At 45.5% G+C, this 56,031-nt stretch carries 67 protein-coding genes, 3 tRNA genes and 1 pseudogene (1 of these 71 running past the window's edge); 12 read left to right on the top strand and 59 right to left on the bottom strand.

The genetic code is table 11. The features are described 5' to 3' along the window. The 6 genes from AMS66_RS29930 to AMS66_RS29905 form a co-directional block, all read right to left on the bottom strand. Nucleotides 1–351 carry the 5' portion of a DUF3221 domain-containing protein gene (locus tag AMS66_RS29930; protein ID WP_053784253.1) on the bottom strand. Its footprint begins 204 nt before the window's first position, so only the first 351 of its 555 coding nucleotides appear in the window; its start codon is at nt 349–351; its stop codon lies beyond the left edge, outside the window. A 93-nt stretch (nt 352–444) separates the two neighbouring features. Beyond that, nucleotides 445–759: a hypothetical protein gene (locus AMS66_RS29925; RefSeq protein ID WP_053784252.1), complete on the bottom strand. Its 315-nt coding sequence runs from the start codon at nt 757–759 to the stop codon at nt 445–447. A 330-nt stretch (nt 760–1,089) separates the two neighbouring features. Further along, a complete protein-coding gene (locus tag AMS66_RS29920; RefSeq protein WP_053784251.1) occupies nt 1,090–2,805 on the bottom strand; it encodes an ABC transporter ATP-binding protein in 1,716 nt (571 codons plus the stop codon). A gap of 44 nt (nt 2,806–2,849) precedes the next feature. Next, the gene (locus tag AMS66_RS29915; RefSeq protein WP_053784250.1) at nt 2,850–3,881 is read right to left on the bottom strand and encodes a FecCD family ABC transporter permease; all 1,032 of its coding nucleotides are present in this window, start codon (nt 3,879–3,881) and stop codon (nt 2,850–2,852) included. 2 nt (nt 3,882–3,883) lie between these two features. Next, complete coding sequence (locus tag AMS66_RS29910) at nt 3,884–4,939, bottom strand: FecCD family ABC transporter permease (protein WP_053784249.1); 1,056 nt, start codon at nt 4,937–4,939, stop codon at nt 3,884–3,886. 241 nt (nt 4,940–5,180) lie between these two features. Further along, complete coding sequence (locus AMS66_RS29905; protein WP_053784248.1) at nt 5,181–5,918, bottom strand: glycerophosphodiester phosphodiesterase; 738 nt, start codon at nt 5,916–5,918, stop codon at nt 5,181–5,183. 358 nt (nt 5,919–6,276) lie between these two features. On the opposite strand from AMS66_RS29905, the gene AMS66_RS29895 reads away from it, so the two are divergent. Beyond that, a complete protein-coding gene (locus AMS66_RS29895; RefSeq protein ID WP_053784246.1) occupies nt 6,277–6,471 on the top strand; it encodes a hypothetical protein in 195 nt (64 codons plus the stop codon). Between the two features lie 170 nt (nt 6,472–6,641). On the opposite strand, the gene AMS66_RS34235 is transcribed toward AMS66_RS29895, so the two are convergent. From AMS66_RS34235 to AMS66_RS29875, 5 genes are all read right to left on the bottom strand, one after another. Continuing rightward, nucleotides 6,642–6,767 carry a YjcZ family sporulation protein gene (locus AMS66_RS34235; protein WP_236703683.1) on the bottom strand — a complete coding sequence of 42 codons (126 nt, stop codon included), beginning with the start codon at nt 6,765–6,767 and terminating at the stop codon, nt 6,642–6,644. 99 nt (nt 6,768–6,866) lie between these two features. Next, nucleotides 6,867–7,451, bottom strand: a complete 585-nt coding sequence (locus tag AMS66_RS29890; RefSeq protein WP_053784245.1) for an LOG family protein — start codon at nt 7,449–7,451, stop codon at nt 6,867–6,869. Between the two features lie 233 nt (nt 7,452–7,684). Beyond that, the gene (locus AMS66_RS29885) at nt 7,685–8,104 is read right to left on the bottom strand and encodes a hypothetical protein (protein WP_053784244.1); all 420 of its coding nucleotides are present in this window, start codon (nt 8,102–8,104) and stop codon (nt 7,685–7,687) included. A 20-nt stretch (nt 8,105–8,124) separates the two neighbouring features. After that, nucleotides 8,125–8,793 (bottom strand): uracil-DNA glycosylase, encoded by a 669-nt coding sequence (gene ung / locus AMS66_RS29880; protein ID WP_053784508.1) that lies wholly within the window; start codon nt 8,791–8,793, stop codon nt 8,125–8,127. 297 nt (nt 8,794–9,090) lie between these two features. Further along, nucleotides 9,091–10,311 carry a MalY/PatB family protein gene (locus tag AMS66_RS29875; protein ID WP_053784243.1) on the bottom strand — a complete coding sequence of 407 codons (1,221 nt, stop codon included), beginning with the start codon at nt 10,309–10,311 and terminating at the stop codon, nt 9,091–9,093. Nucleotides 10,312–10,559: 248 nt separating this feature from the next. Between AMS66_RS29875 and AMS66_RS29870 the strand changes: the two genes are divergently transcribed. Continuing rightward, nucleotides 10,560–11,267 (top strand): helix-turn-helix domain-containing protein, encoded by a 708-nt coding sequence (locus tag AMS66_RS29870; protein ID WP_053784242.1) that lies wholly within the window; start codon nt 10,560–10,562, stop codon nt 11,265–11,267. Nucleotides 11,268–11,431: 164 nt separating this feature from the next. Here AMS66_RS29870 and AMS66_RS29865 read toward each other — a convergent pair whose 3' ends face one another. After that, nucleotides 11,432–14,353 carry an insulinase family protein gene (locus tag AMS66_RS29865; protein ID WP_053784241.1) on the bottom strand — a complete coding sequence of 974 codons (2,922 nt, stop codon included), beginning with the start codon at nt 14,351–14,353 and terminating at the stop codon, nt 11,432–11,434. Between the two features lie 287 nt (nt 14,354–14,640). Then, nucleotides 14,641–14,826, bottom strand: a complete 186-nt coding sequence (locus AMS66_RS33305) for a hypothetical protein (RefSeq protein WP_053784240.1) — start codon at nt 14,824–14,826, stop codon at nt 14,641–14,643. Between the two features lie 58 nt (nt 14,827–14,884). On the opposite strand from AMS66_RS33305, the gene AMS66_RS29855 reads away from it, so the two are divergent. Beyond that, nucleotides 14,885–15,529, top strand: a complete 645-nt coding sequence (locus AMS66_RS29855; RefSeq protein ID WP_053784239.1) for a sensor histidine kinase — start codon at nt 14,885–14,887, stop codon at nt 15,527–15,529. 97 nt (nt 15,530–15,626) lie between these two features. Here AMS66_RS29855 and AMS66_RS29850 read toward each other — a convergent pair whose 3' ends face one another. Then, a complete protein-coding gene (locus AMS66_RS29850) occupies nt 15,627–17,990 on the bottom strand; it encodes an alpha-L-rhamnosidase-related protein (RefSeq protein ID WP_053784238.1) in 2,364 nt (787 codons plus the stop codon). Nucleotides 17,991–18,012: 22 nt separating this feature from the next. After that, nucleotides 18,013–19,482, bottom strand: a complete 1,470-nt coding sequence (locus tag AMS66_RS29845; protein WP_236703682.1) for an alpha-L-rhamnosidase-related protein — start codon at nt 19,480–19,482, stop codon at nt 18,013–18,015. A gap of 200 nt (nt 19,483–19,682) precedes the next feature. On the opposite strand from AMS66_RS29845, the gene AMS66_RS29840 reads away from it, so the two are divergent. Next, the gene (locus tag AMS66_RS29840) at nt 19,683–20,531 is read left to right on the top strand and encodes an AraC family transcriptional regulator (RefSeq protein ID WP_053784236.1); all 849 of its coding nucleotides are present in this window, start codon (nt 19,683–19,685) and stop codon (nt 20,529–20,531) included. Nucleotides 20,532–20,796: 265 nt separating this feature from the next. Here AMS66_RS29840 and AMS66_RS32570 read toward each other — a convergent pair. Next, nucleotides 20,797–20,890, bottom strand: a pseudogene (locus AMS66_RS32570) (hypothetical protein); the annotation flags it as partial. A 175-nt stretch (nt 20,891–21,065) separates the two neighbouring features. On the opposite strand from AMS66_RS32570, the gene AMS66_RS29835 reads away from it, so the two are divergent. Both AMS66_RS29835 and AMS66_RS34825 read left to right on the top strand, forming a co-directional pair. Then, the gene (locus AMS66_RS29835; RefSeq protein ID WP_053784235.1) at nt 21,066–21,719 is read left to right on the top strand and encodes a tyrosine-type recombinase/integrase; all 654 of its coding nucleotides are present in this window, start codon (nt 21,066–21,068) and stop codon (nt 21,717–21,719) included. Beyond that, nucleotides 21,694–21,858, top strand: coding sequence for a tyrosine-type recombinase/integrase (locus AMS66_RS34825; protein WP_082350957.1), 165 nt, complete (start codon nt 21,694–21,696; stop codon nt 21,856–21,858). Before AMS66_RS29835 ends, AMS66_RS34825 begins: the two co-directional genes overlap by 26 nt. Nucleotides 21,859–22,724: 866 nt before the next feature. Here AMS66_RS34825 and AMS66_RS29830 read toward each other — a convergent pair. The 20 genes from AMS66_RS29830 to AMS66_RS29735 all read right to left on the bottom strand — a co-directional run bounded on the left by AMS66_RS29830 (nt 22,725) and on the right by AMS66_RS29735 (nt 33,345). Then, nucleotides 22,725–23,186: a phBC6A51 family helix-turn-helix protein gene (locus AMS66_RS29830; protein WP_053784234.1), complete on the bottom strand. Its 462-nt coding sequence runs from the start codon at nt 23,184–23,186 to the stop codon at nt 22,725–22,727. After that, nucleotides 23,179–23,724, bottom strand: a complete 546-nt coding sequence (locus tag AMS66_RS29825) for a hypothetical protein (RefSeq protein ID WP_201782243.1) — start codon at nt 23,722–23,724, stop codon at nt 23,179–23,181. Before AMS66_RS29825 ends, AMS66_RS29830 begins: the two co-directional genes overlap by 8 nt. Continuing rightward, entirely contained in the window at nt 23,717–23,917 is a 201-nt protein-coding gene (locus AMS66_RS29820; protein ID WP_053784232.1) for a hypothetical protein, read from the bottom strand. The genes AMS66_RS29825 and AMS66_RS29820 overlap by 8 nt, the downstream gene beginning before the upstream one ends. A 58-nt stretch (nt 23,918–23,975) precedes the next feature. Continuing rightward, nucleotides 23,976–25,175: a hypothetical protein gene (locus AMS66_RS29815; RefSeq protein ID WP_201782242.1), complete on the bottom strand. Its 1,200-nt coding sequence runs from the start codon at nt 25,173–25,175 to the stop codon at nt 23,976–23,978. A 157-nt stretch (nt 25,176–25,332) separates the two neighbouring features. Beyond that, nucleotides 25,333–25,620, bottom strand: a complete 288-nt coding sequence (locus AMS66_RS29810) for a hypothetical protein (RefSeq protein ID WP_053784230.1) — start codon at nt 25,618–25,620, stop codon at nt 25,333–25,335. Beyond that, a complete protein-coding gene (locus tag AMS66_RS29805; RefSeq protein ID WP_053784229.1) occupies nt 25,617–26,264 on the bottom strand; it encodes a hypothetical protein in 648 nt (215 codons plus the stop codon). Before AMS66_RS29805 ends, AMS66_RS29810 begins: the two co-directional genes overlap by 4 nt. A gap of 15 nt (nt 26,265–26,279) precedes the next feature. Further along, nucleotides 26,280–26,456 carry a hypothetical protein gene (locus tag AMS66_RS32880; RefSeq protein ID WP_160319750.1) on the bottom strand — a complete coding sequence of 59 codons (177 nt, stop codon included), beginning with the start codon at nt 26,454–26,456 and terminating at the stop codon, nt 26,280–26,282. A 311-nt stretch (nt 26,457–26,767) separates the two neighbouring features. Continuing rightward, on the bottom strand, nt 26,768–27,481 hold the full coding sequence (locus AMS66_RS29795; RefSeq protein WP_053784227.1) for a hypothetical protein: 714 nt from the start codon (nt 27,479–27,481) through the stop codon (nt 26,768–26,770). A gap of 13 nt (nt 27,482–27,494) precedes the next feature. Then, nucleotides 27,495–27,944, bottom strand: a complete 450-nt coding sequence (locus tag AMS66_RS29790) for a hypothetical protein (RefSeq protein ID WP_053784226.1) — start codon at nt 27,942–27,944, stop codon at nt 27,495–27,497. 4 nt (nt 27,945–27,948) lie between these two features. Then, nucleotides 27,949–28,161, bottom strand: a complete 213-nt coding sequence (locus tag AMS66_RS29785; protein WP_053784225.1) for a cold-shock protein — start codon at nt 28,159–28,161, stop codon at nt 27,949–27,951. Beyond that, a complete protein-coding gene (locus AMS66_RS32565; RefSeq protein WP_053784224.1) occupies nt 28,139–28,450 on the bottom strand; it encodes a hypothetical protein in 312 nt (103 codons plus the stop codon). The genes AMS66_RS29785 and AMS66_RS32565 overlap by 23 nt, the downstream gene beginning before the upstream one ends. A gap of 136 nt (nt 28,451–28,586) precedes the next feature. Further along, nucleotides 28,587–28,799: a hypothetical protein gene (locus AMS66_RS29775; protein WP_053784223.1), complete on the bottom strand. Its 213-nt coding sequence runs from the start codon at nt 28,797–28,799 to the stop codon at nt 28,587–28,589. Between the two features lie 65 nt (nt 28,800–28,864). Continuing rightward, the gene (locus AMS66_RS29770; protein WP_053784222.1) at nt 28,865–29,089 is read right to left on the bottom strand and encodes a helix-turn-helix transcriptional regulator; all 225 of its coding nucleotides are present in this window, start codon (nt 29,087–29,089) and stop codon (nt 28,865–28,867) included. Between the two features lie 72 nt (nt 29,090–29,161). After that, complete coding sequence (locus tag AMS66_RS29765; RefSeq protein ID WP_053784221.1) at nt 29,162–30,121, bottom strand: hypothetical protein; 960 nt, start codon at nt 30,119–30,121, stop codon at nt 29,162–29,164. A gap of 243 nt (nt 30,122–30,364) precedes the next feature. After that, nucleotides 30,365–30,799: a hypothetical protein gene (locus AMS66_RS29760; protein WP_053784220.1), complete on the bottom strand. Its 435-nt coding sequence runs from the start codon at nt 30,797–30,799 to the stop codon at nt 30,365–30,367. After that, a complete protein-coding gene (locus AMS66_RS29755; RefSeq protein ID WP_053784219.1) occupies nt 30,796–31,179 on the bottom strand; it encodes a hypothetical protein in 384 nt (127 codons plus the stop codon). The genes AMS66_RS29760 and AMS66_RS29755 overlap by 4 nt, the downstream gene beginning before the upstream one ends. Continuing rightward, a complete protein-coding gene (locus AMS66_RS29750; RefSeq protein ID WP_053784218.1) occupies nt 31,176–31,379 on the bottom strand; it encodes a hypothetical protein in 204 nt (67 codons plus the stop codon). The genes AMS66_RS29755 and AMS66_RS29750 overlap by 4 nt, the downstream gene beginning before the upstream one ends. A gap of 778 nt (nt 31,380–32,157) precedes the next feature. Continuing rightward, nucleotides 32,158–32,418, bottom strand: coding sequence for a hypothetical protein (locus tag AMS66_RS29745; protein ID WP_053784217.1), 261 nt, complete (start codon nt 32,416–32,418; stop codon nt 32,158–32,160). Between the two features lie 162 nt (nt 32,419–32,580). Beyond that, nucleotides 32,581–32,931, bottom strand: a complete 351-nt coding sequence (locus tag AMS66_RS29740; protein ID WP_053784216.1) for a hypothetical protein — start codon at nt 32,929–32,931, stop codon at nt 32,581–32,583. Between the two features lie 111 nt (nt 32,932–33,042). Further along, complete coding sequence (locus AMS66_RS29735; protein WP_053784215.1) at nt 33,043–33,345, bottom strand: hypothetical protein; 303 nt, start codon at nt 33,343–33,345, stop codon at nt 33,043–33,045. A gap of 203 nt (nt 33,346–33,548) precedes the next feature. On the opposite strand from AMS66_RS29735, the gene AMS66_RS29730 reads away from it, so the two are divergent. Next, nucleotides 33,549–33,782, top strand: a complete 234-nt coding sequence (locus tag AMS66_RS29730) for a helix-turn-helix domain-containing protein (RefSeq protein WP_236703681.1) — start codon at nt 33,549–33,551, stop codon at nt 33,780–33,782. 169 nt (nt 33,783–33,951) lie between these two features. Here AMS66_RS29730 and AMS66_RS29725 read toward each other — a convergent pair whose 3' ends face one another. Together AMS66_RS29725 and AMS66_RS29720 are read right to left on the bottom strand one after the other, a co-directional pair. Then, entirely contained in the window at nt 33,952–34,533 is a 582-nt protein-coding gene (locus AMS66_RS29725; RefSeq protein WP_201782241.1) for a hypothetical protein, read from the bottom strand. A gap of 192 nt (nt 34,534–34,725) precedes the next feature. Then, complete coding sequence (locus tag AMS66_RS29720) at nt 34,726–35,358, bottom strand: hypothetical protein (RefSeq protein WP_053784213.1); 633 nt, start codon at nt 35,356–35,358, stop codon at nt 34,726–34,728. A gap of 647 nt (nt 35,359–36,005) precedes the next feature. Here AMS66_RS29720 and AMS66_RS34820 point away from each other — a divergent pair. After that, nucleotides 36,006–36,092: a putative holin-like toxin gene (locus AMS66_RS34820; RefSeq protein WP_371121677.1), complete on the top strand. Its 87-nt coding sequence runs from the start codon at nt 36,006–36,008 to the stop codon at nt 36,090–36,092. 115 nt (nt 36,093–36,207) lie between these two features. On the opposite strand, the gene AMS66_RS33300 is transcribed toward AMS66_RS34820, so the two are convergent. Continuing rightward, nucleotides 36,208–36,351 (bottom strand): hypothetical protein, encoded by a 144-nt coding sequence (locus AMS66_RS33300; RefSeq protein WP_201782240.1) that lies wholly within the window; start codon nt 36,349–36,351, stop codon nt 36,208–36,210. 159 nt (nt 36,352–36,510) lie between these two features. Between AMS66_RS33300 and AMS66_RS29715 the strand changes: the two genes are divergently transcribed. Beyond that, nucleotides 36,511–37,080: a hypothetical protein gene (locus tag AMS66_RS29715; protein WP_053784212.1), complete on the top strand. Its 570-nt coding sequence runs from the start codon at nt 36,511–36,513 to the stop codon at nt 37,078–37,080. Between the two features lie 70 nt (nt 37,081–37,150). On the opposite strand, the gene AMS66_RS29710 is transcribed toward AMS66_RS29715, so the two are convergent. The 4 genes from AMS66_RS29710 to AMS66_RS29695 form a co-directional block, all read right to left on the bottom strand. Next, a complete protein-coding gene (locus tag AMS66_RS29710; protein ID WP_160319748.1) occupies nt 37,151–38,098 on the bottom strand; it encodes a tyrosine-type recombinase/integrase in 948 nt (315 codons plus the stop codon). 71 nt (nt 38,099–38,169) lie between these two features. Next, complete coding sequence (locus AMS66_RS29705) at nt 38,170–39,123, bottom strand: tyrosine-type recombinase/integrase (RefSeq protein ID WP_053784210.1); 954 nt, start codon at nt 39,121–39,123, stop codon at nt 38,170–38,172. A 154-nt stretch (nt 39,124–39,277) separates the two neighbouring features. Next, nucleotides 39,278–39,363: transfer RNA gene (locus tag AMS66_RS29700), tRNA-Leu, on the bottom strand. 245 nt (nt 39,364–39,608) lie between these two features. Further along, complete coding sequence (locus tag AMS66_RS29695; protein WP_053784209.1) at nt 39,609–40,058, bottom strand: general stress protein; 450 nt, start codon at nt 40,056–40,058, stop codon at nt 39,609–39,611. Between the two features lie 206 nt (nt 40,059–40,264). Between AMS66_RS29695 and AMS66_RS29690 the strand changes: the two genes are divergently transcribed. Continuing rightward, nucleotides 40,265–40,501, top strand: coding sequence for a hypothetical protein (locus tag AMS66_RS29690; protein ID WP_053784208.1), 237 nt, complete (start codon nt 40,265–40,267; stop codon nt 40,499–40,501). Nucleotides 40,502–40,679: 178 nt separating this feature from the next. Here the strand turns inward: AMS66_RS29690 and AMS66_RS29685 are convergent, their stop codons facing one another. After that, entirely contained in the window at nt 40,680–41,162 is a 483-nt protein-coding gene (locus tag AMS66_RS29685) for a NucA/NucB deoxyribonuclease domain-containing protein (protein WP_053784207.1), read from the bottom strand. A gap of 108 nt (nt 41,163–41,270) precedes the next feature. After that, a complete protein-coding gene (locus tag AMS66_RS29680) occupies nt 41,271–42,419 on the bottom strand; it encodes a sensor histidine kinase (RefSeq protein WP_053784206.1) in 1,149 nt (382 codons plus the stop codon). 299 nt (nt 42,420–42,718) lie between these two features. Between AMS66_RS29680 and AMS66_RS34815 the strand changes: the two genes are divergently transcribed. Continuing rightward, complete coding sequence (locus tag AMS66_RS34815) at nt 42,719–42,907, top strand: DUF6199 family natural product biosynthesis protein (protein ID WP_053784205.1); 189 nt, start codon at nt 42,719–42,721, stop codon at nt 42,905–42,907. Nucleotides 42,908–43,051: 144 nt separating this feature from the next. Next, on the top strand, nt 43,052–44,248 hold the full coding sequence (locus tag AMS66_RS29670) for an MFS transporter (RefSeq protein ID WP_053784204.1): 1,197 nt from the start codon (nt 43,052–43,054) through the stop codon (nt 44,246–44,248). 101 nt (nt 44,249–44,349) lie between these two features. On the opposite strand, the gene AMS66_RS29665 is transcribed toward AMS66_RS29670, so the two are convergent. The 14 genes from AMS66_RS29665 to AMS66_RS29615 all read right to left on the bottom strand — a co-directional run. Then, nucleotides 44,350–44,679 (bottom strand): DUF1904 family protein, encoded by a 330-nt coding sequence (locus tag AMS66_RS29665; protein WP_053784203.1) that lies wholly within the window; start codon nt 44,677–44,679, stop codon nt 44,350–44,352. 169 nt (nt 44,680–44,848) lie between these two features. Further along, nucleotides 44,849–44,974, bottom strand: a complete 126-nt coding sequence (locus tag AMS66_RS32095; protein ID WP_082350955.1) for a sporulation protein YjcZ — start codon at nt 44,972–44,974, stop codon at nt 44,849–44,851. Between the two features lie 115 nt (nt 44,975–45,089). After that, complete coding sequence (locus AMS66_RS29660; RefSeq protein ID WP_181014179.1) at nt 45,090–45,764, bottom strand: hypothetical protein; 675 nt, start codon at nt 45,762–45,764, stop codon at nt 45,090–45,092. A gap of 177 nt (nt 45,765–45,941) precedes the next feature. Continuing rightward, complete coding sequence (locus AMS66_RS32875) at nt 45,942–46,112, bottom strand: hypothetical protein (RefSeq protein ID WP_160319747.1); 171 nt, start codon at nt 46,110–46,112, stop codon at nt 45,942–45,944. 84 nt (nt 46,113–46,196) lie between these two features. Further along, nucleotides 46,197–47,753 (bottom strand): hypothetical protein, encoded by a 1,557-nt coding sequence (locus AMS66_RS29655; protein WP_053784506.1) that lies wholly within the window; start codon nt 47,751–47,753, stop codon nt 46,197–46,199. Nucleotides 47,754–48,058: 305 nt separating this feature from the next. Continuing rightward, nucleotides 48,059–48,256 carry a hypothetical protein gene (locus AMS66_RS29650; protein WP_144424646.1) on the bottom strand — a complete coding sequence of 66 codons (198 nt, stop codon included), beginning with the start codon at nt 48,254–48,256 and terminating at the stop codon, nt 48,059–48,061. A gap of 184 nt (nt 48,257–48,440) precedes the next feature. Next, the gene (locus tag AMS66_RS29645; RefSeq protein ID WP_407944588.1) at nt 48,441–49,667 is read right to left on the bottom strand and encodes an exo-alpha-sialidase; all 1,227 of its coding nucleotides are present in this window, start codon (nt 49,665–49,667) and stop codon (nt 48,441–48,443) included. Nucleotides 49,668–49,696: 29 nt separating this feature from the next. Further along, complete coding sequence (locus tag AMS66_RS29640; protein ID WP_144424644.1) at nt 49,697–50,065, bottom strand: hypothetical protein; 369 nt, start codon at nt 50,063–50,065, stop codon at nt 49,697–49,699. A 277-nt stretch (nt 50,066–50,342) separates the two neighbouring features. After that, nucleotides 50,343–50,416, bottom strand: a tRNA-Ile gene (locus AMS66_RS29635). 56 nt (nt 50,417–50,472) lie between these two features. Continuing rightward, nucleotides 50,473–50,546: transfer RNA gene (locus tag AMS66_RS29630), tRNA-Met, on the bottom strand. 71 nt (nt 50,547–50,617) lie between these two features. Further along, the gene (locus AMS66_RS33020; RefSeq protein ID WP_167666091.1) at nt 50,618–50,782 is read right to left on the bottom strand and encodes a hypothetical protein; all 165 of its coding nucleotides are present in this window, start codon (nt 50,780–50,782) and stop codon (nt 50,618–50,620) included. A gap of 131 nt (nt 50,783–50,913) precedes the next feature. After that, nucleotides 50,914–52,365, bottom strand: a complete 1,452-nt coding sequence (locus AMS66_RS29625) for an ABC transporter substrate-binding protein (protein WP_053784199.1) — start codon at nt 52,363–52,365, stop codon at nt 50,914–50,916. A gap of 21 nt (nt 52,366–52,386) precedes the next feature. Further along, nucleotides 52,387–53,250, bottom strand: coding sequence for an ABC transporter ATP-binding protein (locus tag AMS66_RS29620; RefSeq protein WP_024631213.1), 864 nt, complete (start codon nt 53,248–53,250; stop codon nt 52,387–52,389). Nucleotides 53,251–53,252: 2 nt separating this feature from the next. Then, nucleotides 53,253–56,031, bottom strand: a 2,779-nt coding sequence (locus AMS66_RS29615; protein WP_236703680.1) for an ABC transporter permease, incomplete at its 5' end; no start/stop codon positions are given.

Genomic DNA, 56,031 nt, shown 5'->3' with positions numbered 1-56,031 from the left:
ATCAATCTTTTCCGCTCTGGCTTGTCCAGGGTATGGCTCGTTTTCCGGGCCTCCATCCGTCCAGACTTCAACATAGGAGCCGATCTGCGGATCAGGCGCATTGGAGAACCATTTTGCTGGATAATACCGATCTGCTCCCCCATTGGCACTAAAATCTTCATATACAGGATCAACAACAAGAATGGAATCTTCTTTGCGGTCAACCACATAACCTGTGAAGCCTTCTTCTCTATGTGCAACCGCTTGAACATACGTCTCACATTCGTCTTGCCCAGTACACCCTGTAAGACATGTTATCAAGACCGAGAACGATATGAGCACTATACGAAGATTGAACATGTGTAATTCCACTCTATTCACTTCCTCTTTCTAACTCTAACATTTAATATATGGTAATTTTTTGTAAGTAGATGTCATTTAACACAACCGCACTGGCTACATATATCACTCTGATCTATCCCTCTTGTACCAGTACCTTCCCCATATAATCAATGCCACACATAACAAAAGTGCACAAAATCCCCAGGTAAAAAACAAAGCCAGTCCCAACCCGATGTTGGCCCCAATATAGCCCTCGCGTAACTCAGTATATAACGCAAAACCCAAAGGCACGCTGCCTACAACAAAAAATCCGATCAACCATCCACCCCAACGTTTGAAAATAGATTCCCCTCCAACTTTGGAATTCTTCTGCATGCCTTGAGCCAGGATTATCAGTAATAAAATCAATATCAGCCAGGTAATGAAAATGTACAACATTATTGTTGTCTCCTCCCTTTATGCAGGAATCATAATGGTCAACACAGCACGCAAATTTGGTACCCTTTAATGAATATTACCCAATTGGTGCGCTGCTATCTTCCTGTGTCAGGAAATTAGAACCATCCAGTGTGACCTCTAAAGGAAGATCGGGTAATTTAATCAACTTAAACCTAACTAAACCAAATCAGAACAAAGTGACACTAAAATTTAACATATAGCTGGATTAAAATGCAAAATAACCCCTCCGGTTCTTACTCATATAGAGTAATAAACGAAGGCGTTATTTTTTCATTATTGATTAGCTAGTATAAACACACCATGTTAGGTTCAGGCACCAAACTGTGCATAATGCAGGCGGCTGTATACTCCACCCGCTGCAAGCAATTCCTCGTGACGCCCCTGCTCCGTAATTCCCTGCTCGGCAACGACAATAATGCGATCCGCATTTTTGATGGTAGCCAATCTGTGGGCAATGACCAGGGTGGTCCGTCCTTCAGACAATTCAGCCAGCGATTGCTGGATTGCAGCTTCGGTCTCGGTGTCGAGTGCAGATGTCGCTTCGTCCAGAATGAGAATCGGTGGATTCTTCAGGAACATACGCGCAATCGACAAACGTTGTTTCTGTCCGCCGGACAGCTTCACACCGCGTTCACCAATCAACGTGTCCAATCCTTCCGGCATGGAATTAATGAGTGTTTCCATCTGCGCACGGCGAGCCGCCATCCAGATGTCCTCTTCTGTTGCATCCAGCTTGCCATATGCAATATTCTCACGAATGGTTCCATCGAACAGGAACACATCCTGCTGAACAATTCCGATCTGGCTGCGCAATGAATCCAGCGTCATGTCCTGAATCTCCTGACCATCGATCGTGATGCGACCTTCCAGCACATCATAGAAACGAGGCAGCAGACTGCACAACGTTGTTTTCCCTGCACCCGATGGTCCAACCAGAGCCACCGTTTCACCAGCCTGGATATTCAGGTCGATTCCTTTGAGAACAGGCTCCTGATCCGAATAACTAAACGTCACTTGCTCATAACGGATATCTCCACGCAAGTGGGATACCTTAACGGCACCCGGACGATCTTCAACATCCGGTTCCATATCGAGCAATTCCGTATAACGTTTGAAACCCGCAATTCCTTTGGGATACGTCTCAATCACGGAGTTGATCTTCTGGATTGGTGTCAGGAACACATTGGATAACATAATAAATGCGATAAATTGACCATAGCTCATACTGCCTTGAATGACAAACCATGTTCCACATACGAGTACAAAAAGGGAGACCAACTTCATCAGCATATAACTGACGGAAGAGTTCCAGGCCATGATTTTGTACGCGATCAGCTTCGTTTGACGGAAACGACTGTTGTTTACAGCGAATTGAGCTTTTTCATGTTCTTCATTGGCAAAAGCCTGAACAACGCGAATACCACTTACATTGTTTTCTACACGTGCATTGAAGTCCGCAATATCCCCGAACATTCGGCTAAATGCCTTAGACATCTTGCTGCCAAAATACAGCGATAGATAAATAATGAGCGGCACGATGATAAATGTTAACACGGCCAGATTTCCGTTAATGCTCATCATGATGCTGAATGCACCGATCAAGGTCATCACCGCAATAAAGGCATCCTCCGGACCATGGTGGGCAATCTCCCCAATATCCATCAAATCATTGGTCATTCGGGAGACCAGGTGCCCGGTTTTCGTATTGTCAAAAAAACGGAACGATAGCTTCTGTACATGATTGAAGAGCGCCTTACGCATATCGGTCTCGATGTTAATCCCAAGCTTGTGTCCCCAATATGTAACAATAAAGTTGAGGAACGAGCTTAACAGATAGATCGCGAGCAGTGCAAGACATGCCCATAATATCCAGTCCCAGCGTCCCCCTGGCAAAAGGTCATCCACGACTCTATTAACTGCCAGCGGGAAGGCCAGTTCCAGCAGAGCTACGAAAATCGCGCAGCTAAAGTCCAGAATGAACAGCTTTTTGTACGGCCTGTAATAGGCAAAGAAACGGCGAAGCATGGACTAAAGCCCTCCTTTTAACAATCATAAAACATGATTGCTTTCTATTTCGTTTTGCTCAAGAGATACAGGAAGTACGGGGCACCAATGATAGCGACCAGAATACCTGCCGGAATTTCTGAAGGCTGTAAAATGACACGTCCGAGCGTATCTGCAACAAGCACAAGCAATGAACCGACCAGTGCGGATGCAGGCAAAAGGAACTGATGTTTCGGCCCCACAAGACGACGTGCCAGATGTGGGCCGATCAGACCCACAAAACCAATTCCGCCACTGACGGATACGCATGATCCGGCCAGTCCCACGGCAGCAGCTAACAGAATCAGCCTTTCACGCTCAACCGGAGCGCCGAGACCGCTCGCTGTTTGATCACCAAGGTTCAGTACGTTGAGCACACGAGCCTTATACAGAACAAGCGGCACAAGAATAATGAGAAACGGCAGCAGCGCCGTTACGAATTTCCAATTCGAACCCCAGATGCTTCCTGCCATCCAGGTCGCCACAAATTGATACTTCTCCGGGCTAAGCCGAAGGGTAAGCACGATCATAGCCGAGCTGATTCCTGCCGCTACACCAATCCCTGTAAGCAGCATGGGAGTAGGCATGAGACCTTCTCCCTTTTTGTAAGAGAGCACATAAATCAGAAAGGCAGAAAATGTTGCCCCGATCAGGGCCAGTATAGGCAGTAAAAATACGGGAGCCGCCGTCGTTGTCGGGAAAAAGGAAACAAACAACATGACAACCAATCCGGCTCCAGCGTTGATGCCGAGAATACCTGGATCAGCCAGAGGATTTCGGGATACCCCTTGCAAAATACAGCCGGACAGCGCAAGTCCCGCACCGACCATTACCGAAATGACGATACGTGGCAAACGGAACTCAAACAGGATTAGTTCCTGCTTAGCCGTCCCACCCCCAAACAGGGTACGCATGACCTCAAGTGGAGAAAGCCGAGTGAATCCTGTATTCATACTGATAATAAAAGCCGTAATAATCAATGCACCAAGCACAATCATGACAATGGTGCTTTTTGTTCTCTTTTTGCGTTCTGCTCCAAGCAGAGTTGAGGATTCCATCGTTACAGAGCCCTCCTTTCTTTACGCGCCAGATAGAGGAAGAAAGGTACCCCAATCAGGGCAACCAGTGCGCCAATTGGCGTCTCGTATGGCGGGTTAATCATACGTGCAGCCAGATCCGCGAATACGAGCAGAAGACTGCCCATCACTGCGGAACATGGAATAATCCAGCGATAATCGACCCCAACCAATTTACGAGTCAGATGGGGAATGATGAGTCCTACAAAACCAACCGCACCAACCACGGATACGGCTGTACCTGCAAGGATCAGTACAACAATCAGACCAACCAGCTTGATCAGGCCAGTACGTTGACCCAATCCAACGGCGATGTCTTCTCCCAAGCTAAGGAGCGTAATGGAACGAGAGATAATAATCCCTGCAATAAGCGCAGCCAAAACCCATGGGAACATGACTTCTAACTGGGACCACTTCGTCCCGGCTACACCGCCAGCTGTCCAGAATGCGAGGTCTTGTCCAATTTTGAAATATAGTGCAATCCCTTCACTCAGCGCTGACAACATGGCAGACACTGCCGCTCCCGCAAGAACGAGCCGGAGAGGTGTAAGTCCGGACTTGGACGCTGCACCAAAACCATAGACCAACAATACCCCAAGTCCTGCCCCGACGAAGGAGTACAGAATGATATACATATATGGCATGCCCGGGAAAAAGGCAAAGCAGACAGCAAGCGCAAATCCTGCGCCAGCATTCAGTCCGAGCAACCCGGAATCTGCCAGCGGGTTACGGGTCATCCCCTGCATGATGGCACCAGCTACAGCGAAGCAGGCACCGACCATCGCTCCGCCCAGAATACGCGGTAACCGAATCTCCCATATGATTTGGTGCGGAGTCAGATCAGGATTGAAGTGGAAAATCGCCTGCCATACAACGCCCAGCTTGATATCTGCGGCACCAAACGAAATGGACAACGCCATACCCAGCGCGAGCAGCAGAATCCCCCCGGTCAGGATCAATGTGGCAGCCCAGGGACGAGTGTGTATTTTGGCTGTCGGTGATTCCGTAGGTTGACTTGCCGATGAAACTTTCGAACTCATATGTCTCCACCCTTGTTATGAGTGGCGTAGACAGATCCTATGTACATAACAATCACCTCTCTATTAATACAAAACTGATAATGATATTGATTCTCATTCCCATAGATCATTGTATGTCAACTAACTGTCTCTGGCAATGGACAAATGGGACAAGTTTATTGCATAAATGAATTTTCGTACGTAAAAAGGGCTGCACAGAGTATAAAACTCCCATGCAGCACCTTGGTTTTAAATATATGAATTAATGACTATGTACAGCAGTCAATGCTGCCAGTACATCAGGAACATCCGTAATGATTCCCTTCACACCCATGTCGATCAGTTCTTGCATTTTGGCAAGATCATTTATCGTGAACGGATGTGTTGCAATTCCCTGAGCCAGCGCAGCAGCAACTTCTTCACGTGTTACAGCCTGCTTGTAGGGATGCAGAGCGGAGGCTTCCAATCTGGCAGCATAATCATATGGGCGGTACAGCTTTTCCATATATAGAAGTGCTGTTCGAATCTCGGGGGCAAGACGTTTGCATCTCACTAATGAGGCATGATTGAAGCTGGATAGAATCACCTGTTGCTCCATATCCCAATCCCGAATCGCTTGTATGATCTTTTCTTCCATTCCCTTATAACTAATAATACCATTCTTCAATTCCAGGTTAAGTAGGATGTCTTTCCCCCGAACCAGATCGAATAGTTCATCCAGAGATGGAATGCGTTCTCCAGCAAAATCGGCATGGAACCAAGCGCCTGCGTCAAGATTACGCAATTCTTCAAACGATTTATCCTTGACCCAACCTTCTGCTCCGGCAGTGCGGCTTAAGGTCTCATCATGTATTAGCACCAGTCTTCCATCACTGGATAGCTGGACGTCCGTTTCAATGCCTGTCGCTCCAAGCTCCAAGCTGCGTTCAAAAGCAACCATCGTATTCTCGGGACATACGGCAGATGCTCCCCTATGGGCGATATTTTCAATTCTTTTCATTCCAGCGCCTCCTGAGTTCAACATTAACTCTATGATTCTCACTATAAACGCAGTTTGTCATATCTGTATTAACAGAGCGTTTAATTGTATGCTACGTCCGTGTATAGGACAACATCTTGGAGGGCTGGGGATTCACTCATTTTGTGAACTCAATCTGTGAAGCAGACATAATATAGTATCAGTCATAGACAACTGCACTCCGCTGTAAGGAGGTCGCCCATTGAAACCCCTAACGAAGAAGAGATCGGTATCTCCCAAATCTTCCTCCAAAAAAGCTCCCTTACCTAGAATTTCTGCAAAAAGCAGATCCGGCAAACCCGGCTGTAAAACACGAACTCCCCCTGGACCACGCCAACACATGAAAAAGGCCTCCGTTCGAGGGCTGGCTGTTCCTGACAAAACGAGCAATCAATCATCTGTTCTTGATGAACAAAGTCAACTGGATAAGTTGGCTCTTATCTCTGCCATCCTTCTCCTTATTTCCGCCGTCATTGGAGTATACATTGCCTTGAAAACACTCAGTTTGCCTGGTGGTCCGGAGGTAATCATCTAACGCTACGTCCCACTCTCTGTCTCTTGTCCATCGAGGCAGAGTTCTTTTTTTAGACAGAAAAAAACCGTTCCCCTGAAACGCCGGCAGCACCGGCGTCTCTTTGGAAAGGCCATTTCTTCATCGGGCGTCGCCCCAGTGACTAAGTCACCGTCCCGGAATGGCTGATCGATTTACAGAACGAATGTACGAGAGATGATAACGAGCAGGATGAATAACACCAGAATTGCGCCTGTTGATGTCCATGCTCCACCGCCAAAGCCTCCGTAACCGTATCCTGTGCCTTTGATTTCGCTCATGAGTGACACTCCCCTCTTTTTAAGAAAGTACACTATAGACTATGTTTGGGGAGGGAGCTTGCTTGGGCACATCGGAAAGTTTTCCGCTGGAGCGGGTAGTTATTTATCGTGAAGCTGTGACCACTTCTGGGTTAACTGTGCCGGAATATAGGAAGACATCCGGTTCAACAGTTCAGCTGGCTCAGATTCCAGACTCCATAGACTGAGATGTGAGGTATTGGAAAATCCTTCATGAACGCTGTGCTCAACCATTTTCATCAGTGGCTCATAATATCCATTTACATTTAACAAACCAACGGGTTTACGATGAATGCCGATTTGTGCCCAGCAAAGAACTTCGAATAATTCTTCAAATGTTCCCATACCACCAGGGAGCGCCACAAATCCGTCGGACAGCTCAGCCATCGTCGCCTTGCGCTCATGCATTGTTCCCACTTCAATCAGCTGTGTAAGGCCTCCATGTACGACCTCTCCCCGGAACAGGCCAGTTGGCATGACGCCAATCACTTCTCCACCCTGTTCCAGAGCTGCATCAGCGACCGCACCCATTAATCCCATACAAGAACCGCCATAGACGAGTGAATACCCGCTATCCGCGATCTGTTTACCCAATTTAATAGCCTGCTGTGTGTAATCGGGGTGATTTCCCGGGTTGGAGCCTGCAAAAACACATATACGTTTCAATGGGTTTCACTCCTTCTCGTTAACTATTTCATTAGTGTATAACATGAATGTAAATACTATGTTACACCACTCATCATACATAAAAGAATAAAAAAATACCCGACCGTTTGCAGCCGGCCGGGCTCCCATAATTAGTACACATCATTTAGAAGGGGTTGTTACTGTTTACTATAAAGGCTGAATATTAAATCCATATGATCTTTGCATGAAATGAATATTAAATATCAGTGGAATTATCGTATCCCACGCCGTGAGCGCACCACAAACATATGCTTGTCCTTGCGAAGAATCCGGCCGTCTGCAAGCTCAACCTGATCATCATCATCACGTATAATCGTTGTGGATAATGCTACAATTTTGGCCCGACGCCAAATCATAACCTGTGATTTGAAATAGATGGCATTTTCAAATTGTACGGCCTTTTTCATCACATATCCAACCTTATGCACCTCGGAACGCGCTTTTTTCAAGGGAAGGCTCTCTTCAGGCAGAGGCCGGATCATTGCGATATTGTCGAACGATACCTTGATCCGCTTGGGTCCGATTCGTACACAATCCGCTTCTTCATCCCACTCGACCAGCGTTCCTTTCAGTGGCTCTCGTATGCCGGTTGCACGATATACGGCTACTTTCCGTCCTACCCAATGTCGCAATGCCTTCGCCCCCCGTTTGTCTAGTTTTCCGGTATCGTCCAATCAATCGGTTCAATACCTTTGGAGGTCAAAAATTCATTGGCTTTGGAAAAAGGACGACTGCCCAGGAAGCCACGATGTGCTGCAAGCGGACTTGGATGCGTAGACTCCAACACCAGGTGTTTATCCCGGTTAATGAATGCCCCTTTCTTCTGGGCATGACTGCCCCAAAGCATAAATACCATCGGTTCTGAACGTTCATTCAATGCCCGGATGACAGCGTCTGTAAACGTCTGCCAACCCAGTCCCTGATGGGAGTTCGGCTGCCCTTCCCGTACCGTCAGAACGGCATTAAGCAACAGCACACCCTGCTCTGCCCAATGAACCAGCGATCCGTGCTTAGGGATCGGCAGTCCCAGATCCGCGTGGAGCTCCTTATATATATTTTTCAAAGAAGGAGGAATACGTACCCCCGGTCTGACCGAAAAACTTAACCCTTGAGCCTGACCCGCTCCGTGATAAGGGTCCTGACCGATAATAACGGCCTTAACCTTATGATACGGGGTCAGTTTTAGAGCCGAGAACAAATCTTCCTTGGGTGGAAAGATGGTCTGTGTTTTATACTCGGCGGCGAGTGCATAACGAATGTTGTTGAAATACTCGGCTTCAGTCTCTTCCTGAAGCACAGTGTCCCAATCATTTCCAAACATATGTAAAGGCTCCTTTCCTTCATAAATACATATCCGTGCAGTCCACATCACGAACTGCCACCTGCGAGAGCCGTGTCCTACGACTCATAGACTATCCACCATTTTAACATAACCGGGGACGGCAGACCAGAAGTGTACATCAGGGGATAGGGTTGCCTGTATAACTATCATTGCTCCAGTCTAACCATGGAATGGCTATCGCTGTGAATTTATTCAAACTTCATTAGTGCATCTACACGCTTCGAATCTATACTTCAGAGTTCAAGTAACCCTGAACCTTTTCTACAGATACTAAGATCAGACTTGAACGGGTTCGCCCTCATTTTTATGGACCAATACGGTGCTTATTCTTCTGAGCCCCTCTTCAATAACTGAACGCGGGCAAGCCAAGTTTAGACGGATACACCCACCTCCATTAGCTACAAACATATGACCATCTTCGAGTAATACCCCCGCTTGTTCAGCGAAAAATAAAGGCAGGTTTACATTTTGGGGGACGTATGCCGCAATATCAATCCATGCCAGATACGTAGCTTCCGGAATATGAAAGACCGCCTGTGGCAGATAACGTTTCACATATTGATCCACAAAGGCAAAATTGTCGTCGAGATACGTTTTCAACTGTTTCAGCCATTCGTCGCCATGTTCATAAGCAGCTTGAGTCGCAGCAATGCTAAGCGGATTCTTGAATCCATAATGCCGGGTTTGCCAGATCGTTCGGAGACCTTCATTTGCAATAATCACGTTGGAAAACATCAGACCCGCCATGTTGAATGTTTTGCTTGGCGACATACAGGTAACGATTCGATCCGTATCCGGGAACAGCTTGGAAAGAGGTGTATGCTTCCTTCCTGTACGCAGCAAATCACAGTGGATTTCATCCGAGATCACCCACACATTATGATTGAGACAAATCTCGCCCACACGTTGTAACTCTTCTGTTGTCCATACCCGTCCGGACGGATTATGCGGATTGCAGAAAATACACAACGTGACTTGTTCATCGCTGGCTTTGGCTTCAAAATCTGCAAAGTCTATCGAATAATGTCCCTGCTCGTTGATCAAATCTGAGCAAACCAGTTCTAGATGATTGTGCTCCGCAGCCGATTTGAAAAAACCATAGGAGGGCGTCACAATAAGCACCTTCTCATTCGGTTTGCAAATATATTCAACTAATTCATATAGAGCAGGAATGATCCCATGCGATGTTTCCAGATGCTCCTTGGGAAAAGACCAGTCATAGTATCTGTTCATCCAGTTGGAGACAGCTTCGTAGTATGCAGGATCGAACACCTGGGAGTACCCCATAATTTTTCGGTCCAGGCGCTCCTTGACTGCTTCCCGTATTTCGGGAGGTGTGGCGAACTCCATATCTGCAATCCACATGCGAATAAATTCTTCATCCTTGAAGGGAAATTTCATATCTTCTGTTGCGTTAAAAATATATTGACGGAAACCATCCGTATTCATAGCATTGGTTCCTGTGCGATCGATTATCTCATCAAAATCATACTTCATAGCCTTCTGCGCCTCTTTCTCTCTGTATTCCATCCTTGGATGAGTTTCTGTTAGATGTATTATTTCATGGCACGGAAGCTACATCAAATGCAATACAATCTATTCAAAAGAAACAAATTCATCTTATTGTTTCGTCATAATAGGTTTTTTCATGAAAAAAGTGTTATATTCTTCGTAGAGATTGATTTTACTAATGGGTTTCACCTTTTCTCATATTCTTAAGAAACTTAGCAGAAGGAGATCCGGATATGAACACCATCAACAAAGAAGTGGGCAAGAAAATCCGTAATTTTCGCAAATGGAAAGGATTGACGGTCCAGCAGCTGGCGGATCAGATACACAAAAGCAAAGCGACTCTGTCCAAATATGAGAGCGGAGATATTACGCTTGATGTGGTCACATTGCATCAAATTGCTGATTCATTGAACATTCAAGTGGAGCAACTGCTGTATATCGAGCCCAAACAAGCATCTCCCCTCATGAATACAGTACCGTCCAGCTTTTTCAAAAATTCCACCAGATTTTATTCGTATTTTTATGATGGGCGCAACAACAGCCTTATCCGTTGTGTCATTGACATGATGGCACAGTCAGATGCCAATTGTTATCGAACCGTAATGTATATGAATGTGAAGAACTTTGAGAATTATCAGGAATGCGAAAATATGTATTGGGGTCACACCGAGCATTACGACACACTTACCACGCTAATTCTGAAAAATCAGGCCACACCGCTGGAAAAGCTGTACATTAACATTCTGGCTTCTTTTCAGGAATCTGAGAAAAAGTGGGGGTTGATGGCAGGTGTCTCCTTCCGTCCCTTTATGCCCATCGCCTTGAAAATGCTATTCTCCAGAATACCCTTGCCAGAAAATCAGGAGTTATATAATGAGCTAAAAATTTCTAAGGAAGACCTGCGCACGTTAAAGATCTATAATATGCTCGCGGTCACCTAAACCTTCAATATAAGCTTGAGCAGATTTGATTTGAGAAGAACCCCATGTAACAAGAAAAGGGCAGCAATTATAAGCTATTACAGCTCATAAAAGCGCCCTTTAAAATCAGTTGTTTGTGCATCCATGCTAAGCCTTCAGCCTTGTTGCAACCTTCAATTCAAGCATTAGTTCTTGATCAAATCAAGGGTTTCGTCAAATAATTGCTTTTGGTCCTCAATCTTGTTTTCATTACCGATAACACAGCGTTGCTGCTGTTCCAATATGGAGGATACCAGTTCAGCAAAACTAATAATATCACTTTCCGTTGTGCTCAGCACTTCATCCCGTTCTTTCTGAAGATCGGCTTCAGTGACATTAGACAGATAACATTCCAGCGAGAATGATCCTTCGCCATAAGGTGTTCTTGGTGTATCGAGGTCCTGGATGGCACCAATGATATATCTTGTCATTTCCCGTGTATCTGCTTTGAAACCCTTCAAGTATTGCGGCATCTCTTCATAAACTTTGTATGTTTTCTCGAGATTCGGGTCGCGGTACGATGCTACATAGCTGTCCCCATTACGTCTGAAGCCTGACATGCAGCCGTATGCTCCGCCTTTGGCCCTGATATTGTTCCACAAGTAATCCAGGGATAGAATCCCCTGCAAGACACGAAGCGAGCCGGTGTATGCATACCCTTTATCAATAAAATTACCTGTTTGAACGACATATTGGACTTCAGATGGTGATCTGAATCCTTCTTTGTGCTGTACAGGTGTAAATGCTACTTTTTCCTTCGCAACGTCTTGTGTGAACAGCTTTCCTTTCAAATTGGACACCTGTTGCTCCAAGCCCGCATATCCCTGCTCATCCGCAGTGTAACTCACAAGCAAGTTTTCAGGTCTGAAAATAAAGTTAGTCAACGATTGAAGGCTGGTCGACAGCTCTTCTTTTCTTGCCTCAAAGTTCGCCTGAAGATCCTCAAGCCACTGGTAAAAGGCGATGCCGCTAACCGCTTCCCTGAAGTCTGCAACAGCCGAGTGTTTAGAGGTAGATCGGCCAATTCCCGCTGAATGCCCTCCGCTGATCAGATTGCGCTGCAGGTTGCCCTTCAACTGGGCAATAATTTCGTATAAACGCTTCGAATCATCGAATTTGGATGTAAACACAATTTCTTTGATCATGTCAAAAGCAAATCCAAGCTTGTCATATAGCACTTTGGCGTTAAATTCATAGGTAGCCTTGAAATCATGAGGCTCATGCGCGTTGGCATACGTACCAATTCCACTATGAATGCCCCCGGAATGAATATGAATTTCATTCGACAATTCATTAAATGAGAAGTTTTGAGTATCGACGTAACCCAGTACACTTTTCAACAATCCAACATACGGTAGCAAACGCCGTGGGACTTCCTTAATATCAAACAACAGTCTCAGATAACCGATCCCATTGGTATAGATGTTGTGATGCAGAACAGTTGTACCTTCGACCTGATTTACCGTCTGATACAGGGTGGAAGCTTTCGGCTCAATATCCTCTATCGACAACGTCGGAATCACCTGTTGTTGTTCCTTGGTTGAAGGTGCATTCTGGTACTCGGCGAGGGCCTCGGTTCTCTGAATGAGTTGCTGAATCTCTTCCTGACTCAGTCCCGCTTGAACCGATTTCAGATGTGCTTTCAGCGCTTCCTCTTTACGGGCGTTCAACCCTTTATCCGGTGTGACAGCAACAAAAGAAGTATGAGTATTTTGCAGTAAATACGTCTCAATCAACTTCTCGAAATAACCCTCAGTCATCTTCGTTCTCAGCTCGGCGAATACGTCATTTGCTTCCAAATGAGTAAATGGAGCTTCGACATCATACAGCCAGCTTTGCAATGAGGAGAAGCCGTAGATTAATCCTTTGGGCATTCTTCCATAATCCGCTTCCCGGTGATTAAACTCATAGGAATTAATGCCTGCGAGTAGCGCTTTTGGATCAAAGCCTTCCTTCACAACACGTTCAAGCACCTCTTTTACAGTCCCCAGAAAATCTTCTTTGCTCGCCAGATTGCTCTTCTTCAATCCAACGGTGAACACAGGCTGATACAGGCTGTCATCATACGTGCCATACACGTCCTTCGCAATTCCCTTATCCAGCAGGGCCTGCTTCAGAACCGCTCCCGGAGCGTTAAGCAGTGCGTACAGCAAAATTTGAAAAGAGATGTTTAATTCCTTGTCCAGACTTGTTCCAATGACCGCATTATAGGTCAAGAAGCTGTTATCCACTTCCGATTCGGTACTTCCGGCAGAATATGTCTTGACGGCGTCCACTCTTTCTCCGAATGCAGGCTGGAGTTGAATGGCAGAATCAATCTCGATTCGATCATATTCGCTCAGATAGTTCTCATCTAGCCACTGCAACTTCTCTTCCATATCCATATCCCCATACAAATAAATGAAGCTGTTGGAAGGATGATAGTATCTGGAGTGGAAATCCAGCAACCCTTGATAGGTCAGATCGGGAATGGCATCGGGAAATCCGCCTGATTCACAGGAATACGTGGTATCCGGGAAAAGTGAATTCAGAACTTCTCTGCGCACAATCCGTTCCGGTGAAGAAAATGCACCCTTCATCTCGTTATATACAACGCCGTTATAGGTTAACTCATCTTCAGCGGAGGTGAGGTTGTAATTCCAACCCTCCTGCAGAAATATTTTTTCATTATTATAAATATTCGTGTGAAGTACCGCATCCAGATAAATATCCATCAGGTTATGGAAATCATGATCATTCCGGCTCGCAATCGGATAAATCGTTTTATCGGGATATGTCATCGCATTCAAAAATGTATTAAGTGAACCCTTTAGCAATTCAACAAAGGAATCCTTCGCCGGAAATTTCTTGGAACCACAAAGCACGGAATGTTCCAGAATGTGAGCTACACCTGTATTGTCTTCCGGAGGAGTACGGAAACCGATACTGAACACTTTATTATCATCCTGATTAGATAAGAGTACAATTTTGGCTCCGGATTTCTGATGTTCCAGGAGATACGCATCTGACTTCAACTCTTCGATTCTGCGTTCCTGAAGCACCTTATAGGGCTTAAGCTGTTTCAACATGGGTCGAGTCCTCCGTCCATAAAATTGTTTAGTTTGGTATGCAACCTTGAGTTCTTCAAGTTCAAAGATAAAGGTAATTTATGCCTACGGATAGTATACACCATCGATCCTGGTAATTCATAATGGGCAGCCCCACAGGCGTCATCTGATATGTATTATCGTTGTTTAATGTTTATGAACCTGAATGGCACGGCAGAGAATCACAAAATTTTCAACGAAATGACGAACCACATTATAGAAAAGATTATTGAATGACAACGCTGTCTGTACGTCCAGCTGAATATTACTCATGTATCCATTGAGGTTGGTGTAGAGTTCCAATTCAGGGAATGATCTCCGGCCCAACCACCCAGGTTGCCATTTCGGCGTAAATAAGTTGCTTTTCCATAATAAATGTTGCCAAAGAAATCATTGCCCCTGAAATCTTTGACGATGGCCGCATCATTCCCGAAACGACGAACAAAACCAATCAACAGCTAGCGACTATTCCGTTCGGCCGCTTCCAGCATAGCGCGAGCATCTTCAACATTCATGATCTTGTTCTGTGTCGCCACCAATTTCCCTGAACTGAAGACGCTTGGAAATTCGTCTTCTACAAGAAAAAATAATTCCTCACTTCTTGTACAACATGCTGTCAACTATAACTGGATTGCAATTGAGAATAATCAGACGAAAATATCACATATTACAAATAACTTGGCAACATACTATCGTACGGCGTTAAATCATGGAAAAGATCTCAGCACGTTAGGAATAGAACTGGATAACATCAAATCCTACATTGCCCTCCAGCAAATAGCACGCGATGAAAGCTTCGACGTTGTTTACGATGTCTCACCAAGTTTATTGCAATGTATTGTCCCCAACTTCATATTACAACCCATTATTGAAAACGCCATTGAACATGGAATTGATACCCTTCGTGAGGGTAATGGCGTAATTGTTATAAAAAGTGAAGTGCATGAATCGAAGTATAACATTTGTATCAGCGATAACGGTAAGGAATTATATGAAAAATACGGAGGAAGCGAGTTCGCAAAGAGTATGTACGGATATGGTCTGCGTAACGTTAATGAAAGAATACGCTTAAAAACAAACTTTAATTACGGTATTCGATTATATTCAAGTTCTGATGGGACAAAGGCTGTCCTTACATTACCGAATTACTTGCCTTAAGCCTATATAGAAAGAAAATAAATGAAGGTTAAAACAGCTCCTAAGCCGTCTTAACCTTCAGAAATTCAATTCCGTCTAAACTATGTTCAAACAAGTATTACATCTGACATGAAAGCCTATAGTCTCCACTTCCCTGATACATATATACTGAGTTATCTGGAAGAATAATTTCCAGCCCAGCCTCAACTCTGGTTGAAACCAGCATATTGAAATTTTTCTGATCATTTAACTCCCATGCTACATTCACGATTCCCTTTGGAGTTGCTACATCGCCACATGCTTGCTTTAGAGAACCTATTTGCGGAGCTATTTTAATTTTTGTAAAACCAGGAGCAGCAGGCTTTACCCCCAATATACTAGCGCTAAATTCAAAAATAGGTACAGCCCCCCAAGCATGACAGTCACTTCTCTGTTTCACAGGATCCTCAACCCAGGACGTAAGACCAAGTATAGTCAGCCCTCTCCAAATATCCCATAGCTTGAAGGACCTGTCGTAACAACCTGTCTTTTCTAACGCTCTAAATAAGAAAAATGACATAGCGTAGGAAACTTCCGGTAATTGTTTATTGGCCAACATACGTTCCATTAATCCCTTAGCGCTTTCTCCTTCAATCGCACCTGCAAGAACCGCCCATATTTGTGAATGCTGACTATATTCCTCTGCTTGTGGAGCATCACGATACAGCCCCGTGTGATTTGAGTAGCTTGTTCTATTCACAGCTAGAATAAGCTCGGCTGCACGTACCCTGTATTCTTCTCCGGTATCTCTTCTGCCTAAAGCATCTTGCAGTTCTGCAGCCAGCTTCAAGGTCGTAATAAACATTAAATTATAAATTGTATTGCTGCCCTGCTGAGAAGCCGTAGGTACACCGCGCTGATCCATCCACTCTTCAACCCAGTCTACAAATGACCAGTATTGGGAAGGCATCCCCCCTAAAAGCCCATTGGATTCAATTCTTTGAGTAAACCATTCCAGAATACCATCAATTGTTGGCAAATAGGTTCTAACTAAGGATACATCTCCAAAATATTGATAGTGATCGTGCACCATCATAATCCAATATAATGAGAAACCCGGTATTACTTGCGGGAGTATTGACGGGTATCTGCTTTGAAGCAACCCGTTAGGCAGCCTTGAGCTATGAAAATCGTGAATCGCCTTACGGGCCAACCGGTCATCACCATTAAGCTGATAAGTAAACAGGGCTTGTAACCTGGTGTCCATTGTATATTGCAACTGTTCATAATAAGGACAATCCTCGTAGGTTTCATGCATACAACGTTTCAATGTATTAATACTAATGTTCCAAAGCTGCTGCAAACTATCGTCAGAGCTGGAAAAGTTAGATATGATGTCTAATGGATAGCCTGTTTCTCTGTAACTGAAAGAATAAACAGCCAGCTCCTCATCCGCCGTTTCAACCTCTAAGGAGACGAAACGAAAGGTTCTGAATAAGAACGGCTCATATTCCTCATGCTTATCAATAGAGCCATAGCCGCCTACTTCGTAGAGATCATATACTCCGAATAACTCACCGGTTGCATCATCTCTGATCCCTTTTACGGGAAATCCGGTCACAGGATCCTTTTTCGCATAGCATTCTGCATACAGCAGCTTTACCCTAGCGCTCTTTCCCTTTCCCAATTTCAATACAGGGTAACCCGTGGTCATCTCACCGGCATCAAGCTCAATCTTCATGCTTTGGTTAGGGCCTATGGTAAATGGTGTTTGAAACCTGCTGGAGCCTGTCTGCTCGTCAATAACTTGATTGTTCATTTTCATTACACGCTTGAAACCCCGCTCTTGTTCAAAGAGCTGAGGAATATTGCGCAGAGTCAGGTTCCACGGTGATAACTGGCCGTAAAGGGCATCTTCATAATTACTGACCTTAACGGCGCAACTCCATTTTTCATCATCATACGACACAGCATTCCATTCATAGGTGAGCTTCCGGCCATCCACTTTTTCCGTACTCCCCACCAGCCCGGTGCCCATTCCGGAGTCCACATTGGTGATTGCTGTTTCCTGAAGACACAGCCAGCTTCTGTCGGTTTTAAGGTTGACAATCGCATTGCCCTCCCCGTCTGTAACTTCTCCCGCAAGAAAAAAGCCCCCTTTACTCGACCGCCAGACGGATACAGAGCCTTCCTTATCATTGTAGTGAACAACTTTGGCCGCTATCACATTATGACCATTGTGCAAATATGCGGAGCAGTCAATTTCTTCATAATAATGGGTATGATTATCCCCCTTGCTGGGGCCGTGTGATACCGGGAATCCATTAACGTATAGGCGATATCGGCTATCTGCCGAAACCATAATATTTAACTTCAGTTCTTGTATATTTTCCAGTACGAAATTTCTGCGAAAATAAATCAGTTCAACCTGATTCTCTTCCAAAACAACCTGTTTGTCATGAATCCAAATCCACTCTGCTCCCTTAAAATCTGTACTCGGCATCACTTTGCCCCCTTGGCCAAATTTATAACATGTATTTGCGAATAAAATAAGCAGGTGTACAACTCCAGGCATGGCAGTAGCTATTAATCAAAAAACTTCCATACGGTGAAAGTTTTTTGTCAGCCGGATTGTACAATTCCCAGAAGGTATCTGCCCCGTCTTTCACCATCCCCCCCCAATAGGCACGGATCTGGCTGACCGCTTGATCATAGTTACCGGCAAGAATTAAGGCTTCAATAAAATGATGGTACATGTAAGGCGTAGTCATTCCAATACTTGGCGGCTGCTCAAACACCCGGTCCATTAGACTCCTGTTTACTTCCTGCGGCATTACTTCTGCAAGCACCATCCATACTTGGGAAGCCCATGATATCTGCATCGTTTCCCCGCTGACAAAAAGGCATTGTGTATCATCCCAAAGATGTTCAAGTGCAGCCTTGACCGTCAGTTCGATTTTGCTTTCAATATAATGGCGCTCCTTGTCAAGTCCCAGTATGCCGGCAAGCTCTTTGCCGCGCCTCAGACAATAAATCAGTACCGCCTGAGCCGGCGTTTGTTTATTCAGCCCATCCTGCCAATCCGTAAAGCTCCACCAGGTGCTGTCATCGCGCACAATACCGCGTACATCCAGACGGGCAAGGCCGATTTCGAGCTGCTCCATGGCAATCGGCCAGAGCTCCTCCAGCGTGCTGAGGTCTGTAGAGGCTTCGTAATAATCATGTAGACATGCTACAAAGAGTAACGCGTAATCATACAGGTTAATATCATCTACTTGCGGATTCGGTTTCTCATATACACAAGCACCAACGGTGCCGTCCTCTAGACGCATACCACCAAACAGGTATAAACAGCGTTTAACCAAGTCATAGTTCTTGAACGTATAATAATTGGCTTGCGCCTGAAGCCTCAAATCTCCGACCCAGAGGCGCCGGTCTCGCTTTGGACCATCTTCAAATACCGTCTGCATACAGTTTCGGAGCGTTTTCACTGCAATATAATCCATCATTCTGATATCTTCAGGAACGTTCGCTGGCAGAGGTTCAACCCGAGCATCGTCCCCTGAGCTAACCGTAGTACAACTTGCCTGATTAAACATAACCTGATACCTACGAGAAGTATCCAATACTTCCACCTTTAAAAATCGGAAACAATACCGTCTTGGAAGCTTAAGTTCTGCAGGCAGGACATCGACGTACAGCGTCTCCTCCTGAAGCCATGAACTGCTGATATTGCCGTTGTAATTGTCAAAAGATTCAGCAACTTCGCACGGCATTTCCCCAAATGTCATCTTTAGTTTAAGCGGCGCATCCTGAGGACTACCGACGGATTGTATTGAAAGAGTTACATAACCGACTAAGTGATCACCGAAATCCAGCACAAAGCTATCTCTTTTCCCGTATGTTCTGCCACACCAATTGTCTGATTCTATATCGGGTACAACTTTCCAGCCTTGAAGGGCTTGTTCATCCGCTATTATAGAAACACTCCCCATAGGCTTAACCTCCCGAGTGTATAATTCCGGGATAAGTTGCTCGGCAACTTCCACCATCTTTGTGTTTTTTATCAATTTTTGGTCTCCCATCGGTTTTGACTTGTTAAACTTCTAAAATCATCATAAAATAAAAATCAATACAGTATATCTTGGTGATCACGACATTTAGAGAGGGTATCCAGACAAAAAAAGGTGATTATATGGTAAAGAGAACAGTTCGATTATTTAGCGGAACAAACTACTTCAATGACATTACTTCCATTTTTATCAATCGGAGTATAGAATCCTATGAAGTAATTGAGCATTATCACGATTTTTTGGAGCTGACGTATGTGTGTGAGGGCATCGGCACACATCATATTAATAATGAGGTCATACGTGTAACAAAAGGAGATTTTTTTCTAATACCAGTCGGTGCTTCACATGTATTCCGGCCGGGATCGATTTCGAAAGAAAAGCAGCTTGTAGTATATAACTGCATCATGCCTCTAGAGTTTGCCCTTCAAATGCTGCAAGCTGTACCAGGTGGGAAGGAGTTATGGCACCTCTTAGCCCCCTCAGAAATTTGGCATTTAAGAGATCTAAATGGTGAAGTACACAGTTTGTTTGAACGTCTTTATCGTGAATTCTCGATTAAAAGAATAGGTAGAGATGTTGCCCTACATGCGAGTGTATTGCAATTGCTGACTTATATCGCACGGTTGAAGACAGAAGACGAAACTATTTCCATTCAGAATGGAATGGACTATATACTGGCTATTCTTCATAGTGAGTACGATAAAACCATTACTCTTCAAGAACTGGCTTCCGAACTCGGGGTGGGAGAACGGCAGTTTCAACGATTGTTTTTAAAATATACAGGAATGACGTTCTTAAATTACTTGCAACAAATTAGAATTGATGCAGCTTGCCGACTACTCCGTACAACAAACTATAAGGTAAGCTATGTCGCCTCTTCTGTCGGTTATAACAATATTGCTTTCTTTAATCAGCTTTTCAAGAAAAAAGTAGGACTCGCCCCCCGTGAATATAAGCAACTTAATAAATAGTGCAAAATAAGTTCAAAGAACCTTCAGAATAGAGACACAGGCAATGACTGTAAGTGAAATAGTCTAGTTTCTGGTTGGCTTTATGCTGCTTTGTCCTTTTTCGCCATTCTATTGATCCCACTATGATGGTAGCTCTCGTTTCCCTCTTCCAAATTTCGCATCGTCTTCATTTCTCCATGGTGTAATTATTAATAGTTCTTATTCCTTTTTGAAGTGTTCCGAGTACATTGCCATTCCGTCAATCCGCTTGCTAATTCTTCCATCGATGGAATCCGTCTTGCTAAACATTGACGAGTCATTACGCTCAGCTCAATTTCAGCAATGTTCAGCCAACTGCCATGTTTGGGGGTGTAATGGATTTTAAGCCGTTTAGCTAGATGCAAAGCCGTTTCGGGTTCAAGTGTTGCTGTTAGAGACAAGGGTAAATTTTAGCCTTAATCTTAATGCTGTAGAGGAAGAACCGATAGTTGAAGAAATTGCGAAGAAACACCTGTTGAAGAGTCGGTCGATCAGGGACCATTATTTTCTGCCTTTATGCTTCAATGGCTAGCATTGATGAAGCACAAGGTTGAGTTTATCACCTACGCTTCCTACCACAATGTCATAACTAATCATGTTGTACCTTACTTTGAAAAAGAGGGTCTCTTCCTCAAAGAGTTGCTACCGAGTCATATTCAAGATTACTATCAGTACGAGCTTGACGAAAATGGCGTGACAACCAACGCAATTCTCCAATATCCCGCTAATATTCGCAAAACATTAAAACATACGCTCAAAAATGATTTAATTAACACCAATCCGGCTGATAAAATTGAGCGCCCAAAGAAAAATGATTTTGTAGGCAGTTTTTACAACAAGCAGGAGATTAATATACTGTTTAAAAAAGTAAAAGGCGAATTTGTTGAGCTCGCGGTCATCCTTGCTGCATTTTATGGATTACGAAGAAGTGAAGTGATCGAACTAAAAACAAATCGAGTCCAGCCTTTGAGGAATTACTGCTGCATATTCGTGAGTTGCATGCACTTAATAAGGCCATATGTGGTAACTTTTATTGCACTGATTACGAGGAGTATATCTACCTGGATAAGTTGGGACAACGAGTTAAACCCGGCTATATCACACAGAACTTTACTAGAAATCTTAAAAAAATGGCCTACGTCGGATCCGATTTCAAGACCTGCGTCATAGTTGCGCAAGCCCTTTACTCGCCAATATTGTCGGTATGAAAGAAATTCAAGAATGGTTGAGACACAGCAACTATTCTACAACAGCAGACATTTTTTCTCATTTGAAATACGTTCCAAAGTATCTTCAGCATCAACGATGAGCAATGTCCTAGTCTTTTAAATAAAAAAGATCACATTCCCCTCAATACTACGTGAGAGTATGCAATCTTTTCCTCGTCCTCTCCTCGTGAAAAAGAAGAGAACTGCAAGGAGAGAACTCACTGAAAAGTTGTCTCCCAGCATTTTTAAATACCAATATTTTCCAAAAAAAATTATCAATTCATTGATGCCGAGGACCGGGATCGAACCGGTACGGTAGTCACCTACCGCAGGATTTTAAGTCGTTCCGCTATATTTACGCTTATAAACCCGCATTCCTACGCAGTTTTATCGTTAAATGTGCGTCCAACTACACGAGGACCCACCGTTCATTTATACGTTGTGTTACCGTTTTTGCCCATCCGCTTCTGTGCGGTTAGGTCTCGTTCATTATACGGTAAACTGGGCGTTCTCTGCAACTCAGCACCAACTCCCGGGGTGTATTTTATTGCGTGGATTATTCAGGCACCTGATCCAGCGGCTGACGAAGGGGGCCTTGGGGGGGCCGCCAGCACCGCCTTCCGTTTATACATTCGCATGCAAAAATAACTGCGTATAATAATAGTTACACGCGCATACCGTTACGCAAAACCCGCGCCACTCCTACGTTTCTTATCCGTATGTATAATCGCGCTCTATTCACCGTATATACAATTCCAGTTCTATTCGCTAATAAACCGCATAACCACGCGGATAATCCGACCACCACGTTAATAACCGCTGGCAGTTTATTCAACCGATCATCCGCGCAGTATGCATCGTTTATACACCGCTCAACCCCGAAGTTTTAGCGTGGCTGTCCGCCAGTTGCGTGGTGCAGGTTTTGACGCCTCCTCACCGCTATCCTGTCCGGTAACGTCCGCTATTCTTATGAAGATTCTCCGCCAACTAATTCGTTCAATTCCTCGATTTCCTTACGGATTTCCTCGTCTGTCTTACGATTAATTGCGTTCTCTTCGCGTCTATCTTCTACGATAGTTCGATCGGACAACAACGCGAAACGACGCATATAAAGATCGAGGGCTTTCACGCTCGGCAATCCGTTATTTCCTCCGCGAATAGCTTTCATTAAAGCAACGTTGACCTCCGCTCTCATTCCACTCAGATTGATATCCGTAAGATAATTAACGTAATCAATAAAACGTTCTTGCGCTTTCCATTCGTATAGAGTTGAACGCGCGATGCCGAGCTCATTCGCTACTTCTTGCATACTCTTCTTGCGGCCATCCTCGGACAGCAGTTCGCCCCATTCGTTAGCCACCAGTAACTGCGCGGCCTTCCTTTGCTGTACGGTAAGCTGCGCCTCTAATACGTTACGTTGTCTACTCATAACTATCGTCCTCCTCGTATTTGTTTATCTCCGGCAGCACATCAGCAATCGCGGTATCGACGTCATCTTCCGCTATAACAGTCGCGCCTCTAATCTCGTAGGATAACGCGGAATCCTTCGTCATTAGTCCGATGCTGAAATGCACCTTCCGCATAAGTCCGTTGATGTCCAATTCGTCCGTCTTACCAGTATCAATTGCTTCATTCACGCGCCTAATGATCTGCAGGAACCCGCCAGCTCCAAGCCCATGTAATCCGCACCAAAATCCCTTAGAGTAACGTAGGACTTTCGCAGCTTCCTCGTATTTAGCGAGCTTACTTATGTCAATCCGCGTTATTTGGCCCACCGCCAGCACCCCCGCGTACTTTACAGCGATTACTTTAAGCGGCTGCAGACGATCAACTAGCGCTACCGACAACGGAATATCCACAACTTTCGGACGCGGTTCCGGTTCGGGTTTTCTCCCTTGTTCAATTCGTATCTGACGTAGTCGTTCCGCCAAACGCGTATTATCTGTTCGCAATTCTGCGTTAGTCATTGCCATCGTTTATATCCGTCCCTTCGCTTTGTTCTAATTGCACGATTGCCTCGCCAATAACCGTATCCAGGCCGCGCAGTATATCTAGGCGGCTGTCTGCGTGTACTCCTAATATCTCGCTAATCACTGCGCTTAGCTCTCCGACTGGATGCGCGACATCAACGGTAAATTCCATTAAGGTACGTGACTTCATTCGTATAATACCTCCTTGTATTAAAAAGGCCCGCAATAAGCGGACCCATAACGTTTGATTACGCGGATCTCGAAGTGGTGAACGTTCCTCCCCAATTCTGATTCGCACTGTTACCGTGGTTATGCGTAGGCAACGTAATGTCGTGCGTATGGTTATTGAGCTTGGTCCATATTGCATCAAGCTGCGTCTGTAACCCGGTAACACTGCCGATATTCAGCTTAAGGCCGGTTACTTCACGGCGGAATTCAACGTTACCATCAATCGTCACTGCGCCTTGTAGACGGATAGGATTACCGGTATTGTTTGATCCGATAAACACGTCGCTACTAATAATCGAGAGTCCGCCGCTGTTCTGATACGAATTAATCTCGCCCGCACTCGCACCACCTGAACCATAGAATGAAATCGCAGCAATCCCGTTATCTGAACCGGTATTAATCCGGATACGGTTCACACCTGCCGCGTCGTAACTTCGAAGCCCCTGCGTATCCAACTCCACGCGTCGACCGCTCGCTGCTGTGCGGATGAGTGAACCGGTGATTGTACCGCCAACTGTCGTACTTCCCTCGGTATACATGTTACCGGATGTATCTACTTTAAATTTGCCGTTACCAACGTTGATGGACGAACCCACAATCGCGCCATTATTGAAATCCGAGCTGTTAATCTGCGCGGAGTTGGCGGTCAGCTTATTCATTACGGCATTACCCTGCATATCCGCGAGACACGGTAATCGCTCGCCCTTCCACACCGGATACGCTGTTTTGTCATTTATCCAAACGGAGCTATGCGCTAGGTTGTCGCTATTAAACCGAAATCCGAGTAACATACCGCCAACACTGGCATCGGCGATCTCCGCGTATGACTGTTCGACTGCGCTACTTACCTCGATGCCGGCGTTTACCTTTGCGATAAGGATCGGAAGGATATCGTCAGAGTGCGCGCCGAACGAGAAAAAGTCCAGGTTAGACGGCTGAGTGACGCGAATATCAAAGTTGGTGTCATAAACCATCTGAATATAACGCGGGACTCCCTCCTCAAACTCATGGACGATTACGCCGAGCTCAATTCCATGCTCAAGAACTTGATATAACGGGTCGTTCTCATTAGCCGCCTTGAACGTTAAGTAACATTCTCGCGCCACTCTCTGTATGTCTTCGATACTGCTATCTTCTCTAATCATACCGAATACCGACTCGGCGATCTCAAGCATCCCAGTTGCGAAAACAACACGTTTACCAAAGACCCTCGCCTTCATGTACTCATCTGTAACAAGGTAATTGGTTTCCCCAGCCTGAGCACAAACTCGCCCGTCAGCCCAAACGTAGAAACTGCCCTCTATAAACGCTGATACACACAAACTCATCGCATATTCCTCCTTTAAAATAGAAACGAGGCCCGAAGGCCCCTCGCGTTTAGCTACGTATATGCCCATAAAACGTTAAGTGCTGCTCGATAGAGTCATCTCTGTCAATCTCGACTGTTAGTTCGTTGAAAGGAGCAAGAACCTCATCGAAACTCTGGCCTACGGGCAAAGTAAATTCATTGAAGTACTTGCCGCCTGCTCTTGTACTGAATTTAATGCGAGTATCTCCATTGTTTCTGATAAATAACGAGCTTGCCGTCCTTGGAAACTTGAAGATTAATTTCTCCTCGAAATTGCCCGAGAATCTAAAAGGGCTGTGTGCAAATGGATTACTCATTCCATTTCCCTCCCTTCTGCAACACTTGATCTATAAATCTTGCCATCACGGTACGCAAGCGCTACCTCCTGTTCAGAAACACCGTGTACCTGGCGCGCATTGCCTCTATAATGTAGGGCTGGCTCCGGAAACACTAGATTGCCGCCTCGTTCCAATCGGTTCACGTTCGTTTCCTGGCCTGTGTTGTGCCAGAGGTTGTATGATTCCATACGCAACGTGTGCAGACCTGTGACAGCTTGGAGGTACGCATACTTGGCGTCCTCGATCGCTTTCAACTTCGCTTCGTAGTTATCGTGAAAGTGGCGATAGGCTTCATCGCGAGCAGCTTCGATTGCTTCGTCGGCTAGTGTGATGAGGCGGCCGCTTGCCTTCCCGCTAATAGTCCGCGCACGCTCTTCGGCCGCGGCAATATTCATCGTCAGTTCCGCAACCTTGCGTTGTAGGCCCGTCTCTCGTTGTACGTTCTCCTCAGTCGGATCGGATAGCGTCTTATCTTCGGCTACTACGAGTTGAGCCTGTACGTCTTCGAGCTCCGCTTTGAGTTTTGCCGCGCTTTCGTGATGGAGCCCCGCCGCCTTACTAGACTTCGCATGCTCCTCCTGATAAGTCTTGATCGCTGTTTGTACCTTTTGTGGCATTTTCATTTTGTCATTTCTCCCTTATCGAATGATATTTTGTGAACCAATCGCTGTATCCCACGCCAGTCTGAATTGACCACGCGGTGTCCTTGCCTCTTCTAGTGCCGCCAAGCACTCGTCGAACACGCTGGCCTCTTCCGGATTAAGCTCGTCGCCTTTCTTCATCGCTGCCAGCTCGCACGAGTTGAACCGTTTCATGATGCGCTGCGTTGATCTGCAGAGCGGCGGATACAGCGGAGGGTTAACGCCGAGCAACTCAAAGCCGACGTCGTTCGCAATATTCTCGTCAAGCACAACGGTAACGTCCGCTACGCTCTCCGCTTTGTTCGCCGCTGTTCTTAATGCGCGTTGAATAGCTACGTGGCCGCAGAATGAGTCGTCAAACTTGCGCTCACCTACCGTCAGGAACGTTCCCTGCGCGACAATGCCGGCGTAGTTGGCGAGAACGTACGAATAGGCCGCGCGCTTATTATCAGCGGCAGCCGCAATGTACAGTTGATATCGGATGGTTACGCACTCCCTTCGTTGGCCTGAACGAAGCCAGCCGGATCATTCATCGCGGATCTTCCGATTGGGCCGAGCGCTTTGTCCGCGCCAAGCTCAAGCAGTGAGTTATACGATCTTGTCTGTCTAAGTTGCGCGATTTCTTGGAGTGCTGTGCGAGCCTGCATCTGTTCCGTGGTATCTCTACCGCTTCGCAGGGTTCCGTAAAGTGTATTAACGCCGATCGGGTCGCGCGTATGATTAATCAGTGCGCCGCCAAGTTCTGCATAGTCCTGTGTCAGAAGATCCGCGAGGTACGGATCGTTGACTCCGCGCATAAATTCAAGTAGCTGACCGGCTGACCGTTGGTTTGCGTTAACTTGGAGATTCGCCTTCAACTCTGCATACCTATCATTAAACTCGCGAAGTTGATACTCAGGCGGAGGTGTCGCAGCTTGGCCGAGGACTTCGTGAGCTTGCTTCTCGGCAGTTTCAAGTGCTTCATTGACCATGTCTTGATTGGTTTTGAGTGCTTGCGCGAGCTGGAGCGCGCCCTTTTTCCGAGCTGCGTCCTCTTTCTCAAAGCGACCGCGATAACCGAGCAATCCCGAATCCTCCATACGTTGGATATCTTTGAGCTCCTCTTTAACTAACTCAAAAATGTCTTTGGCTACACTCACCGTAACGTCTCCATGGATCATGTTCGTTGCGTACTGAATATGTGTGTTAATGTCTGTCATTTGTATTCCTCCTTTAAATAGCTGCGACTAAAGACTCGCCGCGCTGTAAAGCATCGTTTGCTAATTCCTTGAGCTCAGGTATGCGATTTTCAATATTCGGCTTCCAACTGATCCGGATACCTACGTTATGACTCTCCGCAAACAATCGGACATGCTGCTCGTATTGACGATATCTCTGAAAGTGCGGCGCGTTCCCTCGTATGACAACGAGCTTCGTGCGGCTGTCTACGTTCCGGATTATGTCCTTGATCATGAGCGGTATCACTTGCCGCATGGTGACGGTCTTTATATCGCGCTCATCATAATGAAGGGAAAGAACTCTATATGGCGTATACCATACGGTTCCTTCGACGCTAGGATCTCGTTTTGATAGGCGAACACCGGCGACAATGCGGCCGTTACCCGTGTTAAGTATTGCAACATGAGCGTAAGTTATTTTATCCGGTAATAATCGTTCGTCCATCCCATCACCCTCCGTAAATTAATGTCACCCGTTTTCCGACGGGCCGCCGATCTCCCGGTACGATATCAAGCGCGACGGTGTCTCCGACCTGCAGCGTTGTTCCTTCGGTGCGTACGTTGGACGCGTGAACAAACACTGTACCGTCAATTCCCGCGCAACCAACGAAGCCGAAACCGCGGTCTACATCGTAATATTCAACTTTGCCCGTCGCCTCCATCGCTCGCACCCGCTTCAAGTTCCTTAATAAACGCATCAACGGCGCCAGCCACATTCGATATAATCGATAATGGATACGCACCTAATTCGCGGATATGGTCCGTAGCGTGAAAGTAACCGCTCCACAACGAAGACACCGCGCTTTCGAACGGCGTCATCTCGGTATAAATCGATTCTTTAGCCGTGTAAGTAACCCATCCGTCACCCGCCGTGATGACAACAGTGTCGATTCCGTCCTCTTGTGTATGATTGATTCGAGTGTATAACTCGCGTTTAGTCTCCTCGCTCATTCCGTTCCCCTACCTCCCGTTAAATACGTGCATATATCGCACCCTTTTCCGTGATTTCGCTTGATTTTAGACACGCAAAATAAGCCGAGGTGTTAGCGTTCCTCCGCCTGTTCAAAGCTCTGTATTGACGTGAAATCTACGTAATCTGTACCACGTTGAATAGCCTCTTAGCTACGCGCTTCCGTGCGGCTAGTACACAAAATTGCATAGCGGTTACCTTGCCTTCTCGTTCGTACGTTGCCATGACGGTAAAATCCGGATAGCTGCGTCGGATCTTCGCTATGACTTCCGGCTCCTCCGTGTAGCATGCGAGGTAATCAGTGCTTAGCCGCCATATTACGTTGGACAATTCGGTTCACTCCCTTAAATTAACGTTTTAAATCATTAAAGTTAGTGTGCAAAATAAAAGACGCTTTAAAGCGCCAATTTGTCGGACTCTTTTGCCCTTTGGATTGCCATTAGCACGTCATCTCCGGTTCCGAATACCTGGGCCAATTTGATCCTCAGATCACGCGAAACATTACGTCTTCCGTTCTCCACATCGCTAACACACGACTGGCTGACGTTAAGTGCTTCCGCAAATTGCGCCTGCGTCATACCGGCCATTACCCGGATACCGCGTACTCCTGATCCGTCCATATCACATACCTCCTTCGCTCATTTGGATTAACGCATAAGTCCGAAATAATTAATCTTCGTCCCCTTCCCTACTTAAGCGGAGATGTGGACAGTACGAGGCTTTCGGCAGTCTACAAACTTCTCCGTCAATGGCTGTTCGTACATATTATATGTGACCATCTCTCCCCACCAGATATCGTGATGTGTTCCCTTGTACTGGTTACGATCACTCGTCCATCCGTATACACCATCCAAGTATCCCGCGCCTTCCGTTCCTTTCTTGTCTATGAGCTGAACCGTATTCTTCCGGCCATGACTTTCCTTCCGTCTCTTAGCGTCAGCCATGTTCGCAAGCTTCTTCGACGCGCCGTATGATTGCTCCGATCGCTCCTGTAGGTTCTCCATTTCCTGTGGACTATAGAATCCGTATTCCAGTTGCATCCGGTTCCGCTCGCCTTCAAATTCGATTGTTCCATACCGTTTCTTGCGCTCCCATAACGTCTTATACAGGCGGCGGCATGTCGGACCACAATTGAGCTGATTTCCGCGCCCTTCGAATGGATGCTGGCACGCTTGGCATAACTTTCCGCCGAACTTCTCCACTGCGCCCTTCGCGTCAGCCTCGCAGTATATTCGGATACTGTGCTTCCGCATAAACTCCCGCGCTCCTGAGCCTGGCGGAACGATAAGGTCACGGTCGCGAGGCATATCGTACGGATCGCGCATGATAGATAGACCTTTAGCGTGATCCTCCGCGAGAATATAGTCCGCCAAGCGTTCCAAGCGCTGGTATTCGAGCTGCGTACGGAAGCGGCCGTCACCGCCTAGGTGGTTATCATAGTAATACTCGTCGTACAACTCCGCCATAGTCTCCGCTATCTGCAGACGCTGAGCGAACGGTTGTTTGGCGTAGGTCCGGTAGTTCGTACGCGTCCAATTCGGGAACAGTTCGCAGGCGTTACCGGAATAATCGTAGCGATCGACGTCGGGCGTGACGATGAGCTGTAAGGCGGGGCCGGCGGTGTATTCGACTAGCTGTTTGGCTGCTTGCATGTGAGTACCTCCTTGTGGATGTTCAGTAGTTTAACTTCCGCGTATCGTTTGTTCTTACTCTTCTTTTCCCGCGCTATCCATCCCCTCCATACCTTTATGCGCGTCAGAACATCGTCCCGTGAGGTTCAATGAGCGTATGCGAATTTAACCGAGCGGTAATGTTTATTCTTGTTAGTTCGTTCTTGTTACTTCGTTCTTATTATTTTCCTATAAACGGATCGCGACGATTCCTGAATACGGGATTTAAGCCGCTCCGTTTACGGGAATCGCTGCCTCTAGTGCTTGCTCCTCTAGCGGAAAGAACAGCGGAAGGTAGAGCTTCTTCGTATTCCCTGCCCACGGAATCTTCTTCGTTATTAACAGTCCTTCGACCTCAAGCAACCTGCATAACGGTTTGATCCGATCGCCATGTATGCCAGTATCCTCACGAATTTGCTTTACGGTAGGAAACGCCCACATATAGAAGTCGTTCGACTCCGTTCCGTTCACATACGCGTGAAGGTACAAGAGCAGGAATATTGCATCCCGAGCGTCATTCTTTTGATACTTAACGCCGAGCTCCTTTAGGTGAACGCGGAATAACGAGTGTAACGACGGGGAGTATCCGCCGTGTTCGCTCTCAAGCACCTTCGCTTTCTGTTTGACCGCAATTTGTGCAAGTTCACCTATGCTACTCATGAGATATTCGCCTCCTCTCTCCAATATGTCTTACGGAACTCTTCGTATGTCAGCGGCTCAAGCGGTTCATACACGAGTTTGTTAGCGATTCGATCCGACTTAGTGACGTTTAGCAGCCCGTAGCGACGCAGAACCTCCGTATGTTGGCGAATCTTGAACGCGGATAAGCCTGTTTCTGCCGTGATATCCGCCTGCCTGAGCCATGCCATACCGTACATTGCGTGGTCCGCCTTATTCTGACGCCAGGACAACAAGTATCCGTATAAACCCGCCGTTTCCAGAGTGAACCCGTCGAGTAACGGGTACATCCGGAATAGGATATTCGGTAAGCGCGCAAATCCGTCATCGTGGGCGAGTGGTTTCGATACATCGATTGTCATTGCGATGCTCCTTTCTGGCCTCCTAGATTGAGTTTGTAGAACATTACGTCTCCGAATTTGATGATATTAACAATGCCGACCTCCTCCATCTCGTGGATTGCTTTCTCCGCTTCGTCGGTAGGCAGCCCCGCCATTTTCGCTAACTCTTCGTACGTGGCAGGAGCGTATCCCTTCGGAACAGTTACTTTGAATGTTTTCATTTGGCTTCTCCTCCTTCTATTTACCTTATTGCCGATCAACGGGTTTTCCCACACCGCCTTACTTAAATTAACAACTACCTATCGCCCTTCGCACACTTTACGAAAAAATTCTCTATACCGGATTAACGATTCCCAACTTCTTCAGACACGCTCCACGGAAAATTTCCGTATACTCTTATAGTGCCGACCGATTAGAATCTCGGGTGTATTCCGAATAAACACCCTTACGAATATTGACGCCGTCGAGTAGAATGTCGGACACCTCCAGTCCGTAAAATCCCTCTATATCTTATAAGGACGTTAATTCAATGATTTGCGACGTGCTTTTTACGAGATATGTGTCTAATTTGTGAAGTTGATTTTATCTGCGCCCTTTTCCGACTTATTGTTTCGGAGAGCCCCCTATACTTAATAAAGGCACATTTTTTCCGCAAAAGTGGGACATCGCAATTAAAACTTTTTTCTGAAATATTGAAACCTTGTTCGATCACCTGCGTATTACTGGATATAACAACGGAAAAGAGCGCGCCACGCGATAGCCAATCGCCGCTCCCTCCGCTTACACTCGATATATGTGAACGCGTCTGCCTGAACGAAGGTTCCCGCCTTCGTGACGCGGAATGTTCAAAGGAAAGCCGGAGTCGTTGGCGCGATACCGGCGAAAGTAAATCAGTGTTAAACGTCTGAATGGCGATCCTTCCGATTGGCGTCAGAAAGTACAGATTATCCGCATAGCGATCCGCCAGTTAGCGCTGGCGGTACGGATGGTATAACGAAATTAGGCGATTGCTTCAACAAATGTAGGGAAGTTTGAGACAATAAATCCGAGGTCGGCCGCTTGCTCCATCGTGACATTAGCGTTGTTAGCGATGGATCTGCGGTCTAAATTGGGTAAGATGCGGAAGAATGCGCCAGGGAGAACGATGATTTCCTGACGACGAAGATTGCTTTTAATTGCAGGATTAACTAGCGATACGATGAAATTTCCGGTACGGTGATCGCGTACATAACCGATTTGAACTACCGTCGTTTGTGCCATGAATAACCTCCTAGCGTTTTCAGTCCGCGCGACTATTAGTTGTAAAGCAGATATCATCGTTACAGTACGTTGTTACATGATACAAGCGGATGGAACCGCGACCGTCCGGACATAGTCCGTAGGTTTCGTCTGGCTCCGCGCACAGACTCGTCAGGCGGTATGTTATCGTAATCGTTCGAGCTTCAAATTAATATCGCCTCGGTCCGTCGTCCAGAGCAGTGTGTCCAATAGAAAGTCCAAAGCCGACATACCCTGCAGACGCTCTATAATAATGTCTATAAGTTCGCGGCCATCACCTTCAATATTCGCGATAATCATCCCACCTGATTCACCATCAACGTATAGACGATCCATGTGAGTTTTATGTACGTGTCTAAGCCAGAGTTGAGAATCATCCACGATAAAGATAAATCTTTCATTGAGCATATACCCCGTGTACAAAGCAAATTCCCAGTCATTATCGAAAGGCCCCAGGACCATCGACGCCTGTTCTAGATTCATCTGCTCGCTCATGCTACGATCTCCTTCGTAATAATAATCAGGCAATATACTGCGCGAAGTAGTTTCAGAAACCTCCGACCATAGGCGTTTGATTTAATGTTGTTAGACGTAGTTTGAGTATTATTAACGGTTAGTTGCATGTTGTGTATCTCCTTTTCGGATAAATTTAGATAGTAGTTCGATCGCGCTCATATTGTGGATGTTTTCAATGAAGCTCAGGCCATCAACCGTCAGGTCGAAAATAGTAGGCTCTCCGTACGATGTAACGTACTCTATTCCGTCGAAATCAACCCGCTCCATAACTGCGATATTGTAATCAGGATCAATGTAAATCGCGTGATTATCATCTATAAGTGTGCCGGCGTATTCGATACGGAATGGTCCGTCAAAATCGTCGATCTTGGTAACTACGGTAATGTTAGACATGATTGCGTTCCTCCTTGCGGGATTTAATGCGGACCAGTACGATGTTACAATTGCGAAAATTGAAACCAAGTGATATGATTTACGTATTACTTATTGTCGACATATCGATATGTCAACATCTTGTGCATTTGCGATAAGTTCATATTACTACTCTCATTTCAATATGTCAACATCTTGTGCATAAATTTATTGGAGGAATTTTTTTGAGCGAACCACTCATCCGTTGTCGTCTCGGTGATATTATGAAAACACGCGGTTTGACCAACAAAGACGTTGTTGATTTAACTAAAGTTAGCCGCAACACGATTACATCACTAGCTGGGAACGCGACCAAACGTATCGATTATGACACACTAGGCGCATTGTGCCGCGGACTTGGGGTAACTCCTGGCGATATCCTTGAATACATACAGGAAGACAACGAAGAGAGCCGTTAATCATTACGGCTCTTTTTTTTGCGTGGATTTACCGTTGAATCAGCGCGTCATGGCTTCGGTAAGGGGAACGTACCTGGACGAGCTTGCCGCGCTATTTGTACGGGGATTTAGCGGAGAGAACGAAAAAGAACCGCAAACCCCGTGTGGGCAGCGGTTCTTTTGCATTAGTTTAGTAATTTGATGAGCGATTCTTGTGAAATCCGTTAAACAGATTGATGTATCCAAACGTTAAGCTAAGAATCTCGTCCACAATATCGGGAGCTTCGTTTGCGACTCTTTCAATCTCCCCTGTAGCATAAACTTCATTTGTATATGATACAGAGAAATGAATTATTTTATTTCGCAATAAGGTCAAGTTTTTGTATCTGGATTTAATTGGCTGAGGAATAGTCGTCTCAAATAAATCTTCCAGAACTGCAATTTTACCATCAATTGACCTAAAGAACCTCGGCGGAACTGAATTCGGATCATTTAGACTTGTTTTTAATCTATCGTAATTATGCCCATTGTCATACTCATTCTGTGTTATCTTATCATATACTATCTTTGATATAGCTGCCTCTACAGAGGAGCAAAGATATATAATTGATGCTCTGAGGAACCGTCTCTTTACAAACTCATCCTCAGCCTGTCTCGCTTGTTCCAAGAAATACAAACCGTCATTGTGCATCTCAGCCATGTAGCTTCTTACTGCAATACTTGATGTCAGATGGGAATGGCTAGTTATGAGTCTTTCCTCCTTAACGCACATTCCTTTTGAGTGTGTTGTTCTCCGTGTACACTGTCTTCCGCAGCGTCCTCGCCCACTCTGTCGTAGCATAGTTCGACCCCAATGAGTACGACGAAGGGTACGTAGTCCATTCGCACGATGTAAACGCGTGATATCAGTACTCAACGGGCGCTTGAAGCGTTTCATAAGCATAATCCTTTCGTTTCAACAAATTTAAATATTGTATTCTTCTCCATTGTCCAAATCCAGAAACACTGTGGCATTCCCATTCTTACTTCTTTGATATGTAACTTGTTTTTTAGTCGGTTCGTCAACAAAATCATAGCTTCTCTTACCCTCTGAATTAACGGCATAATAGAATCTTTTTCGGTCAGCGAGAAACGCCAAGGCCTCTCTAAAATCAAATCTTTTGCTGAAATATGGACTTTGAGGCGTAACATAGAAGCATTGTCCTCCGAACTGACAACTCTCGCTCATATTTAAAGCCATCGTTATCCTTGTGTAACCATAATTATCGAACAGTTCTTTTATCGAAACAATATCATCTTGCGTGGGAATTATTGAATATTCCATCTCAATTAAATCTACGGCTGTTTTTAGTTCCTCGTTACTAAATACTCCTGGATAAGATTCTTCAATTATCCACCTCGCTCCGTACTTTGCGTATAGTGCAGCAAGAACCACATCAGTATCGGCGCAAGATAGTTCACTTTTCGCGACCACTTCACCTTCTCCACCTAACGTCTCTACAATAACTCTTTTCCTTTTGAGCTCATTACGAAGTTTTTGCTCGTTAATGTTTATCCAACCACGATTAGTTGCTCTTGCAATACTATAATCTTCCACGACGTCCCGCCTCCTTTAGCTCCTATATACAGCACTTATTCGTCATACAGAGACTATTTCCCTTCTGGTTTGACATGCAATAATGACGTGCTATGTTAAACATAGGTCGATATGATATCCGACCTCCCCACGTTAACCGCCGAAATCAACACATATAAACGCGTGGCGGGCGAAAATTGACGTTATCCCACGAAATAAAGAGTACGGTTTGTAAATCCCGTTTTATTAGTAAGTCGAAAAATCGTATTTAAGTTAAAGTCACTCGAACCTAGCATCACGTAAATAATTTTAGATCGAAGTTTTCAGGTAAAAAGGAATTTTTATGAGGGTGATATATTTCAAGGCTAATCGGCTCAAAACGCCTAATATCAGGCATAGAGATGTTTGTATTATCTAACTCATGTAAATTATAATCGGAGGTGTCGGACGGGTGTTACAAGATTTACACGAAAAACAGCGCGAAGGTCTCGCGGATCATACGCTGTGAGAGGAGACGATTGAGCCTTGGACGCTTAGCTAAGGGTATACACATATTTTAGTTTTGAATTCGTCGAGAAACCTATTACAATTTGTTCCCCTTTTTATGCGAACATTGACCAACTTAAAATCTACTGTATAATTTTAGAATAGAGACGGGAGGTGATTGAATGAGTACATACGAAGCCCTCACGATTATGTTGCAATTTGGATTAGTCATTATTGGTCTACTTTCATTGACACAAAAAAAGCGATAGCCTCCCCGCCAAGAGCTGCTACCGCGATCAACTTTATGTAATTATCATAAACCTTACCGCCGATACTCGCAAGACCCCCGGACGCAGTGATTCCTAAGCTGCGTCTTTTTCCTGTCTACTCCGGAGGCAACGTAGGGTCCACGTACTTATCCGTATTCAACCCGAGGTACTTCCGCATAACTACGCTCGCCTGCGGAACCATCGACGACCACCGCAGCCTCATCTCCGATTCATATCCGCGACATTTATAGCGCGCCACTACTCCGTCATGATCCGTTACCTCTTCGTAGACTTTAATATGTCTGCGGTGATCTTGCGTTGAGCCTCCGCAATGACGTCGTTACCACATAAGCGATAGTTGTCGGGACTTCGTATCCACGGTATAATTGGGTATATTTACCTAAGCGGAGGTGTGCGGTTGAATAAGAAATTATTATTACTGTTTGGGCTAGTTTTAGTTATTGTTTCCGGATGTAGTGGCACGTCAAAATTTGATGAGTTGAAAACTCAAGCCGAAGCTCACTACGCTGTCGGGGACTATGTTTCAGCGCTTGCCGTTTACAATAAAGCACTCGACGAAAAAGAAGACGCGGAAGTTAGAACGGAATCGACACGAATAAAAGGCGAGGTCGAGCGTATTAAGGAAGTAATGCGTATGTATAATGGAATTAAAGACGCAGGCACCTCAGCCAAGAACATTTACACGCCTGCGGAAGCAGTTAAGTACGCGCAGACTTTAAATAAGATACTAACTGAAATGGAAGCCTTCGATGTTTCTTCAAACGACAATCCAGGATTCTACATAGGGCAGCTTGTGAAATCCAGCGACTTCACGAACGCGAAGATTAAGACGGGGCTACTTGAAGTCAACCAATCGTTAGGTATATCCGGTAAAAACGCGTACGAAGCAACGCAGGAGTTAATCGCGGAAATGGACGCGTTGTTAACGAAGTATGAGTTACGCAAAGGATTCGCAGCAGTCCAATAAACGCAGAAAAGGCGCAGTCCTCAACGGAACTTAATCCGCGAGAACTGCGCCTTTTGTAATTCACTTGTATTTAGTTAAAAAATGAATGAACTGGCGAAAACCTGTTGTGTTGCTTGGAGATGTCTGCTTGGAACATCTCCGAATATAACTGAGCCATATGTAAAGATTTATGGCCTAAAATACTCATGAGACTTACTATGTCGCCACCATTAATAATATAGTTCCGTGCGAATGTAAATCTTAGCGAGTGACAAGAAACGCGGACTCTTTTTATCTTCGCGAGCTGTCCGTAATCAGATATCTCCTCCTGAACGGTGCGGCGTTTTAGTGGTAATCCGTCGATAGTAACAAAGAATATGGATGTATCCGTTTCTCCCCGTAACTCTAGGTATTCGCGTAAATGAACGGCAAGGGTAGCGCTGAACGGGACAAGCCTCTCCTTGCGTCCCTTACCGAAAACCTGAACCACCTGTTCCTTCCAATGAATATCATCGATGTTAAACGATAGTGCTTCCTCTAAACGCAATCCGGTATCGAGTATTAACAGCATGAATACATAGTTGCGGTACCCGACTGGTGTAGCTCGATCTGGTACGTCCAACAGGGCTAGAACTTGTTCACGACTTAAAGTACGAAGTATTCGTTTCTCTTCCACAAGTTTATCAATAGCTTCCATGGGATTCTCGATCAAATAACCCGAGCTCCATAGGAAACTAAAGAACGCTCGTAAGTTCCTTATATACTTGTTTACTGTTGGCGCGCTGTTCCCTTCCTCAATTCTTGTCTGGATAAACTCCTGGACGTCCTCAACTATTACCTTATTCACTTTAATTATTTCATTTTCCTCAAGAAACGCAGTGAATTTGTTAAGAGTCTGTGTGTAGGAAGCAGTTGTATTTTCCGTTAGGTTCTTTAATTTGCGCGACTTTATAAACATACTTATAGCTGATTGCATATCCAGCTCTTCCTTTTCCTCGCGCATTTCAAGGATCAGTTTCCTTTTTTCCTTATAGTTCAATTGCATCACACCTCCTTGTCATTTCAACAAGAAGGCTACCACACTTGTGAGACAGGCGTCATTATTCATCATTATAATTTTATATTACGTTTCGCTTTGGGCTTCGATAAGATTCGGTCAACCGGACTAGCCTTCGCGTGCTCCGCCTTTAAATCGTTGTTTACGAGCGCCACGTAACGCCGCGTCATTTCCATCGTAGAATGCCCGAGCGACCTTTGAACAGCAAATGAGTTCGCACCATTACGCAAAAATTCGAGAGCGAACACATGCCGTAAGTCATACGGACGAATCTTAGTTCCGATTTTCTTACAGTAGATCTCCATACGGTCTGCCCAAGTGTGTCGATTAAGCGGCCGCCCTTCGTACGAACAAAATATCGGAACGTTCTCTTTCCACTCTTCATCGCGTACAGAAATCAACTTCCGCATAGCCTTAACGGTCATATCCGATAACGGCAACGTCCGCGTATTCCGATCTTTCGCTATCTCCGCAGGCACGCGTATTTCCTTCAACGATAGTACAAAATCCTGCGGTACTAGCTTTGTAGCCTCGGACGGACGTATACCAGTATCCAGCGTTAACAGAATTAACGTATAGTCGCGGAGTCCAACAAATGTCCGCTGATCCGGAGCTGCGAGTAGCGCCTGCAGAACCTCGGTCTCGACTGCTACTGCGCGATCACTTGTCTTCCGCTTTTTAACGTTCTCAAGCGGATTCACCGCCAACAGACTTTCACTTACGCAGTATTTAAAGAATGCGCGCAGATAGACCAGTCGGTTATTAAACGTTGCTGGTTTGATGTCGTCAGAGAAGTGTGTCATGACCGCGTTCTTAAGCGCAGCATCCGATTCCCATGCGTCAGGAAACCGCTTGAACAGTAGTTCTACAGTCCGCGTATAATCCGCTATCGTCTGCTCGCCAACTCCGTCCTCTAGTCGTTTGTGTACAAGAAACTCCGATAACACCTCCGGCCACTCCCGTCGTTTGTAACCGTAACTCTTTTTAATTTCGCGTAATCGCGCCAATGCAAAAAGCACCCCTTCCGAATGTAAACGGTGGGATGCTCCGATGTGTTTGCGCGGCTCCTGTGTACCTGCGGATTACTCCGAAACAAGTACGCAGGACCCATCGCATTTTGACGCTCATTTAACGCTGTGTTTGCGGGATAAAACCGCGGGATGCCGAGGACCGGGATCGAACCGGTACGGTAGTCACCTACCGCAGGATTTTAAGTCCTGTGCGTCTGCCAATTCCGCCACCCCGGCATATGTATGTATTGCTTCATCACTTCAGGCGACAAGAGATATCTTACCATGAAATTTATAACTTTGCAATACCTTAACATAAAATAATCTAAAAAATGAAACAGGCACTGCCAGCGTTAGCGAGCAGTGCCTAGAAAGATCGAGTTGCGGTCCCGAACTTTCTTTAAACCATCTATATTAAGGGAGGTGTGAAATAAGAATACATCCCCAACATTAAAGAAACCTAAAATCAGGCTTAAATTAAACTAAAAAAGAAGAATAGGTGCAATTCGGCCCGCCTCTTCCTCGCTGCATTCTACAACCACCAGGATATGCCCCTGCACCAACCAATCTTCATAGTAATTAGCATCTTCTTCGGAGACCCCTGCTTCTGTCAAGGTAAGCACCAGATCATCCGTATCATTTCCAATCTCATTGCCTGCGAGTTTGCGTACCGCTTTCCCAATGGACATCGTCTGATCCATCCGCTTGCCCAGACCAGCAAGTACCCCTTTAAGCACCCCTAGTGCACCATCTGTTCCTGCACCTTTCAGAGGCATGGGTAAACCTGTCTTCTCACTTACCACTTCTAGATTGACCTGTTCCTTGGCTACCGCTCCCAAATATTTATCTGCTATGCCTTCCTCTTTCAGTTTATTTAGCATGATAATGGCTTCATTCTCCGTGCGTACAAGTCCGATCAGCAATTGTGTCATTTACGTCCCCCTCCTTTTACCCTTATATAACCCTGGTTGCTTCTTCAGACACGGATTGTACGTAATAAGTCCTTTAACCTATGTAAAATATAATTTCTGATCTGGAAATCTATACCTAGTTCTGATAGACTAGATAAAGAAGACAAATTAACCATTGAAATTATTGACATATCGAATTACTATTCCATAACCAGGAGCAATGACATATGAAAAAAGAGGTAGAAATTGCCATTCGGCGCAAACAACAGATCATCGTTCGTAATACAAGCGGGCAAACGGTAACTGGATTTCCGGAACGTACAGCCGATGCTTCCATTCTTTCCTTACGGACAGTCCACGGAAGCCTATGGATTCCATTCGACGAAGTGGAACAAGTCACACGTCTGTTAAGCATTCGCTCTCATCATTTAAGTGGAATGCAGTTGTGTACGGCTGATCTGTAAACAGGGAACAAGTACTTTCATGTATTTATACATGAACTAGACGTGTTTATTTCGCTCTTCATACAATAAAACCAGACGCATAGACGTCTGGTTTTATTTTTGTCCTTTACTCTATCCCTCACTCTTTCGAAGCCAAGGCATTTCTGTATCCATTACTTTCTTATTCATAGTCTTGCGTTTATTTCACTACAAACTTGACTCGTGTTCCATCCGGATATGTACTTAGTTGGTTACCCACCCATGAGCCTGCACCACGATTATCTTTGGGACTAATATATTGGATATCCGCACCCGCTCCACCTTCCGCACACATTGCCATTGGCCATTCATCCCGATCCTTCCCCTTTTTGACCGGAACACCTTTGAGTGATAAATCCCGATTACCTTCAGCCCCACTGCGATCAATAGTGCATACATCCGAATGTCCTGCCTTGATCGCCGTCTTGATATGATTGGCCGTTTCAGGGTATCGCTCGCCAGGGAATGTGATGGTATGATCCACACTCCTGTTACTTCCCCCGAACTGAGACGGTATGTCCAGAGACCATTCTCCCCCAACCCATGCATATAGAGCGACTATTAACATTGCCACCAACGTCAAAATTTGCTTTTTAAATCGTTGCACGCCCTTGTTCTTTCTGCTTCTGCGTCTTTTACTCATGCTGTTTCTCCCCCATTCAACAATTGCATTATACCAGAACGCCAGTTCGCTAAACAATATAAAAAAATATAAAAAAACAGCCGACATTTCCCGGCTGTTCTGTATAGACTACCCCACGTTAGGAATCGCCTGTTGTCGAAGTAAAGGCAAGGTAACCTCAAACTTCGTTCCTCTTCCCTCGATACTCTCCACCGAAATTTGACCGTCCATCAATTCGAGCAACTCTTTGCAGATGGTAAGTCCAAGTCCACTGCCGCCAAATTTGCGTGCATGAGAGACATCTGTCTGCGTAAATGCTTCAAACAATTGATTCATTTTATTTTTCGGAATGCCAATTCCCGTGTCATGTACAGTGAATGCCAGAATAACGGTATTTCCTCGTCGCTCCTGAACATCCATCTGTATTTGCACTTCACCTTGTTCCGTAAATTTAATGGCGTTACTGAGTAGGTTATCCAGCACTTGCCGGAGACGCAGAGGATCACCCGTAAGTACATCAGGAATAGTCAGATCCGCATGACAGAGCAAGCGAATTTGTTTATTCCGCGCCGCAGGTTCATGCGTTTTAATAATCTGTTGAATCAGCTTCAACGGCTGAAATTCGATTTGCTCCACTCTCATTTTCCCTCTGCCCAGCTTGGCCATATCAAGACTATTGTTGACAATGTTCAGAAGTGCTTCCCCCGACTGGCGCGCAAGCTCCAGGTACTCTTTCTGCTCCTTACTGTTGTCACCCATGCTGACAAGTTCAATCATGCCCATAATCCCGTTCAGCGGCGTGCGAAGTTCATGATTCAGCTTACCAATGAACTCCAGCTGTCCCCTGCTGTTCATTTCAGTCAGCGAAGCTGCCATCCGCAACTGCTGCTCGGCATATTTCCGCTCCGAAATATCGTATTGAATTCCCACAAAAAACAAACATTCCCCTGACTCATCGAAAATAGGATCAATATTCAGTTCATTCCAGAACTTCTGTCCATCCTTTGTATAGTTCAGAATCTCTGTCTTGATCGAATGCTGCTTTTTCAACGCTTCGCGAATATGCTGTACAGTTTCCGGGTCCGTATCCGGCCCTTGAAGGAACCGACAATTCTGTCCAATCGACTCTTCCGCACTATATCCGGTTAATTGAGTAAAATATTCATTTACAAACATTAGAGGAAAATCAGGCAAGGTAGCATCGACTACGGTCACGGAAGATTTAATTTTAGAGATAATAAATTCCCATTGTATAGCGAGTTGATTGTATTTAGTCATGCTTCCTCCTTCATCTCACCAAACTGTAATGTATTCATTCTCCTAATGAAGCTATCGATAACCCGATGGTATGTGTTTATATAAAAACAATATAATTAATTGTAACATAGTTATTCAAGTCATGTGTTCCTTGGGTAATATCTGATAAATACATTCACAAATACTTATCATGTCATCAGGAGGGTCACTCATGAAATTTCTATTAATTGTCATTATTATTATTTTGATTGTTTTCTTCTTCACGAGACGTAAGCGTTAATTTTGAGGCGGTCATGTAAAATGAGGAAGGAAGATCGGGTATGAGAACCCTCTTTTTTATATTCATGACACTTTGTATCATCAATTTGTGCTTCCCGAAATTTGGATGGTACTTGCGTTATGGCTGGATTTCTCGGGGAGAGGCTGAGCCCAGCAGACCTTATATGGCTATGACCAGAATGACCAGTCTGTTAATGCTACTTATCGCTTTTACGCTCGTTGTGGCTTGAATTATAGAAACCAGAAAGACAGCTGTCCCTTGGGACGGCTGTCTTTCTGCCGCTTCAATGACGGGAAAATGACAACTTTGTTTGTGGTGCGTTCACAACGATACCCGTAATATATAATTATCGTTGTGGAAAGGACACCTTAGCATGAACATCGCATTTTATCCTTATTGGGCTGCCAAAACGCTGCTCTCCCTCATTAATGTTATATATATCATGGTTATTACGACGTTTATTTACGATCAGACCGGGTCTGTCCTTTACGCTGCGCTGTTTCCATTCATTCAAATGTCAGCGCGTATCGTGGCAGGGTTTACTGCACCACTGCTTGTGAACCGTTTCGCATTCTCCAGACTAATGGTTAGTATTCCTTTAGCCAAAACATTGATGATTACCGGGATCGCCATCGCATTTACCGATCTCACTGCTCACATTCCTCTTCTTCTCGTGGGAATAGCGATTCTGTCGTTTCTGGACGGATGGGAATCTCCATTAATAAACACGTTAACTCCCCGATTGGTTCAAGGAGAAGATCTAGTCAAAGCGAATAGTTTTCTCTCGTTCTCTACTCAGACCGTGACAATTATTGGATATGCGATGACAGGTTTCATCGTTATGTACTGGGGGGCTTCACAAACATTCTGGGCGGCTGCAACCTTATCCTGGGTTGTCCTGATTCTGATGATTACGATCAGCTCACTTACCCGTGACATTCAGGAAAAAGTCCAGAATTCCACTTCCAGATGGGATGTGTTAAGAGAAGGATGGCTTATCCTTTGGAAAAATCGGTCGTTGCGTCTGATTACGTTCATGGACATGGTTGAAGGTCTTGCTGGTTCTATCTGGATCGGCGCTATCACGCTTGCTTTTGTGAAAGAAGCTTTGGGCCAAGAAGAAGGTTGGTGGGGGCTTATCAACTCCAGCTATTCTGCAGGCACCATACTCGGGGGAATTCTGGCCATCGCCCTGGCCACCCGCATACAGAAGCACCTGATCTCCAGTATGGCATTAGGTTCTCTACTCTTTAGCTTGCTGACCATCGCCTACGGTTTAAACAGCCTTCCCTGGCTTGCTCTGGTACTGTGTGCGCTTATGGGTCCTGCTTATCAGATCCGAGATGTTGCTCAGCAAACGGCTTTCCAGAGCAGTGTGCCGGTCGAATCCTTATCCAAGGTATACGCAGTGCATGGGATTGTTCTCTCAGCTGCCATGAGCATATCTACGGTAATCTTCGGTCTGATTGCTGACCAAATGGGGGTTCGTCTGGTGTATTTGATTGGCGGTGCCTTATTCATGGTATCCTCCCTTTGCTCTTTCCGATTAAATCGAATAAAAGCGAAGTAATTATACGACATTGCTACGTAATAGGATTGAATCAAAAAAGACGAGCACACATCTGCTCGTCTTCGCTGCTTCCGAACATCATCGGAGCAGCCCTTTTATTCTCAATCCAATCGGTAATCTGTCAACGGCTTGCCTTGTTTATAATACAACGCTGGTGACAGTATATTGAAGAAAATATGCACATCAGGTAAATCCGCTTCTTCCAAAATAGCCTGCATTGAGGAAGCAATCCGATTATGAATCTCCTGATCACGTTGGAACATCAGGATCTCTACTGAAGCCGGGGAAGGAGTAAGAGCTTGTACGTCATGACGTTCTGCCTTCATTCTCTCCCGCGGAATATTGGTAATCAACGCAAATTGCTCCGTGATACGGGGTACAACTTCCTCCAATTGAGGTCCTGTGAATCCTTTAAAACGAATAAACGGCATTGCTATCCCTTCAATCTCTATTAATAGTCTCTTATGTGATTTTAAGCACATTGTTTTCGATTGTCAAATCTCTTTCATCATATCACTCTTTCATAGAAACGTGGAAAAGCCCCGCTGAAGTCTCAGCGGAGCGTACACGTAACCCGGTCCTCACCTTGTCTGTTCTGGCTTACAGCCAGAAAGATTTAGTGATGATGACGAGCAGGATGAAGAGTACCAGAATTGCGGCAGTGGAAGTACAAATACCGTGTCCTACTCCTCCAACATTATTACAACCATATCCAACATTACTCATTTGATTGGCCTCCTTTGAATTTCAAGGTATGCCATAACATATGTAGATTCTAATACCAATGTCCGGGCTATCGTCAAGCTCAAGTGCCTAATTATTGTATACTCTGTAAGTTGAATTAAGCCGAAGGAACGACTTGGATGTTCACATCATCTCCTGGTGCTCCATGACAGCAGTCTGCTGTATTTTGCTTGTCCAGGATAATCAAACGAGTACGTGTATCGTTTCTGGACGCCAAGACCACTTGCCCATCCGGAGCAATACAATAGGCGATTGGAATTGAAATTTCACTATCACGATACGAACCATCCGCATGGCTGGTCCCCATAACGATGCATTGATTTTGGACCGCCATCTGCCGCGCTTCTTCCATCCACTCTGTATACTGCACTTCACTGAACATCCCTACACCAATGGAATGCATAATCATATCCACTCTGCCAATATTCTCGTTGCGAAAACCTTGCAAAACCAGCTCGTCACATAACAAAGTGCTGATGGTCCAATCCTGTTCCTTAACGACCTCAGCAGCAGTATACTTCGCTTTCTCCAACACAGTCTCCCCAGCCTTGTTAATAATGATAGAACGGTCCTTGGGGCGTTCATTCAACCTGCGATGACCTGACACAATCATCGTTCCATGTGCAGCTGCCAGACGGCTAGCCTCTTTCACGTTCTGATTCAGATAACCTTCAGGAAAGAACAATACATCCGCATCCGGATGTTGCTTCAATTCCGCTTCCAGCTGTAGCAACTGTTGTTCCAGCTTGGGCTGTCCAATAATAATCTTCAACGTTTATCCCCCATTCATGAATAAAAGCCGGTTCATACCTGAATCAGGTACGAAACCGGCTTAAAGGTTGTACAGGCAGGCAGGCTTCCTGCCCATCGCACTTCGCGCTTCAAGAGTAATTGTCTTTTGTGTATCGCTCCGTCTAACAATTACTTTTACAGTTCACATGATATGTAATTAGGAATTCCTGTGTTCAATACTATCATAAAGCGCCTGCCCGTCATAACCTCGTTCTGTAGCTATATCTTTCGCAAAAAGTACCACATCAGCAGTCGCAGCTGAATTTGCGCCCAGCGCTCCCAAAACCGCCGCAAATGGATAAAGTAAAATGGTCAGAACCTTCTTCATATACTCATCTCCTCTTCCGTTTACAGGAAATTATTGTGTGATTATCCTAATAATACGATGAAGAGAAGTGATTTTCAATCATCTTTAAAAACATTCGAAGCTATTCAGCAAATCCATCGCTTCTTCATGCTCAGGTTCCAGAGCCAATACTTTCCGCGTGTAAGACAGCGTTTCTTCTTCCAGCTCAAGTTCATAACAACACACGGCCAAGTCATACAGCACAGCTGAATTCTGTTTTCTCGAATCCGCATCTAAGGACAGTTCCAAAAACCGCTTAGCGTCCTCATACATATACATCCCATATAACAACTGACCTGCCAGAAACGCTACACCTCCTTGCAGCTCCATTGCATAATATGAAGACCACATGATGTGAATTCCAGACTGAATATCAAGTATTTCCTCATCGCTTGCATCAGGTAGAAGACTCGAAATCCGGTTGGCGCTATGGATCAAAAACTCAGCATCATACCCGCCCAGACGCCAAAAAGGTATAATCTGCTTCAGCTCCATCCGCTCTACCTGATCATCCATCCATTCTTTCATACTGAAAAAATCATCTGGTCCAAACCGTTCAACAAATCGGTGATACGCCAGCCGCGTGTTCACGTATCCCAGTGGTTCGTCCACCATCAACATACATCCAACGTTCAGATCCTTATAATGATGTGTTGTGAAACTTGTGTGAGCTCCCTGACGGTCCAATATATATTGAATGGCATGATAATTCGCCGTTAAAGAAAAACTCCCATGAAGAACGAATTCAGGCGGCTCGGCAAACTTCCAGTTGTCCAGCCGATGATCCCCTTTGTCCGCAGTAATTAACACATACCCTGAATCTGATAACGTGTTCAACCTCTCAAGACAGGACAGGCCAATTGCCGGGAACAGAATGTGCGAGTCCTCCAACTCTTCCTTGTACAGTGCGATAAGTTCTTGATACGGATAGTTCTCTGCACTGTACTCAGGTGCACGGCGGTACTCATAACTCAGTGTCATGTTTTCCAGCAACTGGGCAGGTTCCGACCGAAGAGAACGTTCTGGAGATTGAACGAGTACGTCGCACTCATATATCTCGCCCTCGCCCACATAGATTAACTCCTGTGGAATACTGTCAAAAAAGTAATTGGCAATCAACAGCAAAGGTTGTTTCAGATCTCCTGGTCGAATAACTGTACCCGCCACCACCAGATTCAACTCGATATCCTGTATCGCGTCAAAGCGTGCAAAATCCAGTATCCCTTGATTAATAAAGGATTGCATGGACGGATGCTCTCTCCATCCCAACACATTATCTTCTACCAGATCGGTCATTACATATCGAAAAGCAGGCAACTCCAAGCCTGCGAAATCTTTCAACGCCATCAGTTTAAGTAGAATTTGGTGCGCTAAACGCCCTACTCCTGCTCCAAGCTCCAGAATGGTCACCGTTTCGGTTGTCTGCCCCTTACTTGCGAGGTCCTGAAGAAATCCAAAAATCATCTCGGCATATGCCGTTGCAATCATCGGGTTACTTGTTATGTATTGCGGAACCTGATTTTCTGTCCAAGCATGGAGTCCTTTCTGTTCATAATAAGCCCGTTGCCAATCCCATACCGGAGCTTCACTGAAACGGAAGCGCTGTCCTTCGTTTTGCGTCATTGATTGTAACCCTGCTTTCCATTCTAATTTCATAGACCGACCCTTCAATCTCTAACGCATTATAACATAAACTTCGTCTGGTCCAATCAAGGCCAATATTGTACTCCCCTAAAAAGAAAAAACCTGCCTTTCAAGGCAGGCACTATTCGTTAATACATCCATGGTTAAACGATAACCGAACTGTGGCAAGAGCGCTCAACGTTAGTCCAAACATTTTTTTGGAAATAAGGGCAATTAAAAGACACTGCCCGTCTATAACGGCAGCGCCTCTCTCTCAGCTTCAAACGATCTTCTATTCGAATGGCTTAATCAAGATTATGTTCTTTTTTCTCCATTCTTTCTTTTAATAATCGAATCTCCTGCTTCAAGCCCGAGATTTCCTTTCTTAAACCAGATCTTTTTATAGCCAATGAGAACACTGCATATAATATCAAACCAACCAGAGCGATGAAAATAAATATCATCAAAATCCCTGCAAAACTCACTGCACTTGCACCGTCCATCGTTTTAAATCTCACCACCTTTACTGCATATATTTCAAAATTATACCATAACATTCACTCCATCAGGTTCGTTTACAAATTCGTTAGTACTCGCTTGTCTGCCACAAAAAAAGCTCCGGTAGCATTAGGCTAGCAGAGCTTTCTCTCAGTGAATTATTTGTTATACTTTAGTACATGGGAGTAATCAACTTCCAAAATAAACATCCAATTTTCCAGTGGGCGGAGTCGTCGCCATCCAAACTGCAGCCAAATTATCGGGAGCATACGTTGTAGCGGTAATATAATCACCAATTAATACTGTGGGTGTCGGGGAATTGCCGTTGGGATTAAACGAAGTTGTCGTGAGTCTGCGATTCGTAAAGGTAGCTCCTCCGTCAAACGATTCAGCAACAAACACATCTAGAAGAAACCCATCAATTTGATTGGAATAATAAATAACCCTTACCGTTCCCGTGAATGGAGATACGGTAATGGAGGGGAAGAAATTTTGCGAACCAGCGGGTGCTCCGGTAATGCTAACGGGATCTGACCACAGAAGCCCATCCGGTGAACTGCACAAAAATATGTCGGTATATCCATTCCGCGCATCATTCCAGGTTGCATAAACAGTACCACTATAGGTTCCATTGGATATGTCAGCTCCCAAGCCCAGGTTCGTCTGCACTCGAAAAGCATAATTCGTCACAGGCAAGGGAGATGGTGCAGGCACAACAGAAGCGATCAACGTCGATTGTTGTTGAATAGGTGGCTGAAATGTAGCCCCTCCATCGTACGAGATGCGAAGTAAGGCGTACGGACTGTCCGGACCGGTAGTAATATACCCTGCGTAGACTTCACCTGTAAAACCTATAGCTATAGCACTTCTATCATGAAATCCTCTTGGGCTTGAAATTCGGCTTGGTATCTCCCACGTTGTGCCCTGATCCAATGACCTCTGCAAAAAAATGGACGATGCCAATGTAGCAAGAGGTGTATAACCCACATATGCATTGCCCCGATAAGGACTTCCAGGTGTCCGATCCACTGCAATATACGGTTCATCATTATGAACGATAAGCCCGTATCCCTTGTTCACAAACACGGCAGGAGTCCAAGTCACTCCATCATCCAGGGATGTGTAACTGATGATCGTACCGTCATTATCACCGTTAAATATGTGAACTGTCACTATAAATGTACTCGGAAATGTGTAATCAATGGTTGGCGCTTCTGCGCCAGCATATCCGGCAGGCTGAGTTAAAATTGTCGTTGACCATGTCTGACCCGTGTCCGTGGAGCGATAAAATCCAATGAGTGTCGGACCTGTACTTGTATCTACAGCAACAGCACACATAATATTAGGAAGCAACTCATTGGCAGCAATCGAAGGTTCGAATTGATTTCCTCCTAATGCCCCCGTAATATTTACCACTGGCAAACCGATCACCTCCATTTTATAAATTAAGGAATATTCGTAAATCGGTCAACCCATATCATTTCAGACTGTAAGACGCGTTGAATAATCCCCCCCGTTGAATCAATACCATATGCATGAATGATCGTACTCGTAGCACTGAAATAGTCACTTTGAACCTCATAAAAAGCCGCTGAGCTTAGAGCATAAATCAAACTTCGAGATGCCAGGGGTCCGATTTGAAATAAATCATGCCCTATTGGAATTCTAGCATTTTGAGTGGTATCCCACTTAAACACTTCAATCTCGATATTCACAGGAATATTAAGAGAATCATTTAAACAAGTCACAAGAATCTGAGTAGCCATACTTCCACCTGTAGGCGAGTTGTAAATCAATCCTGTAGAGTTTGGCAATCGAATCATCCCCCCATTTAAAACAGCAGATCACCTACAATATTTGTACGATCTCCTACTTTAAATTAGTACAGATCCTATGCAGAAAAGGGAATAAAACAAAAAAGCCCTACAGTAACAGCAGAGCTTGTATGTTCATGAACACAATAAGTGGTTGTGCTTTATATATTATTTCACATTTCCTTCGATCTTTTGCACGCGTTATTCTAGCTCTGCAATCTTGTTTATCAACTTGTGGACAGAAAAAAACCCTTGCATCGCAAGGGTTTTGAGAGAATGGGCCCTACAGGACTCGAACCTGTGACCAATCGGTTATGAGCCGACCGCTCTAACCAACTGAGCTAAGGGCCCTGAACAAAAATGTATAACGTTCAGATGATGGCTGTGAATCATCCAGTAAAACTAAATTGCGGGGGCAGGATTTGAACCTGCGGCCTTCGGGTTATGAGCCCGACGAGCTACCGGGCTGCTCCACCCCGCGTCAGTAAGAAATATTAAAACAGCGACTTAATTAATATACACCATTCCTATGCCATAAGTCAAGGGGTAATGTTAGGGAATGAAGCGTACCCCATACCGGCCCTTTTTTGAACGATATACTTCCACTTCAGCTGGCTCGTTATGACCGTAAATCCATCCATCCTGCTCCATTCGCTTCGCAAGACACCCTGCCTGAAATTTGGTTGCATACAATTTGCTGAAATATACCCAGTGCATTCTACTCGTCCTTTCTTGGAGTCATCATTTATCCCTGCTTTTGTAGAATACCCCAATTCCATAAAAATAGCCGCCAAAGAACTAAATCTCCAGCGGCTACATCTATGATTTTATCACAATATCATCTAGCCTTATTGAAACGTGGCTTTAGGATTCTTTTTCAACTTCTCAAGCATTTCGTTTCCTTTGGCTGCCCATTCACCAAGCGCTTCTTTTGGTGTCTTTTTGTTCTCAAGCACTTGATTGAAGTATTCCATGCCCTTGTCACTTACTTGCCACAGGTTCGGCATTTTTTGATAAAGTTTATCTGCATTGCTGTTGGTCGGAGGTACAGGTTTCAGCGTATAGAACGCCTGGATGTTGTAATCCATACCATCCTTCGGTTTAATGAAGCTCTTCCGGGAAACCATCTCATAACTGCTGCGTGCTTTGATCTTCGCCCAATCTTCACTGTTCATATACTTGATCAGTTCCCATGCATCATCAGGGTTCTGAGCTGAGCTATTAATGGCCATGAGGTTGCTCAGATAAATATTGCCTCCGATTTCAGGAGCTTCCGGATGAACCGGAGGTGTGACTACATCCCAGTCTACCTTCGTAAAGTCTTTCATTTTATCCGCGTTTTTATTGGCATCAATCAATTGGTTAATGTAGCTGTAATCTCCAATGACCATGGCTGTTTTGCTACCTAGGAACAGATCACCCTGAATTGGATTATAACGTCCGCTGTCATCCTGATCCTGCGGTTCGTCTCCTTTAGGGATGACTTTATCTAAGGCAAGCTTGCTTATTGTACTCCATACTTTCTCCCATTGAGGAGAATCTACGGTCATTTTTTCTGCTTTGTCATCAAAAATTTTCAGCTGCAGAGAGTTATAATACTGCGACATCGTATAGTACGGAGAACCACCTTGATAGGTACTGAACGAGAAGCCAAACACATGGTCTTTGCCTTCACCCTTGGTAAGACGAGTACCCAGGTTGAAAACATCGTCCCAAGTCATATTGTCCGTTGGAGGCTCTACGCCTGCTTTCTCAAACATGCCTTTGTTGTAGAACAATGCCGAAGAGGAGAACGTTGGCGTCAAAGCATAGATACTCTGATCTCCCAAATCCTTGATTCCTTCGAGAACACTTGGCACAATATCTGTAGTATCAAACTTGTCTTCCTGCATCAGTGGGTCCAGTTGTTTTACCATGTTTTCCTGAATTAACGACTTGATTGTCGCCGTATCCGCCACGATAACGTCTACCGGGTTATCCCCGGTCATAATTTTCTTCAAGCTTTCCATCGTATCTGGAACGTCCTTCTGCTCTTCCTGGTTACCATACCCATACATGCTGCCCTGATCTACCGCAGGTACCACTTCAATTGTGATATTCGGATGAGTCAGTTCAAATGCATCGGTAAACTGCTGACGGAAATAGCTGTCATCCTGGCCTCCCCATAACGTCGCTACACGCAGTACACGCTGCTCGTTATCCTTGGACTCACTCGCTGTACAACCCGCAAGCAGCGGCAATGCCAGACTGGCTGTAGCCAGCACAGCCAGCACCCGTTTTCCCCAAAACCTGTTCTTCATCTCCCAATTCCCCCTCTAAAATTATCTTGGCGGTGTAATAACAATACGCTCACCGTCAAATTCCAATGTGGCACGATTATCAATGGACAGTGCCTCCAAATACTCCTTGGGCACTTGAAGTCGCCCAGCCCGGTCAATGATGACAAAAGCTTCATGAATATCCGCGGCTCCTGCCTCAGACAAGCCATGTTCGTCATCCAGATTCGGATTGCGTTTCACGAACTCGGTGCTGGTCAAGCCGTCCCGAATCGCCACGATCCGGTCCACCTTGCCAGCGAGGGTTAGATCATGAGTAACAATCACAATCGTGACCCCGAGCTCCTTGTTCATTTTGCGAAAAATGCCCATGATTGTATCACAGGTCTCCGAATCCACCGAACCTGTCGGCTCATCCGCAAGCAGCAGCTTGGGGCGATTCGATAACGAGATGGCAATCGCCACCCGCTGCTGCTCCCCACCGGACAATTGATGCAGCTTGTTGTGCATCCGATCCTTCAGTCCAACCCACTCCAGCAACTGCATGGCATAGGCACGATCTCGCTTGCCTCCCAAAATCATGGGTGTTTCCACATTTTCCAGTGCTGTGAGGTATGGCAGCAGATTACGACCGTTATTTTGCCAAATGAACCCTACGGTATGACGTTTGTACTCTACCAATTGGGCATCTGTCATTTTCAACAAATCCCAATCTCCGACAACGGCCGTACCGGCTGTTGGACGGTCAAGTCCTCCCAGAATGTTGAGCAAGGTAGACTTACCACTGCCGCTGTTACCGATAATAGCCATCATTTCACCTTGATTGACAGTCAGATTGAGACCTTGAAGGGCAACGACTTCCACATCGCTGGATTTAAAAATTTTGACAAGTCCTTCGCATTGGATCACGTTTACCTCTCCTCTCCCATTTTGACTGCCTGGTGAACCCGCAGCCTGCGGATTTGCCACAGCAGCATTGTTGCTCCAATGATCAGCATGAGCACGGTCACACCATACAGTTGCAGCATATCTTTCTCTTCAAATACAATTCGGAACGGAGGTACCTGTGCGGACACATTATCTGTGGTTTGCAGGAAAGGCAGGAACAGACGACTGGATACCTGACCAATGCCAATACCGAGAATGATGGACAAACCCGCCGTGAACACCTGCTCCAGCAGCAACATACCGCTCAATTGCGCCCGGGATAACCCCATCGCTCGCAAGACACCGAACTGTACTACACGCCCTGATAGATTGAAGAACCAGTAAAGGATATATCCGATCAGGGAAATAATCACCGACACTAAGAATCCGAGACTCAGTATGCCGAACACTCCGCCCCTTGACGGATGTTTGCCCTGGGTCACCAGCTCTGTACGCACATCGCGTACTGAAGATAACTCAATGCCTTCCGCTGCAAGTTTCTCCATCAACGGTGCGACTTTGGCATCCGGCTCCATCTTCAGCCAGACCTCATATGGAATCAGAGGCACCTGATCATAGATATAATCCAGATTGGCAATGAAAAACGGCATTTGATCCGGATACTGGGCAGGCCAGTAAGGTATTATGCCAAAAACTACAAATTCAATTGCCTGACCTTGTATACCAATGGAGACGAGGTCTCCGGTTTTGAGCTTGAATTTGTCAGCAAATTTGGAAGAGATCAATACGGCCCCTTCATATTTGCCAAGCAAATCGAGGTACTTGTAAGGATGTGCCGGGAACAGATCGTTGCGGAACCAAGCCACTTGAGCAAAATCCACATTGTCGATCCCCACCAGCATTCCCTGTCCACCCGATTTGCCAGAGACAATAATATTACCTTTCGTCTGTAACACTCTTGCTGCATGTTCCACACCATTCAAGCTGCGGAATACTTCAAAAGGTGGCTCGGAATAGATCATCTTGGTAGGTTGTGAAGAACCACCGCCCCCACCTGATCCACCTCCGCCGCCATTTCCTCCGCCTCCAGAACCACCGCTACCATTTCCTCCACCTTGCTGTCCACCACCTGAGCCGCCGCTTTGTCCGGAACCCGTTGGCTTAACCTCAGGTGTACCTTCCCACACCGTCTGCATAATAACATCCGAACCATATCGATATAACGTGCGCTCGGTCGAGTTCAGATCAATGGTACGAGCCGCTGCCGAGTTATACACACCAAGTCCGAGTGTCAATACAAGCAGGATCATCAAAGGATAGTAAGAAGAAGATGAACGTGAAAGCTGTGTCAGTGTCAGATACAATGGAACCGGGAGAAACTTGCGCCCGATCAGCTGAATAAGCTTCAAAATCCACGGGAACAAACGCAGGAAGAACAGTCCCAGTGCAAAGATGGCGAGTGCCGGTACAAAGAACAGAAACGGCTGTACCTGAAGCTGATCTGTCGTCATTCCGGTCTGGAACGTCAACATTTGCCGTTCATAGAACAAGTAGTATCCATATCCCGCCAGCCCCAGCAACGCAATATCCAGGAACCAGCGCTGCCATACCGGCGCACGGTCCGTACGTGCCTGCCGACGCTTGGCTGATACAATCGTCGCCCGCGCGTAGGTTATTGCCGGAATGAGCGAAGCTATGATGGCCACCAACACGGCGATGAGACCCAGCAAAATCGCTTCTTTCGATATTCCAATCGGAATGGATTTTCGATCCACAAACGATAGGAATCCGCTGGCTGAACCGATGCTTTTCGCCATAAACCATCCAAGAAACGGTCCGATGACAAGAGCAATCGCTCCCAGGAATATGCCTTCAAGCAGATAAAGAGAGAATATCTGCCGGGCAGAAGCTCCGCGACTGCGCAGAACCGCGATGTCACTTTCCTGCTTCTGTAACGACTGTCTGGCATTCATGGCAATAAAATAAAAGACCATCGCAATCATCGGTGCTGCCAGTGTGAACAGCATGGTCTGCAATTGCAGACTCTGACTGCGGAATTGTTTCAGCAGATCGCCAAAGGTAATGTCCACTTTCGTATCTTTCAACCGCTGATACAGATCGATATCCAGCCTTTCCAGCACAGAGGTCAGTCCCGAGAGCTGGCTCGTTTGAATCTCTTTCAGATCAAATGCATAATACCAACGTGAATTCTGAAGAGGGATACCTTTCTCCTTTAGCAAAACATTATTAAATACTGATTCATCCACATATAGTCCGTTCATCATACCGTCAAATCCCTGTACCCAATACGGGCTACTAGGATCATCGGCTTTGAAAGAACCTGTAATCTTCACACGTAACGTAATATCGAGACCGCTGTAAATCGGATATTCCAGAACATCTCCGATATGCAGATCGTTACGATACATGCCCTCTTCCAGCATGACCGCTTCAATAGTATCGTCCTTGACCTGGTTGCCCGGCTTCACTCCCGCAGAATAATTAACCTGTGCATCCAGGCCAGTCATTGTACCCAGACTCATGCTGCGGACCCGGCTGGCATCCACTTTGGTTGGATCTTCCGGGTTCACCTCTGTACTGCGGATGGAACGGGAGTTCACATACGTATGAAAAGGAAAACCGATATCACGGGGCACATCCTCGCGAATATATCGATCCACCTCTTCCAGACCACGTGTGTCTGTCTTCACACCACCAGGTGCCTGGTAACTCATGAGCAACGAGCCGGCTGGCAGTCCCTCACTGTTATCCTGCAGCGTCTGGGCCACGACCCGCTTCAGC

Origin of the sequence: Paenibacillus xylanivorans (genome assembly GCF_001280595.1) — a bacterium.
Lineage (GTDB): Bacteria > Bacillota > Bacilli > Paenibacillales > Paenibacillaceae > Paenibacillus > Paenibacillus xylanivorans.
This window is presented reverse-complemented; position numbering and strand designations above follow the sequence as displayed.

What these genes read in the sequence shown, in the direction of transcription:
- AMS66_RS29650 (WP_144424646.1), bottom strand. Translation starts at nt 48,256, where the DNA reads ATGGACGGTGCAAGTGCAGTGAGTTTTGCAGGGATTTTGATGATATTT.
- AMS66_RS29655 (WP_053784506.1), bottom strand. Translation starts at nt 47,753, where the DNA reads ATGACGCAAAACGAAGGACAGCGCTTCCGTTTCAGTGAAGCTCCGGTA.
- AMS66_RS29915 (WP_053784250.1), bottom strand. Translation starts at nt 3,881, where the DNA reads ATGGAATCCTCAACTCTGCTTGGAGCAGAACGCAAAAAGAGAACAAAA.
- AMS66_RS29790 (WP_053784226.1), bottom strand. Translation starts at nt 27,944, where the DNA reads ATGGACGAACGATTATTACCGGATAAAATAACTTACGCTCATGTTGCA.
- AMS66_RS29825 (WP_201782243.1), bottom strand. Translation starts at nt 23,724, where the DNA reads ATGACTAACGCAGAATTGCGAACAGATAATACGCGTTTGGCGGAACGA.
- AMS66_RS29625 (WP_053784199.1), bottom strand. Translation starts at nt 52,365, where the DNA reads ATGAAGAACAGGTTTTGGGGAAAACGGGTGCTGGCTGTGCTGGCTACA.
- AMS66_RS29840 (WP_053784236.1), top strand. Translation starts at nt 19,683, where the DNA reads ATGGTAAAGAGAACAGTTCGATTATTTAGCGGAACAAACTACTTCAAT.
- AMS66_RS29745 (WP_053784217.1), bottom strand. Translation starts at nt 32,418, where the DNA reads ATGGCACAAACGACGGTAGTTCAAATCGGTTATGTACGCGATCACCGT.
- AMS66_RS29735 (WP_053784215.1), bottom strand. Translation starts at nt 33,345, where the DNA reads ATGTCTAACATTACCGTAGTTACCAAGATCGACGATTTTGACGGACCA.
- AMS66_RS29685 (WP_053784207.1), bottom strand. Translation starts at nt 41,162, where the DNA reads ATGAGTAAAAGACGCAGAAGCAGAAAGAACAAGGGCGTGCAACGATTT.
- AMS66_RS33020 (WP_167666091.1), bottom strand. Translation starts at nt 50,782, where the DNA reads ATGCACTGGGTATATTTCAGCAAATTGTATGCAACCAAATTTCAGGCA.
- AMS66_RS29835 (WP_053784235.1), top strand. Translation starts at nt 21,066, where the DNA reads ATGCTTCAATGGCTAGCATTGATGAAGCACAAGGTTGAGTTTATCACC.
- AMS66_RS29905 (WP_053784248.1), bottom strand. Translation starts at nt 5,918, where the DNA reads ATGAAAAGAATTGAAAATATCGCCCATAGGGGAGCATCTGCCGTATGT.
- AMS66_RS29690 (WP_053784208.1), top strand. Translation starts at nt 40,265, where the DNA reads ATGAAAAAAGAGGTAGAAATTGCCATTCGGCGCAAACAACAGATCATC.
- AMS66_RS29795 (WP_053784227.1), bottom strand. Translation starts at nt 27,481, where the DNA reads ATGACAGACATTAACACACATATTCAGTACGCAACGAACATGATCCAT.
- AMS66_RS29665 (WP_053784203.1), bottom strand. Translation starts at nt 44,679, where the DNA reads ATGCCGTTTATTCGTTTTAAAGGATTCACAGGACCTCAATTGGAGGAA.
- AMS66_RS34235 (WP_236703683.1), bottom strand. Translation starts at nt 6,767, where the DNA reads ATGAGCGAAATCAAAGGCACAGGATACGGTTACGGAGGCTTTGGCGGT.
- AMS66_RS29925 (WP_053784252.1), bottom strand. Translation starts at nt 759, where the DNA reads ATGTTGTACATTTTCATTACCTGGCTGATATTGATTTTATTACTGATA.
- AMS66_RS29830 (WP_053784234.1), bottom strand. Translation starts at nt 23,186, where the DNA reads ATGAGTAGACAACGTAACGTATTAGAGGCGCAGCTTACCGTACAGCAA.
- AMS66_RS29815 (WP_201782242.1), bottom strand. Translation starts at nt 25,175, where the DNA reads ATGAAGGCGAGGGTCTTTGGTAAACGTGTTGTTTTCGCAACTGGGATG.
- AMS66_RS32095 (WP_082350955.1), bottom strand. Translation starts at nt 44,974, where the DNA reads ATGAGTAATGTTGGATATGGTTGTAATAATGTTGGAGGAGTAGGACAC.
- AMS66_RS29785 (WP_053784225.1), bottom strand. Translation starts at nt 28,161, where the DNA reads ATGGAGGCGACGGGCAAAGTTGAATATTACGATGTAGACCGCGGTTTC.
- AMS66_RS29820 (WP_053784232.1), bottom strand. Translation starts at nt 23,917, where the DNA reads ATGAAGTCACGTACCTTAATGGAATTTACCGTTGATGTCGCGCATCCA.
- AMS66_RS29750 (WP_053784218.1), bottom strand. Translation starts at nt 31,379, where the DNA reads ATGAAAACATTCAAAGTAACTGTTCCGAAGGGATACGCTCCTGCCACG.
- AMS66_RS32875 (WP_160319747.1), bottom strand. Translation starts at nt 46,112, where the DNA reads ATGAAGAAGGTTCTGACCATTTTACTTTATCCATTTGCGGCGGTTTTG.
- AMS66_RS29695 (WP_053784209.1), bottom strand. Translation starts at nt 40,058, where the DNA reads ATGACACAATTGCTGATCGGACTTGTACGCACGGAGAATGAAGCCATT.
- AMS66_RS34820 (WP_371121677.1), top strand. Translation starts at nt 36,006, where the DNA reads ATGAGTACATACGAAGCCCTCACGATTATGTTGCAATTTGGATTAGTC.
- ung (WP_053784508.1), bottom strand. Translation starts at nt 8,793, where the DNA reads ATGTTTGGAAATGATTGGGACACTGTGCTTCAGGAAGAGACTGAAGCC.
- AMS66_RS29875 (WP_053784243.1), bottom strand. Translation starts at nt 10,311, where the DNA reads ATGAAGTATGATTTTGATGAGATAATCGATCGCACAGGAACCAATGCT.
- AMS66_RS29680 (WP_053784206.1), bottom strand. Translation starts at nt 42,419, where the DNA reads ATGACTAAATACAATCAACTCGCTATACAATGGGAATTTATTATCTCT.
- AMS66_RS29760 (WP_053784220.1), bottom strand. Translation starts at nt 30,799, where the DNA reads ATGAGTAGCATAGGTGAACTTGCACAAATTGCGGTCAAACAGAAAGCG.
- AMS66_RS29870 (WP_053784242.1), top strand. Translation starts at nt 10,560, where the DNA reads ATGAACACCATCAACAAAGAAGTGGGCAAGAAAATCCGTAATTTTCGC.
- AMS66_RS29920 (WP_053784251.1), bottom strand. Translation starts at nt 2,805, where the DNA reads ATGCTTCGCCGTTTCTTTGCCTATTACAGGCCGTACAAAAAGCTGTTC.
- AMS66_RS29805 (WP_053784229.1), bottom strand. Translation starts at nt 26,264, where the DNA reads ATGAAAATGCCACAAAAGGTACAAACAGCGATCAAGACTTATCAGGAG.
- AMS66_RS29755 (WP_053784219.1), bottom strand. Translation starts at nt 31,179, where the DNA reads ATGACAATCGATGTATCGAAACCACTCGCCCACGATGACGGATTTGCG.
- AMS66_RS29895 (WP_053784246.1), top strand. Translation starts at nt 6,277, where the DNA reads ATGAAAAAGGCCTCCGTTCGAGGGCTGGCTGTTCCTGACAAAACGAGC.
- AMS66_RS29770 (WP_053784222.1), bottom strand. Translation starts at nt 29,089, where the DNA reads ATGGACGGATCAGGAGTACGCGGTATCCGGGTAATGGCCGGTATGACG.
- AMS66_RS29845 (WP_236703682.1), bottom strand. Translation starts at nt 19,482, where the DNA reads ATGGGGAGTGTTTCTATAATAGCGGATGAACAAGCCCTTCAAGGCTGG.
- AMS66_RS29910 (WP_053784249.1), bottom strand. Translation starts at nt 4,939, where the DNA reads ATGAGTTCGAAAGTTTCATCGGCAAGTCAACCTACGGAATCACCGACA.
- AMS66_RS34815 (WP_053784205.1), top strand. Translation starts at nt 42,719, where the DNA reads ATGAGAACCCTCTTTTTTATATTCATGACACTTTGTATCATCAATTTG.
- AMS66_RS29765 (WP_053784221.1), bottom strand. Translation starts at nt 30,121, where the DNA reads ATGCAAGCAGCCAAACAGCTAGTCGAATACACCGCCGGCCCCGCCTTA.
- AMS66_RS29850 (WP_053784238.1), bottom strand. Translation starts at nt 17,990, where the DNA reads ATGCCGAGTACAGATTTTAAGGGAGCAGAGTGGATTTGGATTCATGAC.
- AMS66_RS32880 (WP_160319750.1), bottom strand. Translation starts at nt 26,456, where the DNA reads ATGAAACGGTTCAACTCGTGCGAGCTGGCAGCGATGAAGAAAGGCGAC.
- AMS66_RS32565 (WP_053784224.1), bottom strand. Translation starts at nt 28,450, where the DNA reads ATGAGCGAGGAGACTAAACGCGAGTTATACACTCGAATCAATCATACA.
- AMS66_RS29855 (WP_053784239.1), top strand. Translation starts at nt 14,885, where the DNA reads ATGATCTTGTTCTGTGTCGCCACCAATTTCCCTGAACTGAAGACGCTT.
- AMS66_RS29810 (WP_053784230.1), bottom strand. Translation starts at nt 25,620, where the DNA reads ATGAGTAATCCATTTGCACACAGCCCTTTTAGATTCTCGGGCAATTTC.
- AMS66_RS29670 (WP_053784204.1), top strand. Translation starts at nt 43,052, where the DNA reads ATGAACATCGCATTTTATCCTTATTGGGCTGCCAAAACGCTGCTCTCC.
- AMS66_RS29740 (WP_053784216.1), bottom strand. Translation starts at nt 32,931, where the DNA reads ATGAGCGAGCAGATGAATCTAGAACAGGCGTCGATGGTCCTGGGGCCT.
- AMS66_RS29725 (WP_201782241.1), bottom strand. Translation starts at nt 34,533, where the DNA reads ATGTGCGTTAAGGAGGAAAGACTCATAACTAGCCATTCCCATCTGACA.
- AMS66_RS29865 (WP_053784241.1), bottom strand. Translation starts at nt 14,353, where the DNA reads ATGTTGAAACAGCTTAAGCCCTATAAGGTGCTTCAGGAACGCAGAATC.